The sequence below is a fragment of the Colwellia marinimaniae genome (assembly GCF_002207865.1).
Taxonomy (GTDB): domain Bacteria; phylum Pseudomonadota; class Gammaproteobacteria; order Enterobacterales; family Alteromonadaceae; genus Colwellia; species Colwellia marinimaniae.
On the sequence record NZ_BDQM01000032.1, the window covers coordinates 1 to 41,588 of the forward strand.

Annotated in this window: 35 protein-coding genes; 6 read left to right on the forward strand and 29 right to left on the reverse strand. The window is 38.6% G+C overall.

The features are described 5' to 3' along the window. Positions 1-227: 227 nt before the first annotated feature. Genes MTCD1_RS14825 through ccmE form a run of 3 tightly spaced genes read left to right on the forward strand, consistent with a single transcriptional unit; the run spans position 228 to position 1,781 of the window. On the forward strand, positions 228-971 hold the full coding sequence (locus MTCD1_RS14825) for a heme ABC transporter permease (protein WP_057179887.1): 744 nt from the start codon (positions 228-230) through the stop codon (positions 969-971). Positions 972-999: 28 nt separating this feature from the next. Then, positions 1,000-1,245 carry a heme exporter protein CcmD gene (gene ccmD, locus MTCD1_RS14830; protein WP_057179886.1) on the forward strand — a complete coding sequence of 82 codons (246 nt, stop codon included), beginning with the start codon at positions 1,000-1,002 and terminating at the stop codon, positions 1,243-1,245. Beyond that, complete coding sequence (ccmE, locus tag MTCD1_RS14835) at positions 1,245-1,781, forward strand: cytochrome c maturation protein CcmE (protein WP_057179885.1); 537 nt, start codon at positions 1,245-1,247, stop codon at positions 1,779-1,781. The genes ccmD and ccmE overlap by 1 nt, the downstream gene beginning before the upstream one ends. Before the next feature lie 104 nt (positions 1,782-1,885). On the opposite strand, the gene MTCD1_RS14840 is transcribed toward ccmE, so the two are convergent. From MTCD1_RS14840 to pgi, 8 genes are all read right to left on the reverse strand, one after another. Next, positions 1,886-2,095, reverse strand: coding sequence for a TIGR02922 family protein (locus MTCD1_RS14840; RefSeq protein WP_057179884.1), 210 nt, complete (start codon positions 2,093-2,095; stop codon positions 1,886-1,888). 348 nt (positions 2,096-2,443) lie between these two features. After that, positions 2,444-3,760, reverse strand: a complete 1,317-nt coding sequence (gene nagP / locus MTCD1_RS14845) for an N-acetylglucosamine MFS transporter NagP (protein WP_057179897.1) — start codon at positions 3,758-3,760, stop codon at positions 2,444-2,446. A 58-nt stretch (positions 3,761-3,818) separates the two neighbouring features. Beyond that, positions 3,819-4,949 (reverse strand): N-acetylglucosamine-6-phosphate deacetylase, encoded by a 1,131-nt coding sequence (gene nagA, locus MTCD1_RS14850; RefSeq protein WP_057179883.1) that lies wholly within the window; start codon positions 4,947-4,949, stop codon positions 3,819-3,821. 60 nt (positions 4,950-5,009) lie between these two features. Beyond that, a complete protein-coding gene (gene nagK, locus MTCD1_RS14855; protein WP_057179882.1) occupies positions 5,010-5,915 on the reverse strand; it encodes an N-acetylglucosamine kinase in 906 nt (301 codons plus the stop codon). Between the two features lie 179 nt (positions 5,916-6,094). Further along, positions 6,095-8,734, reverse strand: a complete 2,640-nt coding sequence (locus MTCD1_RS14860; RefSeq protein ID WP_057179896.1) for a beta-N-acetylhexosaminidase — start codon at positions 8,732-8,734, stop codon at positions 6,095-6,097. A gap of 389 nt (positions 8,735-9,123) precedes the next feature. Then, a complete protein-coding gene (locus MTCD1_RS14865) occupies positions 9,124-10,650 on the reverse strand; it encodes a tryptophan halogenase family protein (RefSeq protein WP_057179881.1) in 1,527 nt (508 codons plus the stop codon). A 109-nt stretch (positions 10,651-10,759) separates the two neighbouring features. Further along, positions 10,760-13,411, reverse strand: a complete 2,652-nt coding sequence (locus MTCD1_RS14870) for a TonB-dependent receptor (RefSeq protein ID WP_057179880.1) — start codon at positions 13,409-13,411, stop codon at positions 10,760-10,762. A 490-nt stretch (positions 13,412-13,901) separates the two neighbouring features. Beyond that, positions 13,902-15,542, reverse strand: coding sequence for a glucose-6-phosphate isomerase (gene pgi / locus MTCD1_RS14875; RefSeq protein ID WP_057179879.1), 1,641 nt, complete (start codon positions 15,540-15,542; stop codon positions 13,902-13,904). Positions 15,543-15,797: 255 nt separating this feature from the next. Here pgi and MTCD1_RS14880 point away from each other — a divergent pair, with 255 nt between their 5' ends. Further along, positions 15,798-16,820 (forward strand): LacI family DNA-binding transcriptional regulator, encoded by a 1,023-nt coding sequence (locus tag MTCD1_RS14880; RefSeq protein WP_057179878.1) that lies wholly within the window; start codon positions 15,798-15,800, stop codon positions 16,818-16,820. Between the two features lie 224 nt (positions 16,821-17,044). Here the strand turns inward: MTCD1_RS14880 and MTCD1_RS21495 are convergent, their stop codons facing one another. From MTCD1_RS21495 to MTCD1_RS14925, 10 genes are all read right to left on the reverse strand, one after another. Continuing rightward, positions 17,045-17,200 (reverse strand): hypothetical protein, encoded by a 156-nt coding sequence (locus tag MTCD1_RS21495; protein ID WP_197410250.1) that lies wholly within the window; start codon positions 17,198-17,200, stop codon positions 17,045-17,047. A gap of 166 nt (positions 17,201-17,366) precedes the next feature. Further along, a complete protein-coding gene (gene rraB / locus MTCD1_RS14885; protein WP_057179877.1) occupies positions 17,367-17,717 on the reverse strand; it encodes a ribonuclease E inhibitor RraB in 351 nt (116 codons plus the stop codon). 49 nt (positions 17,718-17,766) lie between these two features. Then, a complete protein-coding gene (locus MTCD1_RS14890) occupies positions 17,767-18,495 on the reverse strand; it encodes a 1-acylglycerol-3-phosphate O-acyltransferase (protein WP_057179876.1) in 729 nt (242 codons plus the stop codon). A gap of 181 nt (positions 18,496-18,676) precedes the next feature. Beyond that, positions 18,677-19,447: a response regulator transcription factor gene (locus MTCD1_RS14895; RefSeq protein WP_057179875.1), complete on the reverse strand. Its 771-nt coding sequence runs from the start codon at positions 19,445-19,447 to the stop codon at positions 18,677-18,679. 125 nt (positions 19,448-19,572) lie between these two features. After that, on the reverse strand, positions 19,573-20,649 hold the full coding sequence (locus tag MTCD1_RS14900) for an ABC transporter ATP-binding protein (RefSeq protein WP_057179874.1): 1,077 nt from the start codon (positions 20,647-20,649) through the stop codon (positions 19,573-19,575). Further along, complete coding sequence (locus MTCD1_RS14905) at positions 20,646-22,274, reverse strand: ABC transporter permease (RefSeq protein ID WP_082606419.1); 1,629 nt, start codon at positions 22,272-22,274, stop codon at positions 20,646-20,648. Before MTCD1_RS14905 ends, MTCD1_RS14900 begins: the two co-directional genes overlap by 4 nt. Continuing rightward, positions 22,271-23,281: an extracellular solute-binding protein gene (locus MTCD1_RS14910; protein ID WP_057179873.1), complete on the reverse strand. Its 1,011-nt coding sequence runs from the start codon at positions 23,279-23,281 to the stop codon at positions 22,271-22,273. The genes MTCD1_RS14905 and MTCD1_RS14910 overlap by 4 nt, the downstream gene beginning before the upstream one ends. A gap of 116 nt (positions 23,282-23,397) precedes the next feature. Beyond that, positions 23,398-24,267, reverse strand: a complete 870-nt coding sequence (locus MTCD1_RS14915; protein ID WP_057179872.1) for a sulfite exporter TauE/SafE family protein — start codon at positions 24,265-24,267, stop codon at positions 23,398-23,400. A 36-nt stretch (positions 24,268-24,303) separates the two neighbouring features. Next, positions 24,304-24,849: a YcxB family protein gene (locus tag MTCD1_RS14920; protein ID WP_438819291.1), complete on the reverse strand. Its 546-nt coding sequence runs from the start codon at positions 24,847-24,849 to the stop codon at positions 24,304-24,306. Positions 24,850-24,980: 131 nt separating this feature from the next. Beyond that, positions 24,981-26,438: an HDOD domain-containing protein gene (locus tag MTCD1_RS14925; protein WP_057179871.1), complete on the reverse strand. Its 1,458-nt coding sequence runs from the start codon at positions 26,436-26,438 to the stop codon at positions 24,981-24,983. A gap of 279 nt (positions 26,439-26,717) precedes the next feature. On the opposite strand from MTCD1_RS14925, the gene nagB reads away from it, so the two are divergent. Then, a complete protein-coding gene (nagB, locus tag MTCD1_RS14930) occupies positions 26,718-27,524 on the forward strand; it encodes a glucosamine-6-phosphate deaminase (RefSeq protein ID WP_057179870.1) in 807 nt (268 codons plus the stop codon). Positions 27,525-27,732: 208 nt separating this feature from the next. Here the strand turns inward: nagB and panP are convergent, their stop codons facing one another. From panP to MTCD1_RS14960, 6 genes are all read right to left on the reverse strand, one after another. Next, a complete protein-coding gene (panP, locus tag MTCD1_RS14935; protein ID WP_057179869.1) occupies positions 27,733-29,364 on the reverse strand; it encodes a pyridoxal-dependent aspartate 1-decarboxylase PanP in 1,632 nt (543 codons plus the stop codon). A gap of 166 nt (positions 29,365-29,530) precedes the next feature. Continuing rightward, positions 29,531-30,286 (reverse strand): tRNA (guanine(46)-N(7))-methyltransferase TrmB, encoded by a 756-nt coding sequence (gene trmB / locus MTCD1_RS14940; protein ID WP_082606418.1) that lies wholly within the window; start codon positions 30,284-30,286, stop codon positions 29,531-29,533. Position 30,287: 1 nt separating this feature from the next. Next, entirely contained in the window at positions 30,288-31,052 is a 765-nt protein-coding gene (locus MTCD1_RS14945; RefSeq protein WP_057179868.1) for an ABC transporter permease, read from the reverse strand. Then, positions 31,053-32,033 carry an ABC transporter ATP-binding protein gene (locus MTCD1_RS14950; protein WP_057179867.1) on the reverse strand — a complete coding sequence of 327 codons (981 nt, stop codon included), beginning with the start codon at positions 32,031-32,033 and terminating at the stop codon, positions 31,053-31,055. A gap of 716 nt (positions 32,034-32,749) precedes the next feature. Continuing rightward, positions 32,750-32,959, reverse strand: coding sequence for a hypothetical protein (locus MTCD1_RS14955; RefSeq protein ID WP_057179866.1), 210 nt, complete (start codon positions 32,957-32,959; stop codon positions 32,750-32,752). An 87-nt stretch (positions 32,960-33,046) separates the two neighbouring features. Continuing rightward, positions 33,047-33,448 carry a hypothetical protein gene (locus tag MTCD1_RS14960; RefSeq protein ID WP_057179865.1) on the reverse strand — a complete coding sequence of 134 codons (402 nt, stop codon included), beginning with the start codon at positions 33,446-33,448 and terminating at the stop codon, positions 33,047-33,049. A gap of 452 nt (positions 33,449-33,900) precedes the next feature. Here MTCD1_RS14960 and MTCD1_RS14965 point away from each other — a divergent pair, with 452 nt between their 5' ends. Further along, a complete protein-coding gene (locus MTCD1_RS14965; RefSeq protein ID WP_057179864.1) occupies positions 33,901-34,287 on the forward strand; it encodes a hypothetical protein in 387 nt (128 codons plus the stop codon). A gap of 56 nt (positions 34,288-34,343) precedes the next feature. On the opposite strand, the gene MTCD1_RS14970 is transcribed toward MTCD1_RS14965, so the two are convergent. The 5 genes from MTCD1_RS14970 to MTCD1_RS14990 form a co-directional block, all read right to left on the reverse strand. Continuing rightward, the gene (locus MTCD1_RS14970) at positions 34,344-37,043 is read right to left on the reverse strand and encodes a serine/threonine-protein kinase (RefSeq protein WP_057179863.1); all 2,700 of its coding nucleotides are present in this window, start codon (positions 37,041-37,043) and stop codon (positions 34,344-34,346) included. Beyond that, on the reverse strand, positions 37,036-38,049 hold the full coding sequence (locus tag MTCD1_RS14975) for an FHA domain-containing protein (RefSeq protein WP_057179862.1): 1,014 nt from the start codon (positions 38,047-38,049) through the stop codon (positions 37,036-37,038). Before MTCD1_RS14975 ends, MTCD1_RS14970 begins: the two co-directional genes overlap by 8 nt. Before the next feature lie 607 nt (positions 38,050-38,656). Beyond that, positions 38,657-38,920, reverse strand: coding sequence for a hypothetical protein (locus MTCD1_RS14980; protein ID WP_057179861.1), 264 nt, complete (start codon positions 38,918-38,920; stop codon positions 38,657-38,659). Positions 38,921-39,135: 215 nt separating this feature from the next. Further along, positions 39,136-39,312, reverse strand: coding sequence for a hypothetical protein (locus MTCD1_RS21265; protein WP_157447788.1), 177 nt, complete (start codon positions 39,310-39,312; stop codon positions 39,136-39,138). A 74-nt stretch (positions 39,313-39,386) separates the two neighbouring features. Further along, on the reverse strand, positions 39,387-41,588 hold a 2,202-nt coding region (locus MTCD1_RS14990), incomplete at its 5' end, for a winged helix-turn-helix domain-containing protein (protein ID WP_235013371.1).

A 41,588-nucleotide genomic window follows, 5' to 3' on the forward strand; every position in this document is an offset into this window, starting at 1 on the left:
ACACGATAAACACTAAATAGCACTGTTACTTTGCCATGAGAAATAACACGGTAACCCTGCCTTATAACCGACAAAAATAGTAAGTAGTAATTAACATGATAGGCGGTACGTGGAAATGGTAACGCTCAATATAGACACGATAAACACTAAATAGCACTGTTACTTTGCCATGAGAAATAACACGGTAACCCTGCCTTATAACCGACAAAAATAGTGAGAATAAATAAATGTGGAAATGGTTACACCCTTACGCAAACCCGGAAGTATCTTATCGCCTCACCAATAAGTTATTACCTTGGCTAAGTGCGCTTGCGGCAATATTCCTGAGTATAGGCTTAGTATGGGCACTACTATTTGCCCCTGCTGATTATCAGCAAGGTGACAGCTTTCGTATTTTCTATGTTCATGTACCGGCAGCCTCTTTGTCTATGGGCATTTATTTTGCCATGGCCATCGCAGCATTTAGCAGTTTAGTATGGCAATTAAAACTTGCTGATGCCTCTGCTGCTGCCATGGCGCCGGTCGGTGCTGCATTTACGGCTATAGCGTTAATTACCGGTGCTGCTTGGGGTAAACCTATGTGGGGCACATGGTGGATTTGGGATGCACGTTTAACGTCAGAGCTCATTTTATTGTTTTTATATTTAGGGGTTATTGCTTTACACAATGCTTTTGAAGATAAAAACTTAGCCGGTAAAGCGGCAGGAATATTAACCCTAGTTGGTGTGGTCAACATTCCAATTATTAAGTACTCTGTTGACTGGTGGAATACTCTTCATCAAGGATCAACGTTAAGTAAGCTAGAGAAACCATCGATGGCACTTGAGATGTTATGGCCATTTATCTTTTGTTTTATTGGATTTTCTTTATTAGTTGCTGTAATTATCAGCCTGCGTTTTCGTAATGAAATTTTAGCGCGCAATAGTATTCGTCCTTGGGTGCGTGAGTTAGTAAAAAATCATACCCGTTAATAATTAGCATCAAGTTGGAGAGCACTCAATGCAATTTAATAGTTTTAGCGATTTCATCAATATGGGCGGATATGGTTTCTATGTCTGGCTTTCTTTTGGTGCCACCGCTTTGATACTTAGCCTTTTATTGATCAGCTCTAAAGCTGGTCATCAGCAGATCATCGACCAAATAGCTAAGCGCAAGCAGCGAGAAGATAAACTCCGCCAAGCCAAAGAACTGCGCAAGCAACAACATGAACTCCACAATAGAGAATTAAATAAGGTATCTGAATAATGAATCCACGCCGTAAAAAACGTCTGGTTATGGTCGGCTCCGTCCTGATTGGCATCAGCGCTGTCTTTGGTCTTGTTTTATATGCATTAAGTCAAAATATTGATTTATTTTTTACCCCTTCTGAGATCACTCAGGGTAAAAAAGAGACCGGTTTAAAACCAATTTTTGGCCAACGTCTTCGCATTGGTGGCTTAGTGGTCCCTGGAACGGTAAAGCGCGACCCTGAGAACTTAAAAGTATCATTTAAGCTCAGTGATATGACCATGCCTATTGTCTTCAAAGATAGCGACATTACGGTTACTGTCTATTATGAAGGAATCTTGCCAGATCTATTTCGTGAAGGCCAAGGCATAGTCGCCAATGGCACGCTAGTCGACCACCCGCTTACTGGCTTAAGTATTGAAGCCAGTGAAGTACTTGCTAAACATGATGAAAACTATATGCCGGCAGAGCTAGCTGAGGCTGCTGGTAAAAAACATGAAAAAGCCACTTACACTGATAAACAACTACAAAGTAAAAGTACTAACGGCTATTAATGAGATAGACACAACAAAGGTGACATTGCTGTCACCTTTTTTTGTTTTTTTTACTTAACCACATTATCAATAGCAGTGTTTATTACTGCCATTGTTTATCAATGCTAATACTCATCAACAAGTTTATCACCGACGCTATTAATCACGTTAACGTCACCGTCACAAACCGCCACTATGGTTTTACCACGTTTAAATTCTTGTGGAATGATCATATCGCCATAGGCGTTTAGGTTAAAGGTTTGTGTTTTCCGATACATAGCTAAGTCGTCATCACAGCAATAGATAACGGTTACTTTCCTTTTAGCTGCAGACATAATTAAATCCTTTTAAATCATTTAAAGTTTAGTTTTTTTATTTACTTCCCGCTAAAGTAGCTAGCCACTTTCATTTGCCAAGGCCATAAAAGTGGTCAGACCTTAACCAGTGAGCTAATACTATAATGGTTCGACCAGTACGTCAACACCTGGACCAACCAGTAAGCCATGTTTTAAACAATAATATTTCATATGCTATGACATTATTCACTATAGGTTAAGCTATTGAATTTTAATCATAAAAAAACCTCAAGCTTACCTAGTTTAAACAAGGCAGCATTGAGGTTATTGTTACTAGTGTTTTAAATGCCAGCCTAAAATAAACGTAGCAAGCACTATTTTAGGCAATTATTTCCAAGATTTCATGTTACAGCCTTTAACAGCGTAGAATAAAATAAACAAATAACAAGGTAACATAACAATATAACCGCCTTGAAGATCTACCGCTTGACCGCTACTACCACTTGCTATACTCCAGAATAATGGACCAAATGCACCACCTGAAATCCCCATAACTAAAAGCGCAGAGCCAACACTGGTTAACTTACCCATACCTGAAAGTGCTAATGGAAAAATAGCAGGCCAGACAATGGCATTAGCAAGTCCTAAGAAAGCAATTAAAATCAAGGTATCGGGTAATTGCGCACCACCAAGGATAAAGGACAGTGAGTTAGCAATGGCAAACGAATTGTTATCACCCAAAATAACACCCAAACTTAACACTAAACCAAAAACGGCAGAAACCATCAAGGCTTTTTGTTGCGAGATAAACCTAGGGATAAGGGTAATACCTAAAATATAACCAAATACCATACAAGCCATGGTATATGAAGTCATCACACTATAGCTTTCAACCCCTAAAGCCAGTGCGAAAGCACCAATAGTATCGCCGGCGATAACTTCTACTGCCACATATAAAAATAGTGCAACAACACCAAGTGCCAAGTTAGGGTGAGCAAGCGCCTCTTTTAGTTGACCTTTATGTTCACCCTCTTCTTCTTCACTCGGTAGTTCAGGTAAAGGAGCTTTTTTGATGCCAAAAGCTAATACACCAATAAAAATAGCAAGTCCTAAATACGGGGTAATTAAGCTATTTGCCATGTCATCAATTTGACCTTGTGTTAATTCAACACCAACGGTATCAGTAAAGCCACTTAAGATTAAGGCAGTAAATACGATAGGCGCTACCACACCAGCACCTTTATTTAAGATGCCCATAATTGAAATACGTGCTGCCGCTGACTCTTCAGGGCCAATACGGACAACGTAAGGGTTAACGGCTGTTTGCAGTAATGTTTGTCCTGCGCCCATTACTAATTGTGCTAACAAAAATAAAGGAAACATTTGTGTTTTAGCGGCGGGAATAAACAATAAAGCGGCAAATGTCATTGTAGCTAGGCCTAGCGCCATGCCATTTTTATAGCCCACTTTACGGATAACCAAGGCAGAAGGTAGCGCGGTAAAGGTCACCGCGATATAAAATGAAAATAATATAAGTGATGCTTGAAAGGGGCTTAGTTGCAAAACCTGTTGCAAGTAAGGCATCAAGGAGCCATTTAACCAGGTGACGAAACCTAGAATAAAGAATAGCCCAGCGACGATTATCATCGGCACGACATTACTCTGTTTTTTCTCTTGTTTTTCTTGCGTGAGTGACATTTCCATAACTTCCTCGTTATCTTGCATTGTTATTATAGTTTTTGCGTAAAATTATTAGTGTAAATTAAATTTTCCGACCTGAAATCCAAGTCTCTTTTACCGATAAGTCATCATTTAATACCACCATATCAGCTTGTTTTCCTGGCATAAGTTCACCACGAATAACAGCTTGGTTTTGATATAAATATTGTGCCGGGTACAAGCTGCCCATACGAAGTGCTTCATCTAAAGGAATACCCAAGCCTTGGTGGGTATTTTTAACGGCACTAGCCATATCTAACGAAGAGCCAGCTAGCTCCCCCGTGGTTGAGGTAAGTTTGCCATTATCAACATAAACAGTGCGGTCATATAAAGCGAATTGAGTTAGTGTGGTACCCACTGGCGGCATAGCGTCAGTGACTAAGAATATTTTACCTCGGGGTTTAGCTTGAATCGCTAATTTACAACTGGCGTAATCGACATGAAAACCATCAACAATTAAGCCACAGCTAGTGTTGTTGTTTAATAGCGCCGCGCCAACAACGCCAGGCTCACGCCCCTGTAATGGCGACATAGCATTAAATAGATGAGTAAAGCCACTAGCGCCGGCATCGATTGCTTGTTGAGTTGTTTGATAATCGGCATTGCTATGACCTAAGCAAACTTTAATACCTAACTTAACCATACGCTTAATATCATCAGTACTGACTGTTTCGGGTGCTAGGGTGACAATAACCTGGCCAATATCTTGACGGGAAAGAACCTGCCACTCTGCGGAGGAAAGACCGCGGATATAATCAGCACAATGAGTGCCTTTTTTCTCGATTGATAAATGTGGCCCTTCGAAATGAATACCAAGAATACCAGCGACACCAGTTGATATTGCTTGGGCAATAGCATCGGCGGCTTGCTGCATTACTTCAATTTTATCGCTAATCAAAGTGGGCATCATAGCTGTAGTACCAAACCGAGCATGAGCAGCCATGATTATTTTTAGCTTATCAACCGAGGGTGAGTCGTTAAATAATGCCCCGCCACCACCGTTAACTTGTAAGTCGATATAACCAGGAACCACAAGTCCTTTCGCGGTAACATCTACCTTACTGGTGTTTTGGTCAATGTCGGTAATTTTACCGGCCACTATAGTCAACACTTGATCATCAAGAAAAGCATGTCCGTCAAATAGTCGTTTAGCATGGAAGCGCATTGGTGTCATTAGCTGTCCTAATTTATCAAGTTCAAGTGGTTATATTGAATTATACTGGCATTACGCCGATTACTGTGCCGACTGTTTAGCTTGTTGCTGCCGAGCAAAAAGTATTGAACCAACTTCCGGTGGGTTTAATGGCTCAGCAAGATTCGCCTTTATATCGCCTGCTAACCAAGATTTTAATCTCGGTGTTAGTCCGCCAAGCATAGACATACGTGGTGGCTTTTTTTCCGCTAAAGTCCGAGCAATGGCGTTAATATATTCAGCACCCTCATAGACAATAGCCAAGGCAACTTTATCGCCTAGCTCTGCGGCATCAAAAACTAAGTTTGCTTGCTGGGCATAGTAGGTCGCCTTTTGACTGGCAACGGCTTCAACTAAATCAGTATCGTCTTTGCAGTTAAGTTTTTTCAACAATACAGCTGACATCAAGGTTGGTGCGACCAAGCCATCAAGAGATAATAATACCTGTTTAACCCCTTGTAAGCCAAACCAAGCACCGCTGCCTTTATCGCCATGGGGAAAACCATGAGCGCCAACGATAGTGTGTTGTTCATCGACACAAACAAAGCCACAAGAACCGGTACCGGCGATAATCACCGCGCCATCACTACCGTTATGGGCACCTAAACAAGCAATTAATAAATCGGTCGCTAAATGCATCGCTTTAAAAGGATGCTGCCAAGCAGCCATTTGCTCATAGAGCCCAGGTAAATTAACACCCGCTAAACCAACACCGGCAACTAGCTCATCCAGTTTGATATGGGCTAAACCTGCATCAGCTAACGCCAATTTAGCCGACTCAGTAATAGAATGTGTTGCTTGCTCAAAACCATGCAAGGGATTGCCGGGACCTGACATGCCTGTACCAAGTATTTCATTATCTTTATTCATAATAATGGTTTTGCATTTACTGCCACCACCATCAATGCCTAAAAATAATTCATTGTTTTTGTCACTACTTGTCAGCATACCGATCCCATGTTAACTGTTCATATTTTTATTTTTTGATTTTTTCATCTTAGCTACAAATGACAGCGTTGTCATTTGTTTTTTTTGATAAAAATTAAGCTTTCATTACAAGTGTAATTAAATGTAAATTAACTGACTGATAATACTAGATAAATACCAGTCAGATCATTTTAGCGTTATTATTTTACTTGGGTGATACGGCTGGTTCTCAAACCATTGGTACTACGACTGCGGATACTTACCTGACCAGAAACTGCAATAGGATCTTGATAAATAAGCCAGTTTTCGCCGTTTACTTGATACTCTATGGTTAAGCCTGGGAAGGCAATATTGGCATGTAACTTCCCTGCTTGCACAATAGCGCCTACGGTAGGTAAACGGTAATCGACTTGAGCTAACTCAAGCTTGGCAAACTCTTTTTGCCCTAAGGTATTAGCAAATAAAGACCATTGGCTATCACGCAGGGCTTGCATTTTTGTGGTGAAGGTATTGCTCTGTGATGAATATTTAGCGCCTTGATAGTTATAAGGCACCGCCCAGTCAGCTAGATGCCAAGCACGCTCAGCTAAAGCTAATAAACGTGGGAAAATCTTATGCTCCACCATATCATCAGTGCGAACATTTTCACTCCACAATTGCCCCTGAATACCTAAGAACTTTTGCCCAGCGGCCAATGGCGTTTTGGTATCGTCAGCAACATAAGTATTATCTTCTCTATCGAGCCAAAATTCAGCATGAACAGGCAAGTTATCCGGCATAAATTGGAAGACTTTTTCAGTATTGGTATGACGTGATGCCCAATAGTAGCCATGCTCCTTAGGATCCGCTTCATGGGGGAAATCAAAATATAAAACATCAGGACTAGAAATAACCACTTGCCAATCTCGGTTTGCTAGCTGGTGAACCTTATCGTGACCGCCCCAAAATAGCGTGTCCCAAGCATTAACTTGCACAATAGCTGGCATATTATCGACGTTAGTATGCTCCATACCATCACTCCAACCCGCTGTTTCAATATCAAGCTCTGATAAGATACCGGCAACACGTTCAATGAAATAAGCCCCTAACTCACTCATTTTAGTGACACCTTTATCATTATTAGCAACAAAATCTATACAAGCAGGAGAGTCTAACCATGCCCCTGCGGTTTCATCGGCGCCAATATGATAACGGGTCAGCGGTTGACCGGCATCGGCATGAATCTTCTTCACCTGGGTCATCACTTCAATGACAAAATCATAAGAAGACTCTAAACAAGCATTGATGGTGTTATCAGCATAAAATTGCACCGATGCATACTTGGTGGTATCTTCAAAATCTTCTAGTAAGAACTGTTTCGCTTTTGCTTCATCTTCTAAGGCTTGATATTTTTTATAACGTGCCGTCATCGCCTTAATTGCAGCACGAGAATGACCCGGCATATCAAGTGATGGGATCACTTGAATATGACGCGCGCTTGCTGCTTGTAAAATTTCTTGATAATCACTGACGCTGTAATAACCATTTACCGACGAGTTTTCATCAATGCCTGCACCTAGTTGCGGCATTAAGCAATGCTCTTCAGTAACATCAAAACAGCGCTTGGCGCCAATATCCGTTAATTCCGGTAAGCTTGGAATTTCTAAACGCCAGCCTTCATCATCACCTAGATGTAAGTGTAATTTATTTAATTTGTAAGCTGCCATTTGCTCAAGCAGGGTTAAAATAAATTCTTTTGAGTGAAAATTACGCGCCACATCAACTAACATGCCACGAAAAACATAATGAGGTTCATCATCAATCACTAGCATGGGTATACGCGACTCGCCCACGGTCACAAGACTGGCTAATGATTGCAAGCCATTAAATACGCCATTACCGTCAACACCCACTATGGTAATGGCTTTTTCTGTAACCGTTAAGCTATAGCTGCCGATAACTTTATCGTCATCTTTAATAATACTTAAGCGTAGTGGTAAGCCGGTAGTACTTTGCTTCACGCCTAAAGTACTTAAACGTGAAAGGGCCGCATCAACATCAGCGTGGTTAACATTGCCTAAAGATACAGCAACACCTTGGCTAATATTGGCATAGCCCCTATTAGCATCGATACTCACGGATTTAGGCGTAGGAATAATTGCTTGGACAACGCCGAGCTGGTCTTCAGTGAGCACAGCGTTACGTTGATAGAGTTTTTCCGGGGTTAACCATTGCGTCTTATCGGCGGCGCTGCGCTTAAACTGGCGCTCAATATCGGTAAAGCTAGCAACATGAGGCAGCATTTCTAAGCCTGAATCGGTATCAATAAATGGCTTAGTGCTGGCAATTACCCTAGCCTCTAGACCGGGCGCACTGACAATGTAATTTGGCATCACATCGGATTCGGCTAATGACCAGAATTGTGCGCGAAAGAGTAAGCTTTTACTTTCACCCGCAGCAAAGCCGGAAAAATTATCTTTTAAGCTGATCTGATGTAAATCACCGTTTAGGTGTTTTACGCTGAAATCATCACTTTCAAAAGATTGAATTGGGGCAATTTGGCTAAAATGAATGGTCCAGTCTTTTGCTGCTATGGCTTGTTGCGCGGTAAAGGTTAACTCCACTTCAAAACAGGCACCATCGGCAACTTCACGGTCGCATTTATCACTGGGGATATTAGTAACCACACGATAGTTAACCTGTAAATGCTGGGCTATTTTATCAATGTCACCTTGACTGACTGAATAGATGGCTTGTAAGTTAATTTTTTCCCCGGTATCAACGGCTGGCGCTGGAGATTTTTCACAACCGAGTAAAGATAAGCTAGCGGCAATAGTAAGCGCTAAGACTGTTTTATTCATCTTGCTAATGTGCATGTTAAAGGACCTTTTACAGCGTTATTTGATAAGCTGCTCTGCTTTAGATATTATTGTTATCATAACTATCTATAATTTTGACAGCGCTGTCAAAAATATAGAAATTAAATAAATTAAAAGATAATCTAATTACAAGATTACCCACTTTCTTTTGTAAAACTTGATTGTTTTATCTTCACGCAGCCACACTACGATTTAGAATTCACCCTATTTTTCAAGCGAACACTTGATATACTTTTTGCCGACTACTGCCATAAAAAGACAGCTGACAGTGGTAAAATACTCATTTGCATCTATGGAGAATAACGACATTACCAAAGCCCTGTTTTTGATAACCCCCAACAAAAGTTGCAATAACAATATCAAAAAATCAATTAAGATTTCGATTTTTCCATTGCACTCTTTAGCCCCATCAACCAATCCTTGTGTTTTAATAAGTGCTGGTCTGCTTGTTCGACTAAACGATCATTGTTTTTTAAAATAGTACGACTCATTTCTATTTCTTTGTCCGATAGTATTGTCTTTTGTGTCTCAAATTTCATACCGTATAAAACATAAAGAAAATTTTTCTCATTAAACAAATCAAATCGACTGAAAAAGTCAGACTGTTGTGGTGGGCAGAGTTTAAATTTTTGCAAGCGTTCTTTTAACTCAGCTGATAAAAAAGTTTCATCTTGGTTATCTAACCAAAAATCAGAATCAGTTCTATCAGACAAACAATAATGTAACTTGATAAAATCGACAGTTCGTTCCCACACATAAGTAACTACCTTATTGAAATAGGGAGCAATAGTTTCAATATTTGTTGAGTCGCGTGGAAAGTTTTTTGCTAATAATTCAGCTGAAAAATCAGAAAGTAATATGGAGGTTGCTTCTAAGGGCTCAAGAAACCCCTGAGCTAAACCTAAAGGTACACAGTTTTTACACCAAAACTCTTTTCTGTAACCAACCGCCATTGGCAGTTTTTTAGGCGATAGATCTTTTTCATTTACACCTAAATACTCAGCATATAAAGCCAAAGCCTCTGACTCACTCATATACTTGCTTGAGTATACAAAGCCGGTGCCCCTTCGCGTTGTTAAAGGAATATCCCAAATCCAACCTGCTTTATGTGCTGTGGCGGTTGTATAAGGATTAATATCTTCATCGGATTTCAGTGGCATGGGTTGCACAAGCGCAGTATCAACAAGCAGCTCTTTTGCTTTACTTTCAAAGGGAACCGCTAAGCCTTTACCGATAAGGACAGCAGAAAACCCACTACAATCAATATAAAAATCAAAAGCTAACTCATCGCCATCCGCTGTTATTAAGTGGCTGATATTACCTTCATTACACCTTTTAATTCCTTCAATGGTGGCAAATTGATGTTTAACCTTAAATCTTTTTTGTGCATTCGATGCCAATAAATTAGCAAATTTGGCGGCATTAAAATGGTAAGCGTAAGATAGCTCCCCCTCATACTCACCAGAGTTTTTCATTTTAGGCGATAAACCAAGTTCCGATATTCTGGCTTGAACCCCTATATCATCAAAAGATTTACTGCCCTCATAAGAATTCCAATAAGGCGTTACATTAAAGCCATTGGGATAGGGGTCATCGAACGAATGATAATAATAGTTTTCACCATGTTTAATTGGGTCGAGCCAGTTAACAAATTTAACACCTTGCTTGAATGTTGCATCGCAGCTATTGAGTAATTCGGCTTCTGAAATACCAAAGCGTTTTAATCCCTTCATAATATAAGGGACTGTGCCTTCACCGACGCCAATAGTAGGCACGTCTTTTGATTCAATAACTGTAATTTCTATCTCGGCATCGGCACTGAGTTCACAACCAAGATGGTTTGCAGCTAGCCATCCCGATGTTCCGGCACCAACTATTGCTATGCGTTTAATTTTCATATGCTTTCTCCGCAATATATTACTAATAAATTAAAATTACATAAAAGCCATTTTTTGTACATAAAAAAAAACCCAGTCGAGACTGGGTTTTCATCATTATACTCAGTGATTAGAACTTATAGCTAGCACCTAGCTTGTAAGTTGTTTCACCGTTGAAAGACCAAGTTGGGTAACCGTCTTGTAAAGCAGGTTTAACTGCTGTACCAACAGCAGCGGCACCGTATTGAATATCGTCTTCAGCAAGTACATTAACAACTTCAAGTCTTAAAGTAAGACTCTCTGTTGCATTCCAACCGAATGTTAGGTCTAAAGTACCAAAATCATCATGCATACGGTTACCGTAGTATTTACCATATTCACGAACCATGTACTCTGAACGCCAGTTATAAGCAGCGCGTGCTGAGAAATCATCATTTTCCCAGTAACCAACTAAGTTGGCAGTATGCTCTGAAGATTCTGTAAACTGACCAATTCCATCAGTATAAACTTCAGCAGGAGCACTACCATCAGCATAGGTGTAGTTAGCATTAATACCAAAACCATTGTCCCAAGCTTGGTTTATTTGTAGTTCTATACCATGAATTTTACCACCACCAGCATTTTTGTAATTATTTACTGTCCAATCATCCGCAGCAGGGTCAAGGTCATTGTTAATGACACCAATTTGTTGATTATACTCTGTAGTTGCTACGATAAAATTTTCTATATCTTTAGTAAATAACGTCGCAGAAACTAAGTTACCGTCACCATAGTAATATTCAATACCTAAATCAGCCTGAGTTGACTTCATAGGCTTTAAACCAGGATTACCATAAGTAATTTCTTCATTGCCTTGACGATCATCTGGATAACCAGAAAGACTTGATAAGAATAAATTATCATAGTTTGGACGAGTTATTGCTTGCGATGCTGAGAAACGTAAAATCACATCCTCAGATAAGTCATACGCTAAGTTAAAGCTAGGTAAGAAATCATCATAGCTATCTTTAACACTATGTATTTCTTCACTCCAACCTTCGTTTACAGCGAGAGCATCAGCAGGAGAGTTATCTACAACATGGCCATTAGAAGTTACATCAGTGCTAATATAACGAACACCGAAGTTACCGCGGTAATTATCACCTTCAAAAGTGAACATTCCGTATAACGAGAAGTTATCTTCTTCAATTAAACCATATGCAGAACGGCTATAGGCAAATTGATCAACTAAGCTGATTGTAGCGTTAATCATTGCATCTAAATTTCCTTTAGGTACAGTGTAACCCGCTTCACCTATTTCCATTGTGCCACTGTATAGGTCTGAAGTATTGAAAGAGTTCTCGCCATCACCGTAAATTGCACGGTATTCAGATTTTTCAAATTCATGTTGAGTATAACGAATGCCTGTTTCAAACTTAGTAATTACACCTAAGTCTAAATCAAAATCAACATCTAATTGTACATAATTCTCTTCATCAGAGTTAGGACCTTGAGTACCAGTCCATTGAGATGTGCCAACAGTGGTATCAAGTTGATCTTGAGTAAAACTCATATCACGACCGTTGATATCGATTTGTTTACCCGTAGCGTCAACTTGACCAGCCCATTTGACTTGACCAAAGTTATCGCCCCACCAGCCATAACCAAAGTTAGCAGTCATTTGAGTGCCACCTTCAGCACTAGTGTTACCAGCTACTGCAGAAATAGCGAAACCATCACCTTCATATGAACCATTAATTTCAAAGGTATTAGAGGTCATTTCGCCTGTACGTGCCCAGTTTTGGAAGAATACACGAGATGCATTCGCTTCAGAAGTATCACTTAATGTACAAACACCAGCATTATTGAACTGCTGACAGTTACTAGCACCGTCGCCCCAATCGGTATCAGTTTGAATGTACATGTTAGCACCAAGACTATCAGCGCCAAGTTTTAAAGATAAAATGTGAGCACCAAACTCTAAATTATCTGTTGGGCGGTATTGAAGAGTTGCATCTAAGGCTGTGCGCTCTTGGTTTTGTAAGAATCCTGAAGGTTGAATAGACGAACGGCCACCCCAATCTAAATCAGACTCAGTACCACGACGTAAATATTCGCGATCAACATAAGAAGCAGAAACTAAAACACCGAATGTTTCATCATCATTTTTCCAGCTGTATAAACCAGATAATTCAGGGCTAACAGTTTCGTTAATTGAACCGTATTCACCTTTAACTGATATAAAAGCTTTGTTCGCTTCTAAATCGAAAGGCTTAAGTGTTTTAACAATAACAGTACCACCAATACCACCTTCAACAAGGTTGGCTTGGCTAGATTTATAAACTTCAATACCTCCAATAAGTTCAGACGGAAGCATTGAGTAGTTAAAAGAACGGTCAATATTTAATTGATCATACCAACCCGTTGATGCTACGTTTTGGCCGTTTAATGTTGTTAACGTCATTAAAGGGTCAGTACCACGAATAGAAACTGATGAACCTTGACCGAATGAACGACTGACAGTAACACCAGGGATACGACCTAATGCTTGACCAACATCTGAATCTGGGAATTGGCCAATATCTTCAGCGCTAATTGAATCAACAATAGCATTTGAAAAACGTTTGGCATTTACGCTAGCTCTGTTAGAACCACGGATACCGGTTACTTGAATGACTTCTACTTCATCTTTATTTATTTTTGAAGCTGTTTCTTCGGCTGCTATAGCTTGTGATGATACACCCGCTAGGATCATAGCAATTGAACTTGCTAACACGCCTTTTTTAAATGTTTTAATTGACATCGACTTTCCCTTACACATGTTTTGTTTTTAAAATGTTTTTATTTTATTTTATTTATAATATTTTTTGTTTTACGACAGCGCTGTCAATATTTAATGACAACGCTGTCATAAGAGCTAAGAAACCATACCGTTTATTTTTACGTTTGACCAGAATAATTTAACCAATAGTTACATAATGACTACATAAATTCACAAAGAGTATGAATTAATAGGTTTTTTTTAATATATTATTTTGTTATTAATTACTGAACTATCTAAGATCATCACTTTCTGTATAAAAAAAATACGTAAAAGGGCACAAAATGATTTTTTATTCTACTTTATAGAATAAAAAATCAGCTGGTGCTAGAGGATAAGGCAAACAGATATTTTACTGACTTAATTGATTTGTGGATAAAAAAAAGCTAATGCCACCCTAGGTAGACATTAGCTTTTAATAGTGTGCTTTGCTTTTAGTAACGCTTTAAAGGTTTAGTTTTACTTGCTGGCGCTATTTTGCTGACTGATAAAACTTCAGTAAGCTTGCCGTTGAACAATCATGTTGCTCAGAGATATTGTTAGTTTCTAATTCGTCTTGAATTTCTGCCGCTAGCCCCTTACCAAGCTCGACCCCCCATTGATCAAATGAACATATTTGCAAGATGATACCTTGTACAAAAATCTTATGTTCATAAGCGGCAATTAAGCTACCAAGGTTTCTAGGGTTGATACATTTTAATAAAATGGTATTGGTCGGTCTATTACCCTTATGGACTTTATGTGGTGCAACTTTATCGATGTAATCTTGAGTACGACCTTTAGCTTTAAGATCAGCACGGACTTGCTCTTCATTAACACCCGTCATTAACGCTTGGGTTTGGGCAAAGAAGTTTGACATCAGCGTTTCATGATGTCCTTTTACCGGCGTTACACTTTTTACCGAGCCAATAAAGTCAGCGGGTACGACATTATTACTTTGATGTAGATACTGATAAAAAGCATGCTGGCCATTAATGCCAAGCTCTCCCCAAATAGAGGGCACAGTGGCATAGTCTACTTCATCACCATCCCAAGTCACCGACTTACCATTACTTTCCATTTCAGCTTGTTGTAAATAGGCGGTCAGCATATGCAATGTTTGATCGTATGGTAAAATAGCTTGTGACTGTGAGCCAAGGAAGGTGGTATTCCAAACGCTGATCAAGGCTAAAATAGCAGGGAAATTATCTTTTAATGGCGCGTTGATAAAGTGCTGATCCATATCATAGGCACCGCTGAGTAACTCTTTAAATTTATCAAAGCCTAAATCAAGAGCGATGGCAAGACCAATAGCCGACCATAATGAGAAGCGACCACCAACCCAGTCCCACATATCAAAAATATTTTTCTCTTCAATACCAAAACTCATGGCATTTTCTTTATTTGCGGTTACGGCGACAAAGTGTTTAGCAACCGAGTTTTCGTCAAAAGACGCGCTGGTTAACCAATTAATAGCAGTACGAGCATTGGTCATGGTTTCTTTGGTGGTAAAGGTTTTACTTGAAACAATAAAAAGTACTTTTTCAGGCTCTAGTGGACGTAGTACTTCAACAATTTGCGCACCATCGACATTAGAAACATAGTGAACATTAACACTACCATCACTATACTGTTTTAATGCTTCGGTAACCATTTGAGGGCCAAGATTTGAACCACCAACACCTATATTTACAATATCGGTAATACGCTTACCAGAGTAACCTAACCATCGACCTTGACGGACCTTATTAACAAAAACCTCCATCTCGCCGAGCTGTTTTTGCACCTGATCGGTGACATTTTCACCATCAACAATAAGAGGTTTATCATGTGGACGGCGTAACGCGGTATGAAGTACCGCGCGATCTTCAGTTTGATTGATTTTCTCACCAGCAAACATCTTCGCGCGCCAATCACAAACTTTTGTCTCTTCGGCTAAAGCAAGTAATGCAGTCATGGTTTCACTATCAATAAGGTTTTTAGAGTAGTCGAGCAGCATGTTGGGTAATTCAATAGAGAACTTATTAAAACGTTCACTGTCTTGTGCAAACAAGGTATTCATGTGCTGAGATTTTTTATCTTTGGCAAGTTGCTGAAGCTTTTTCCAGCTAGCTAATGCTTGACGAGATGACATACAAGTTCCTATAAGATGATTTAGACACGATTATCGACTTTGCCACAAGTTTCAACTGAGTGTTTACTCGATTTAATCATTATGACTTGCAAAAATTACATGATACCCTATAAAAAAATGACAGCGCTGTCAATTGTTAATACTCTACAGAATACTGTAAAAGCAGGTAGATTACCACCGAACAGCCATGTAATAATAACAAAGCATCTGGTAGAACCAGTCAATTTATAATAATAACTGCAAGGTTACCTGCAAATGAAAGCGACAATAAATGACGTAGCAAAACGTGCCGGCGTATCAATAAAAACGGTTTCTCGTGTTATTAATAATGAAACTTCAGTACGCCAATTGACACGAGAGAAAGTACAGTTGGCTATTGATGAACTTAGCTATCAACCAAATTTATCTGCTCGTAATTTAGCAGGGGCAAAATCCTACTCAATTGCCTATATATATGATAATCCCAATGCCTATTACATTATTGATATGCAGAAGGGCATCTTATCAGCCTGCAAACAACATGGTTTTGAGTTATTAATTCACCCTTGTGATGCAAAAGATAAAGATGTTAGCAAAGAGGTGGTAAACATGGTCAAGCATGCGCGTATTGCTGGCTTAATTTTAACACCGCCTTTATCTGAAATGCCTGACTTTGTAAAATCGCTAGTAGAGCTTGATGTTAAAGTTGTCCGTATCCTCTCTGGTGATGTTGCCCCTGATGATCTTAGCCCTTGTGTTATGGTCAATGATAGAGATGCTGCGCAAACGATGACCCAACACCTTATTGATTTAGGCCATAAAGATATTGCCTTTCTAGCCGGTGACGCGGAACATATGTCGACCATAGAACGCTATAAAGGCTATCGGCGAGCACTAAAAGCCAGCAATATTGAGTTTAATAAAGCCCTTGTTATTGAAGGTGATTACTCGTTTGATTCTGGTGTCAATGGTGCGAAAAAATTAATGTCTAAGCAAACGGCTAATACCCGCCCTACTGCCATATTTTCGTGTAACGATGAAATTGCCGCGGGGGCATTATTTGCCGCAAGATTAATGAATATCTCTATTCCAGAACAATTATCTATTGTTGGTTTTGAAAACAGTCCCTTTTCCCGCCAAACTTGGCCTAAATTAACTACCGCTGATCAGCCAAATAAACAAATTGCCGAAGATGCGGCAAAGTTACTTATTAGTCAAATTCGTAAGCAAAAAAATCCGATCACTATAAGTCAATATGTACCAAAAATTATCGTCAGAGATTCTACCGCTAGATGTTAAATAGCTGACTTGTTTTAGGCTTTACTCGACGTGTTTTAGCCGATAAGTTAGTTTTAAGGTAGGGAATTCAGCAAATAAAAAATCTTTATGCTGTTAACTCTGCCGGCTATGCTTAAATTGAAAATACAGATTAGGCTGATTGTCGCCCGTAGCAATGCTCACCTAGTGAATGTTATTGATTTTAATTGCTTGAAAAGTGTTAGTCATAGTAACGTGCACACGCTTTATTTGATGTTAAATGAATCATCTATCTTTTTCATTTTAGCTAAATGATTTAAGTGTGCTCTTCTTGCGGCAAAAATAAAGATACCGACAACAACAGTAATTGAGAGAACTAATACCAGAGGTTCTTGTGACAGAGATTTACTAAGCCATTCCATGGTTTACTTTCCTTAGTGTCTTTATGTACTGATAAGTTAGCGAGCAACTGGCTCTATATTAGCGCCAGTGACATTGCTGAGATATTATACTAGCGAGTAATCAATCCACCTTATGATATTTAGCATATATGTTCAAGTTTATTAGTACATTACAAAAAATAAAAAGTTATTCTTCAAAATACGTGCCCCAACCATCGTAGTCGACTTTACATTTTTTTGCCAACTCAAACATAACTTTAGTTTCTGTTTTAATTAAATCAACATCCAGCATCTGCTCAGTAACTATATCAAAAGCAAAGACCTTATCACCATTTTCTAATTCGGCTTCTTCCGGGTCTTCAATTTCCAAGCCGAGCTTAAATGCCGCAATGGCTGTCTTCTCTAGCAAATCAAAATCGCTACTGGCAAAATGGTGCTCTATGGTGTGGTAAACCTCGTCGTTAGTACCATCTGCAAGTAGCTCACCAACAAGTACTTCGGTATGTTTAAGCCAGTGCTGTAATTCTTCATCTATCATTTTAATACCTATTTATATTGACTCGTAAAATTCCCCATTAATACCCGCGTTATTTATTATGATAAGCCGCGGCTTCAGCAGATAATTGTTCAATTTTATTTTTCATTAATTCATGGACCTGATGCACCGTTTTTCGTAAATTTTCACGACCAGTATTTTCAATATACAGCGGTTCAAGGAACTCAATAATGATTTTACCATTATCCCAGCGGTTTAACTGAATAGTGCCATGTTGGTTACTGGCACAAACAGGTACAATAGGGACACCAGCCCGCATGGCCGTACGAAAAGCGCCCGTTTTAAGCGGTAATAAACCTCGACCACGACTGCGGGTTCCCTCGGGAAACATCCATATCGAAAGTTTATCATTTTTTATTTTATTTGCTGTTAACTCTATGGTATTCATAGCTTTATTTGTATTATTACGGTCAATTAAAATATTACCGGTTAACCAATACATTTGTCCGAAAAAAGGAATCCACTTGAGACTTTTTTTACCAACACTGACAGTACCAGGTAACACCGCATTGGCATGAGTAAAAAGATCATAACTATTTTGATGATTTGCCAGCCAAACCACAGGGCCAATATTTTTAACTGATTCAGGGATTCTAACTTCCACTTCAACACCCATTAGTTTAGGGATTTTCCCTAAAAAACGTGCCGTATGATAGACATTATCACGATGAAATGGACGAATTAAACAGTAAAAAATAGAGATGATGCAAATAAACATCAAGGCTAAAATTATTAAAATAAAACGGATTACAGCTAGCAAAAAAAGCTCCCATATTGGTAGCTAGGAAAAGACTATGGGCGAGTATACAGAAAAATCAAATAATAGGGTAAAGCTATTAGCTATTTAAGCTAAAAATGGTTCTTGAGCTAATAATAGTCAAATAATAAGGGCGGTAACACCCCTACTATTGCACACCATTTAGCCGCTGAAAAAAATACAACTAAGAGGATAGATTATTAAACATATAACCTTGCCCCCAAACCGTTTCGATTTGATTCTTCTTCATACCAGCCAAAGTCAATTTTTCACGCAATTGCGACATCCTGACATCAAGCGTACGCTCAACCCCGTTGTATACCCGCCTAAGCAAGGTGTTATAGAGCTGATCTCGCGATAAAATTTTACCTTGATGTTCAAGTAGTACTTTCAATAACTTGAATTCAAAGGTAGTTAATTTCACCAGTGCACCGTTGATAAAGCATTTTTGAGATTTTGGCTGTAAACAGACATCTCCCACAGTTAAACTAGCTAAGGCAACCTGGTTGCTTTTATTATTTTGCCGACTAAATAACGCCGCTATGCGCAACATTAAAATACGATTATTCATCGGTTTAACTAAGTAATCATCAGCACCTAAAGTAAAAGCATCAATTTGTTCTTGTTCACTATTTTTACTGGAAACCACCACTAACAGACCGTCAAATAGCGCACGAATATCACGAATTAGCAGCAGTTGTACACTATCGGCAAAACCTACATCTAAGACAATCATATTGGGTTGATTATCAACTAAATAACGTGGCAATTCTTTGCTAACTACCTCACCAGTACTAACCTTTATCGTTTGATAGCCAAGGTTAGTACCATGAATTGCAAAAGCTTCGCTTAGGTATTGCTCATTTTCAATCAACAATAATTGTTGTGAACTTTGCTCATTCTGGTTAGTTTCAAGTGGTGTTGTATTTTCAACAAGCTCTATACTTGATGGCATGACAGACTCCTTAAAATTAAACGACTTAGATTTGATAACTAAAGTATAAAATCAAAGTCGATAGGAGACTGTAATAGCTTGTAAAGGAGCTGTAACAACTTGCAGCGCTGGTAAGATATTGAAGGTTAATTACTTTTGCTAAAAAATAAAAAATCATGAGGTTTAACACTTACCGATACTTGTTGCTTTAATGACAGCACCCTATCACTGTATAAACTTAATTTGCTAAAAGACAATGCCTTGTCAGTCACTGCACTGTCTAGGCTACTTAAGTAATAATGGTAACCTTGCTCGGTCACACTGATGTAGTCAACTTGTGCATTGGCCAGATGATCCCCTGCGACTACCGTATTGAGTAATAGCTGTGCTGGTTTTACCAATAAATAAGCCAACTTATGCTGCTCAAGGCACTTTTTATCGAGAGCAAGTCGACCCAGTAAACTCTGTGCCCCCGTAGCATCAAGATGACACGGTAACCAACTGCCAAGCTGAAGAAAGTCAGCAACTTGATAGCTATTAGGTTGCTGACAAATAACGCTTGGCGTATCAAATTGAAGTAACTTTCCTTGTGCCATCACCGCCATTTTATCGGCAAAAGTAAAAACTTCATCTTTATTATGGGTAACAAAGATAGCTGTCATATCAAATTGCTTTAATAGCTGTCTTATTTCCACCATTAATTCATTTCTAAGGCGCGCATCTATATTGGAAAATGGCTCATCAAGCAAGAGTAATTTAGGTTTTGGCGCCAGCGCACGGGCAATAGCAACACGTTGTTGTTGACCACCAGAAAGTTGATGAATATAACTATCACTATATTCTTTTAGCTTTAAAATAGTGAGTAACTGATCAATTTGTTGATTTTGCTCTGCTTTGCTTAATTTACTAATACCAAAGGCGATATTCTCGTGTACCGTTAAGTGTGGAAAAAGGGCATAATCTTGGAAGATCATGCCTACTTGACGATTTTCCGCTGGTACGCAACAGTTATCATCACTGAGTAACAGTTCATCAATAACTATTTTGCCCTGACTTGGCTTATTAAAACCAGCGATGGCATTGAGCAAGGTAGTTTTTCCGCAACCACTTGCGCCAACAAGTCCTAAAATATCACCTTTATTTAAGCTAAGATCTAGCTCAGATAAAACAACATTGTCTTGTAATGTTATCGAAAGTTGTTGGATAGTTAACAACGCCGTCATACTTTTTCCTTGCTCTTATTTAGTAGCACTATCGGTAATAAACCAAACAACACAATCATGATTGCCCCTAAGGCACCTTGCTCTAGCATTTCATCCGAAATAAGCTGATAAATTTGACTACTTAATGTTTCAAAATTAAAAGGCCGCAATAATAATACCGCGGGTAGTTCTTTCATCGCCTCAACAAAAACTAATAACCATGCCACCAGTATGGCGGGGGTTAAAATAGGTAAGTGTACCCTAGTTAAGCTGCCCGTTAAATTAACCCCTAATGATGCCGGAGCATAATCGAGTGATTGTGGAATTTGTTTAATAGCACTGACAATAGTGCCATTGGCTATGGCAGAAAAACGTACTACTAGTGCAAATATAATGGCAAATATTGAACCGGATAAAATTAAGCCTGGTGGGGAAAAACCCAAGAGCTCTGCTAGATCATTTAGCCAATGATCTAATGGCCCTAAGGTCGACAACATCGCCATGGCAAGTACTGTACCCGGTACGGCATAGCCAAACCCTGATATATGATGAGGTATATGACGAAACTTGTCACTATGTAAGCGCTGATATAAACCTAATGATAAAGCAATAAGTACCGCAACTGTCGCGGCAATGACTGATATTTTCAATGAATTAATACCGGTAGATATTAACACCGATAATTGCGCAACATCACTGTATTGCACCGCCATAACGATCAATAAACTAATAGGTAGTAAGAAGCCAAAAATAACCAGTGCCCAGCAAAAAATACTGCCGATAACTTGCTGGCTAAAAGATAATTGTATTAACTCTCTGCTTAAATTAGGTCGAGCGCTTTGATGGCGTAATCCTGCTCTACTGCGTTGTTCGGCTAATACCACAAACAGCACTAATAGCATCAAGACACTTGCTAGCGCATTGGCCGCACCAAGATCACCATAACCAAGCCAAGTATCGTATATCGCTGTCGTTAAGGTATTAACGGCAAAGTATTGCACCGTAGCAAAATCAGCTAAGGTTTCCATCAACACTAGGCTAGCGGCAACCGCAATAGCAGGTCTAGCTAAGGGTAAAGCAACTTTAAAGAAACTCTGCTTTGCCGTTAAGCCCAATAATCGACTGGCGCGAATTAAGTTTTGATCTTGCTGCTCAAAAGCGCCTCGAGTCAGCATATAAATATAAGGGAATAGTACCAAGGCTAGCATTAACGCAGCGCCAGGTAAGGTACGTATATCAAAAAACCAATAGTCATTGGGCGATTGCCAACCAAACCAAGAGCGCAGGCTACGCTGTACCGGACCAGCGTAATCGAATAAATCGGTATAAAGATAAGCAACTAAATAGGCTGGCATCGCTAAAGGTAGCAGTAATAACCAGCGTAACTGCTTTTTAAAAACGATATTGGTTTGGGTAATGAGTGCGGCACTGAATACACCAAAGATTAACGCCAACATCACCACCCCAAAGGCGAGTAATAAAGTATTTTCAAGATACGTTGGCAGTACCGTTTGCCATAAATGGGCAAATAATTGCGTTGAAGCACTAATACCGCCGACTAGCATAACCAGCACTGGTACCATAAGTACCAGGGCAATTAAATAGCTAGAAAACTTCCATGTTTTACTATTATTCAGTGCTATCACAAATCAAACTGTGCTTGATCTAATAACTTTAATGCCACTTTACGATTTTTTGCTATCTCTTCTAGCGGTAAGCTATCAGCTTTATAGCTGCCCCATGAGGCAACAAGTTCAGAAACAGCCACATCCGTTCGAACTGGGTATTCCATATTCATTTCTGCATATAGCTGTTGCGCAGGTTTAGACACTAAAAACTCCATTAAGGCTTGGGCATTTTTTGCATTCGGTGCATATTTAGCCATAGCAATGCCGGAAATATTTATATGAGCACCACGATTTTTTTGATTAGGGAAGTTAATATAGACCCCTTCAGCCCACACTTTTTGTTTGTCATCTTTTAGCATTTTGCCAAAGTAGTAACTATTACCTAATGATATATCACAAAGGTTTTGATGAATAGCTTGCACTTGACCACGGTCACTGCCCTGTGGTTTACGCGCTAAGTTATTTTTAAACTTTTTTAACCAATCTAAAGTATAAGCTTCACCATGTTCACTGATCATCGAAGCAACTAAAGCGACAGTGTAAGGGTGTTTACCACTACGAGTACAAATACGACCTTTATATTTTTCGTCCGCTAAGTCTTCATAATTTATATCAATTTTACCTAAACGTTTCGATGAATATATATTACGAACACGAATAGTTAAGGCAAACCACGTATTATCTTCTGCTTGATATTGCTTGGGGATAGCACTAGTTAATATCGAAGAATTAACCGCTTGCACTAAGCCTTTATCACGTAATTCAATCAAACGACTAATGTCTGTGGTAAGTAAGATATCTGCTGGACTATATTTACCTTCACGCGCTAAACGTTCAGCCATGCCTTTTTTGGCGAAGACCACATTAACTTTGATACCGGTTTTTTCAGTAAACTTATCGAACAAAGGTTCAACAAGAAAAGGCTGGCGGTATGAATAAACATTAACTTCTTCGCTAGCATTAGCGATAAAACCTGTCATAGAAAAAAATACAAAAAATAAGGTTATCAACATCTTTTTAAACATATAAATAGTCTCGGTAAAATAGTATCCGCGAATTGTACAAGGACAGCAAAGGCTGTCAAGGCATTTGAGAATTATTCTCATTAAGATTTGTAACAGATCATTATTTCTTTACTTACTTAACTTAACCCCACGGCAGCACTTATCAATAACCAAGCAGCAAAAAACAATTTCAACTTAATTGCCGATAAATGTGTCACTAACGTTTTAGCAAAAATACCACCTAATACGGCACCAGGGCCAGCAAATAAAACCACTTGCCAATAAACATCGTTATGGACTTGGGCAATTGCCGTCCAAACACTAATGGCGGAAACGATAACCGCTGCGGCTACCGCCATGCTGATATCAAAGTGGCGTAATAGCAGATAAATAACTAATAACTCACCCACACCAACACTTAACCAAGCCGTTACGGCGCCGCCAAATAAACCAATGAGCACAAGAGCAATATAATCTAGATAATATAACTGACTACGCTCGCGGTGCGGTTGCAGTAAATAGATAGTTAAGATAATGAAAAAGCCGAGTACTAATGAAAACCAACTAAAGCTGGTATGCAAAGATGCTGGAGAGCTTACTTGCCAATAAAACACCACATTTAAGCCAATAATTGCGGCAATGGTGGTGACAAAAATGATACGTTTAAAGCCCTGCCATAAACGTAAGTCAGTTTTTTCTGTTTTATAATGATGCCACCAAGTGACAGCACCTGCGGTCATGCCAAAACATTGAATGGCAAAGCTGGTCGCTATTGCTTGCTGTTCAGAAAAGTTAAGTTTAGCAAACATGGGAATAAAAACCACACCACCGCCAGCTCCGGTTGAGTTAGCAAAAATAGCCCCTAAGGTACCTAAAAAGGTAAATAAGACATAGTCCAGCAGCTCGTTCATGGCATGGTTAGAGCTTAACAGTAAGCTGGCCCATAAGACGATAAAGAGGCCAATAAACTTGGGGTTTGATAAGCGCATAAATGCTGGTTTGGCCATAACTATCCCGAGTTAACTTAACTTAGCTGACTTAACTTAAGCAACAACTGGGTTTTTCTGGCTGATAAAGGCAATAGCCTCATCGGATAAGCAACTTTTAGAAATATAACTCTTACTGGCAATATTTTTGCCCATTGCCGTTTTACCCAAACTAAAAAAAACAACAAAACCTAGCTCAGTTTCAGTGACGATAGTAACATCGGTCCATAAAATGCGATTATTTATATGAAATGACTCGGTCAGTATGCCTTGCTCATCAATAGTAAGCTTCACTTCACTGCCAGAGGCCTTACTAAACATCTGCCTCATCACCCACCAAGGTTTATGATAATAAACACCCAAGGTTTCTATAATACCTAAGACAATGACAAACCAAGCAGCATAAGGGTTAACCGGGGTAAATAACAAAATAATCAAACCAAAAACAGTTAGAATATTCGCTTTAAAATAGGTTTTTTTATTATGTGTCAAAGTACTAGATTGGCTATAACATTCAGTATAGTGCGCTTTATCTAGGGTAAAGCTGGTAGAAAAGGAGCTTGTTTGCATCGTTGCAGGTTGAGTCATTAAATTTACAGACATTAAAGTCGGTTCACAAAGAAAGTTAGCGCTAGTTTATCAGAAGACCTGCTAAAACGAGTAACTAATTGTCTCTATATTTACAAAGAAATAGCGGGCAGTGTCTATGGCATAAAATACTATTTCATACTAGTTTAACGGTACTTGATCATGGTTAAACACATATTAAGATGATCAATAAAGCTACATACTTGTTGAAAGTCTTGCGTGGCTATCTTTTGCTTTGGCGTAAGTAATTGCAAACAGATGACCCCTATAGCTTTACCCGCTATTTTTACGGGTACAAAAGCTATGGCACCATGAGTAATCAAATCACTGATCTGTTGAGTAATTAAATCACGCCAACGAACTTCTTGATGATCATTAATCAGCGCAGCGGTATCCGTACTGATCACCCTAGCAATAACATTATCACTGTTTTTTAGATCAATATTGATTTTACCGGCTTCGCTTTGGCCATTGTTGTTAACCACCAAGCGAGACTTAACACTAGCTCTCTCATCAACCAGCAATAAGAAAGAGCTACGATCAAAAGCAAAGGTTAAAGCAATGTTCTCTAGTGCTAACTGTAGGTATTCATTAAGATCTTTACTTGTCTTCATCAAGTTAGTTAGCTTGATAAAGCCTGCTAATAAGGCTTTATCTTTACTAGCAGGCTCCGTAGTACTAGCAATATCGCTCTGAGCTTCGAAATCTTTACTAGCAGGTAAGCTTTTAATTAACGGAATTAAAATTTCTGCACCATAAGATGACAGTAACTTATCGGCTTGCTCACGGGTATGGTCAACTCTCACCGTTAACTGCCTTACCGAAATATTCATAATGTCAGCTATATCGGCCAGTAAGCGTTGATAGTCTGCACCACTACCTTCTGGCTTGGCAATAATAGCGCTCAATTTATCGGCAAAATAAATAATTTTCACCTCATCGGTACGATTGGTGGGCTGATCCAAGGCCTTGATTAATAAATCACTCAAGTTCCACGTACTGGCAAGGCCTTTACTTAATTCAGTAAAGCTGGTGCCCATTTCTTGTTGACAATATTGCTTAAAATCTTGGCTTGATTTTGCCTGATAATTTGCTAGTTTTTTGGCAACGTCACCGCCAGCACTCCAAAAAGCGCTTTCGCCAATACGATATAACATCGCAGCTAGGTATACTTCTTCTTGCACTTCATCACTGTAAGTAGGCACCATCATTTTAGCTAACATACCCGCGTAAAATGAATTAGCCATCAGCTGAGTTAATTTTTCATAGACATTAATATCAAGGGTCTTGGTGGCCAGTAAACTAGAAACTAATTTTACCGTTAAACAGATATTTTTAACCGTTTGAATACCTAATACCACAGTAGCCCGAGATACTGTGGTGACTTTATTAATACTGATGTGCTGAATATTATTGGCAACTTTAAGCAAGCATGAAGATAACCCTTGATCATGCAAGATAGCTTCACTTAATTTAGGCAATGACGATTTATCATCGTTGGCAAATTTATCCAACATCTTCGCGGTAGAAGTAATAGCCGGTAGCTCACTATTAGCGATAAGTTCAATCCATTGTTCTGTTGTTTGTAAACCTCTATAGTTCATAACATTTTCTCAACGATTATCTTTACTATGCATAAACTAACTATGCGATCAATAAGCGGATATGTCTAAATTTTTAACACAATAAAACAATTATTTATGTTTAGAAAAACACTGATAGCTAGATATATATATATATATATCAACAGACAGCATTAGTAATTGACAGCGCTGTCATTTTTCAATAGGGTGATAGTATATTTATCATATTATAAATTTTATCGCTTACACTATAAGCGTACAGTGCACTTTTATTTAATTTCATTTTTCTAAGGAAAAAACATGCAAGTTATTATTTTTGATAATGCACAACAAGTTGCCATAAGTGCAGCAGAATGGGTTGCAGAGCTAATCAATAAAAAATCAAACCCTGTTATAGGTTTGGCAACAGGCAGCACACCTATTAGCCTTTATCAAGAATTGGTTAATAAATATAAAGCTGGTGAGCTAAGTTTTAGCAATACCACCAGTTTCAATTTGGATGAATACTTAGGTATTGATGAAAAAAATGCACAAAGTTACCGATATTTTATGAATGAGCACTTGTTTAACCATGTTGATATCGATAAAACCAAGACCTTTTTACCTATTTGTAACCAGGGTGAAAACCCAAGAGTACAAGGCTTAGCATACGAAGATAAAATTGCCCAAGCAGGCGGTATCGATCTACAAATATTAGGCATAGGTGCAAATGGCCATATTGGTTTTAATGAGCCAACATCAAGTTTAGCCTCTCGGACACGCATTAAAACACTGACTCAACAAACCCTTGATGATAACAGTCGTTTATTTTCTGCTAATGAATTTCAACCTACGTTAGCCATGACCATGGGTATTGCCACTATTCTCGATGCTAGGTATGTACTTCTTATGGCAACAGGTAAAAACAAAGCCAAGGCAGTAAACGATATGGTAACTGGTGCCTTATCGGCAGTTTGTCCGGCATCGTCTTTACAGCTACATGAAAATGCCATTGTCTTACTTGATAAAGCAGCGGCTAGTGAATTGGCAGATCAAGAGTATTATCTGTGGGCCGATAAACAAAACGGTAAGATAAACCAAGAGTTTGGCTTGTATCATAATTACTAATAAACAATTACTAAAAATATAATTACTAATAAACAACTACTAAAATCATAATTTAGTTGCATTTAAGCAAGCATTCCTTGTTAAAACCAAGCTAAATATTAGCTAATATCGGTAAAGAAAAACAAAAAAGGCGCAGGTTAATCGATTGATTAACCTGCGCCTTTTTTAAGGTATTCATTGGCTGAGTAGGCACTAAAGAATGCGAATATTATTTTGCTATTTGCAGTAGCTCAGGTAAAAAGTTCTCACTTTCCAGCGCTAACTGACATTGCTGCTCTAATATATCTTGTAAAATTTCTTTCGTGGTTAATGGGTTGGCCAAGACGACTCTAAAAACTATTACTTTTTCACCGCCATATTTACCCACTTCAATACGAGTACGTGAAACAAAAGAGCGACCGTCTTCGCGTTGGCGTTTTTGAATAAACTTGGTTAACTGACCAAGTAGCAAATTCACCGATTTATTGGCGTCATTATCATTACGAGCCAACAGTGCTTGTACTGACTTAGGTGCATAACGGTAGGTTAACAGACACAATTCAGGGCGGGTAATTAACTCAAAACTATCATGCTGATTAATGATCTCAGCAAAATACTCCGCTTTTTCAATAGCCTGATTAATCAGCATTTCATAACCTGGTCGGCTAATAATATGCAAACTGGCATACACTAACATCGCCATGCCCGGGCGAGAGCCTTCAAGGGTATGACTACCTAAATCTTTTGAGCCTTTACGTAATATATATTCGGCGTGATGCTCAATGGCACTCACCGAGCCAGGGTCTTTAAATATAACGATACCAGCGCCCATAGGCACATACATCTGTTTATGCGCGTCAATGGTTACTGAGTCGGCTTGTTCGATGCCTTTAAGCAAAGGACGGTACTTATTCGATAACAATGTAGCTCCCCCCCAAGCGGCATCAACATGAAAATGACATTGGATTTTCTGAGCAATGACAGCCATTTTATCAAGAGGGTCAACATTACCGGTTTCTGTGGTACCGGCAACACCAACAATAGCGAGTACTTTGATATTTTTAGCGCTAAGTTGCTGGCATTTTTCTGCCAGCTTTTGACAATCTATTTTATTATTTTCATCGGTGGCAATGGCAATAACATTCTCTTGGCCTATACCGAGAATATCAGCGGATTTTTTCAGTGAGTAATGACCACGTTCCGAGACTAAAATAGCTAAGTCTTGATAGCCATAATGTCTCATAGCACGGTGTAAGCCTTCTCGAGCTACGCCTCTAAAGTCACCGTCGGCTTGCAGTAGCTTATTTCGTGCGACCCATAAAGCGGTAATATTAGCGACTGTGCCACCGGAGCAAAAAGTGCCCAGTGAATGCTGTGCGCTATGCATCCAACTTTTATAAAAATCATCATCCTGTTGATAGATCAAGTTATGCATCATACCGATAACTTGACGTTCTAGCGGGGTAAAAGCCTTAGAGGTTTCAACTTTAACTAGGTTCTGATTTAAACCCACCATCAGCTTAGATAAGGGTAAAATAAATGCTGGTAGCGCTGAGGTCATATGACCAATAAAACTAGGACTAGAGGTATGTACTGATTGCGCGACTAATTTATCGAGCAAATGATGCATATGATCTGAGACAAATTCTGGCTGCTCAGGAATATGAGGATTAACAAAATCTTTCTCAATGTCCGATAACGCATTTTTACTGGCAACAATATGGTTGTTTAAAAAACCAACCAAATTTTGTGACATTTCTTGCTCAAGGCGCCCCAAAGTAGAATCAGGCGCTTCGGCAATAGTAAAAATTCGATGTAATGACTCTTGCGTTGCCTCGGCAATGCGCTTAGTTGCTCTCATACTGTTCACTTAACTGTTCACTATATTGACTTGCTTGACCAATTACTGTTATGCCCATACGCAAGTTTAATACTTATTGGCTATTTGTAGCTAACACGAAAAACGCACTTTAATAAAAAACAGCGCAAAAGTCTTGTGATTTCGTCAACATTACTAACTATATTCATTATCTATGTAGGATTAATTGCCAACAAACTTGTCCACTAGCTTGGTATTTTGCTTCAAACGGCGTCAGTGCAGACGAGGCTTCGACTACCGTTAATGAAGAAATTTCACCGTGCAAATTAACCTGCTTAGCCGCTTGTTGAAACTCGGCTAAGTAGATCCGCCAATTACTGCGTAAAATAAGCTGCTGACCAATACTGGCCATTTGTGGAAATACGGCACTACCATGCCAACGGCGCTGTAAATGCTTAGACTTAGGCCAAGGGTTAGGATATAAAATGTAGTGCTTTGATACCGGCCAATTGGCGCTTTTCACCAAACGATAGAAATCATTAAGATCGGCGCGCACTAAATGATAGTTTTGTGCACTAAAACCATCTTCCGCAGCAAAGCCTTCAACATTGCGATTAATTCTATGAGCTGACTTATCCACACCAATCACTAATGCTTGTGGGTTCTGCTGAGCTAAGATGCGGGTACTTTGTCCGACACCACAACAAGCATCTAAGATGATTTCACCCTCAGGGTTAGCCACTAAAAAATCTTGTACCAAAACATCCATTTGCGCAAAGGCGGCTTGCGTGTGTGCTTGATAAGGTTTTTGAAATACATGGCTAAGATGCTTTTTCACCACCTCATCAAGCTTCTCATGAATGCCCGCTTGATTACTAATAATTGCTTTAGAGTCACCCAATGCTGGTTGCGAGTTCAATGTGGTCATTTTTCCGGTAATATTAGCTGTCATCTTTTCTGTCATGTTAAGTTCTAAGTCCTATACCTTTAGAGATAAGTACCATGGCAATGGTAAATAAAGTGACAATAAAGAAAATAATCACGGCAAAAGCAGTCACAAGACTAACATCTGATATCCCTAAAAAGCCATACCTAAAAGCATTAACCATATAAACAATCGGGTTTGCTTGCGAAACGCCCTGCCAAAACTCAGGCAGTAAACTTATCGAATAAAACACACCACCAAGGTAGGTTAACGGCGTTAAAATAAAGGTCGGAATAATAGAAATATCATCAAAGCTATTAGCAAAAATAGCATTAATTAAACCGCCTAAGGCAAACGTTGCCGATGTAAGTACCACAGTAGCGATAATCACCCAAATATTATGTAGTTGAATATCAACAAACAACAAGGAAACCAGGGTAACAATCAAGCCAACTAGCATACCACGACACATACCGCCGCCAACATAGCCCGCCACAATCACCCAGTTAGGTACCGGCGCTACCAGCATTTCTTCAACATTACGCTGCCACTTGGCGCTAAAAAATGACGATGCCACATTAGAGTATGAGTTCGTGATAACACTCATCATAATAAGACCAGGCACAATAAACGACATATAATCAAAGCCGCCCATTTCACCGATACGCGAGCCAATTAATGAGCCAAAAATAACAAAATATAAGCTAATAGTAATAGCTGGTGGTACTAAGGTTTGCACCCAAATACGCATAAAACGCTGAATTTCTTTGGTTAATATACTTTTTAAGGCAATAGAGTTATTCATTTAGTTTGCTCCGACAACAGCACTTTGCGGCTTAGTTTGCCTAGCGCTGGACTTTTTATTGATCAAACTCACAAACAAGGCTTCTAAGCGGTTACTTTTATTGCGCATACTCTGTACCTCAATATTAGCCACGCTCAATTGTTCAAAAACCTGATTAAGGTTTTGCGCCTTATTTAAATCCATCTCCAAGGTATGATCATCAATAAGTCGATAAGTAATGACGGAGGATTGCTTAACAAATTGCTCAAGTTTACTTACCGCGGTCCCCTCTTTGATATCAAAAATAAAGGTTTCAACATCTAATTGTGCCAGTAATTTTTTCATACTGGTATTTTCAACAATTTCACCACCATCAATAATGGCAATATTGCGACACAGCATTTCAGCTTCTTCTAAATAGTGAGTGGTGAGGATAATAGTAATGCCTTGCTGATTTAACTCACGTAAAAAACTCCACATCGAGCGACGCAATTCAATATCAACGCCAGCCGTTGGCTCATCTAATATCAACATTTTCGGTTCGTGCATTAAAGCACGGGCAATCATTAAACGACGTTTCATACCACCGGAGAGTGTCCGCGCGGGTGCATCACGTTTATCCCATAGCTCAAGTTGCTTTAGGTACTTTTCTGCCCGCTCTATAGCCACAGATTTAGTTACACCATAATAGCCAGCTTGATTCACTAAAATATTCATCAAGGGCTCAAACTGACTAAAATTAAACTCTTGTGGTACTAAACCGATAAAGCTTTTCGCTTTTTCCAAATCAGTATCGATGTCATAACCAAATACTTTTACTTGACCGGCCGTTTTATTCACCAGCGACGTTATCACGCCAATAGCTGTAGATTTACCGGCACCATTAGGGCCAAGCAAGGCAAAAAAATCGCCCTGTGATACAGTTAAATCAATACCTTTTAAAGCTTGAAAACCGCCTTTATAGGTTTTTTTTAATGCGCTAATTTCTAGTGCGTAGGTCATGTTAGCTGCCAGTGAAATATGGATGGATATAAATATGGAGCCTAACTATTTATTTTCAATAGCGCAAATATTATATTTAGCCGCTAAAGCTAGTTTATCGTCCCCTTTATCACTAAGCCTCTGCTGTCTGTCGGCTAGAGACTAGTGATATTAAATTGAGCACAATAAGTCATTTGAATTTATGACTCCTCATCGTAGCCACAGTATAAAAGAATGTTCTGGCACTTGCTTGCCTTATAAAACCATGAAAACTGCGTTTTTTAAAGCACACTTGTAGCTCAATACGTAATAATTCAACATGCCTATGTAGTTTACTCAGGAACTTTTTGTATACGTCATCTTCGAAGTCTCTGATCGAAGAGCCATTGCTCTTTATACACTGGCTCCCCGATTAAAACACCACGGGGATGACGATCCTGAGCCAAGTGCACAGGCATGTAATTCAATAAAGAATAGCGCAATAAAAAAGAACCATAGCAACAGTACCTCACAAGATGCTCTTAACTATTAGAGCCAACAAAAATGAGGCACTAAAAACTGGGCATCAAAAAAGGGCAAGGAGCTTTAACTCCTTGCCCTTTTTATGGGGAAATTAACGATTAGCTTGGCTTTGCGCGGGTACTTTTACTAATATTTATTACTTCTATTCTTTCTTATAGTTAGTAAAAGACGATTAGAGCTGTCATTACTATGCCCTTCTATTATAAGGCGACTACTTATTGTGCCACTAGGCTTGGCTGGTTCAAGTTGCTTAACAGCTTAATAAAGCTCTCAGCCTCTGTTAAGCTGCCAAAACGGCCAATAACATCTTCATTGTGGTCTGCCACCTCATAAGAAGTTCTTATAACCTTGCCGCTGTTATCCAAGATATTTATTTGTACTAGAGTAAAACCAGATCTACTTGTTAGTGTTTTTCTACTTTGCATAAACTACTCCGGTTGCAAATATTGGCCGCAAATAACATTGAGCCCTTTTACTTCCTTATAACTTATGCAACACCTTGAAAAATACCGTTAACTTCTAATAAATGAATTAACGCCATCGCTATACCCTAGGGCAAAAGCTTGATGAACACTTTTATAGCCACCATCAGCACTGACCTGTGCGTCTCCTAAACTGTCAATATCCAAGCTAATGAAATTTTGTAACAGCGAGCCTTGCTTGAAGCCAGAGTTATAAGCGCAATGGCAACACTTATGTTTACCTTTACCATGCATTTGATACTCAGCTAAGGTTGTCAATGCACTTTCGTCAAACTGCCGCTGGTGATCTTGCTGGCATGACATTTTATCCTGCCTACTTACTTTGGTTAAGCTTTGTGAGCCAGCAATAATGCGGGGTGCTGCAACTGCAACCTCATTGCCTAGGTTAAAGTCAAAAGTTAAGTCTAAGCTCGCTGATAACATTGCACACATTTTTATTGCCTTCCTCGCCTGCGAATATATAAATACTCTTAGGGAAGTTAATGATTTTTTTCCTTAATGCACTATTCCATAGTTACAAGAAAAAAAACATTACACACCATTACAACAACAATGACATTACCCTGACATTAAAAAAATCAATGATTTTTACCGTTAAAATCGTACAAAAAATGACAAGCCCTTACGAATGAGAAAATATCAGCCATAACTTAAAAAAAAACATGCTAAATAAATAATAATACTAAGCAATGATTAAATAACAAGTTATTGCGCATAAACACATTGAAAAGCAAGATAAATAACAGTATTAAGTAAGCTGTAATTAGCTGTCATGGTTTGCGAGGCAGTAAGTCTGTAAATTTATGTTCAGCTTTTAAGGGAAACTCATTCCAAGTACAGAAATAGTACTGAAATTCAGCCATAAAAATTAAGTAGGATATGTCATGAACAAAGTTATTAAAGTTTTATCTCTAGTGTTGGTATTAACTAGCAGCGTTTATTTACCTAGTGCATTTGCAGTAACTGCTAACAATACGGCTAGCACTACCGAGATGTTAATCACCCTGGCAGAAACTGACCCAGTTCTCATTGACAGATTAAATGACATTGCCTTAACGGATAAAAAACTGCTCAAGCAATTATTGAATATGGCTGAGTCAGAGCCAGTAAAACTAGAAAGATTATTAAACTTAGCAGAAAGAAATGCCCATATGTTTTGGATGATAGCGAATATTTATAACGCACAATCGATTACATTAGAACAGCCGGTAGACGAACAACCATTTTCAACCTTTGGAGCTATTAGTGATGGTGGAATTATTCAAAATTAATTTTATTAACTCATGGCGATAATGAAATGGGTAAATCATAGTAAAATAACATCAGCTTAATTTATACAACGCTCAGCATTATCATATTTTTGCATTAATTGTTGAAACTCATCTGCTGCACATAAACCATCAAACCAGGGAAGGTTAAACCACACCACACCTATATTATCCTGCAAAGCGGCTTTGACATGGTGAAGCGCCGAAGCATTTTCTTTCAACAAACTATAAACAATGGCTGATGTATAAGCGACTTCGCCACTTTCAGGAGCTAAGGTTTGCGCTTTATTTAACGCTGCTATCGCCAGGCTCGCTTGATTTAGCTGGCTATAAGCTTGCGCTAAATATGTTAAAGACTTAACTTCATCTTTCTCTGCTAAAATGATAACTACTTTTTGATAAAGTGAAATAGCCTCCGATTCATTACCTAGGATCATTTCAATATCGGCTAAATTTAATAAATTAACAGGGTGCTTGGGACTTAACTTTAACGCTTTCTGGGCAAACTCTAGTGACTTAATATATTGCTTATTTAATGCGTAAGCCATGCTTAAATTGGTTAAATCAGTGCCCTTATTTAAGCTAACTACTATTTTTTCAAACGCAGAAATAGCTAGTTCAAGCTTGCCTTGCAGTAACCAAATATTTGCCTGTAAACTAATTGCATTATAATTATTAGGGATAATTTTTAACATTATATTTAATGATGTTTCTGCTTTAACGAGATCCCCTAAGCGCCAATAACTAAAGGCAGTGTTATACAATAAATTTGAACTAGGACGTAACTTAAAAGCATTAGTATAGGCGTCAGCCGCTTGTTGATATTTACCAGAGCTAAAAAACATAAAGGCATCAAAACCTAAAATGGTTAACTCATCAGCGCCCCTTCTTTTTGCTTCACTTACTTGCAGTCGTGCATCTGCCATGTTCTCCCTATTTGAGGCTAACCAAAAACTATCTATGGCATGGTAAACACTGTATCTATATTCAGGCGGTGATTTTTGTAATACTAGTTCAAGTCGTTTCAGGTAACTTTTATCTCGGGTATCTATATATAAATTTGAAGCTGTTTCGCGGAATAAACCATAAGCCGCATATAAATAAGGTGACCTTGTTAACAAGGCTTCTAACTGATCTAAACTGTCAGCACTGTAATTGCCATGACCTTTAATTTGGCTATAAAGTTCGATGTAGTCTCGATAATCATCTTCATTAATAGGCCGGTGCACTAAAGCTGATTGGTTTACTTCGGAATGTTCAGGAAAAAGTGAAGCAAATTGCATTTGGCTGGTACTAAAAATGGCATTAAATTTATCTATCGGTGCTAACCAATTTTTCTCAGATTTCACCGCTAACCTATCATCATTATTTTCGTTAGCCACCAAACGGGAAAAGCTCACCTTGCAGCGACTGTTATCACACTCTAGCTCGGTGGAAATAATATCTGATGCACCTGTTGCTTGCCTTAGTTTATTCAAATCATCTGGATATGCTTTAGTGATGGCATTCACTTCTCGTTGCGAGATTAAATACATGTCTTTAGTATTTATCACTGCCTGCCGTAAAGCATCTTCTACCGCTGAAGTAACCAAGTCTTGTTGCATTGGTGCCATTATTGAACTATCTGACAACGTTGGCTTTAATATCACCACTTGTTTGCTTTCGACTTCATTCGCCTTATCAAACCAATAAAGTAAAATCAGCATAATACACAATATGGTCATGCTAGTAATGGCTATATTGCTCTGTCTAAACCAGGGTATTGGTAAGTTTTCAGTTGGCTGAATTTGCGTACTTTGAGGAACAAAGCCTTGCTGAATAGGCTGGGTAGCGTATTCATTCGCTGTTAGTTGAGCAGATAACGGCAACTCACCCAAAGGTACTTCACTTAAAGGTATGGTTGCTTGCTCACTTATCTCAGCTTGTATTAACGCGGTTCTAATATGTTTTAAACGATTTTCTATGGCGCTAGCCGTTAAGGTTCTATGCTCAAGAGGTTGGATTAACATTTCCATTAACAAATCGGTTAAGGCACTGGGTGCATTAAGCATTAAGTTTTTAGCGTGTTCCGGCGTTTTCTGACATATTCTTTGAGCAATATCAGTGGCTGAGCCGCCATTATTACCAAGAGAAAAAGGATGGCTACCCACCACTAATTGATAAGCAACAATACCAAATGAGAAAATATCACTACGATAATCTAAAGGTTTTTTTTGTATTTGCTCTGGCGACATATAAAGCAAACTACCATATTGCATGCCTTCAGCACTGTCGGCCTGCTCATTATTAATTTCGTTGCTTGCTATCAAGGCGATGCCAAAATCAGTAATTTTAAGCAGTCCCTGAGCATTCACTAAGATATTGTTCGGCTTTAAATCACAATGAATAACATCACTTTTATGCGCCGCGGCTAAGCCGGCAGAGAGTTGTTGCAACAAATCTAACTTTTTTACTAGGGTGCAGTAGGACTCAAGCAGAAATTGCGTCAAGGTTTTACTATTGAAATACTCCATGACTAAGGAGATATGATCACCTTCATCATGGACATTATAAATTTGGATAATATTAGCGTGGTTCACCCGCGCTAATAAACGTGCTTCTTGTAGGGCGTGATTAACCTCTCCATCTTTCGGCTGATAGGTTAATTCTTTAATCGCTACTTGTCGTTGTAATTGGTTATCTTGGGCTAGGTAAACCTTACCCATACCACCCTCACCCAATAATCGTTCACGGCTGTAATGTGGTAACTTATTATCCATGTAATACCGTAAGAGAAATCTTATCTTGTCCGCGATTGACAATCAGTTCATTGCCTTTATAAATACGATAAAAAATACCAGCAAAACGTATTTTTTTACCTTTACGCTCAATTAATTCATCACCGTCACAAGCGCCATCAAGCATGTCTCTAAATTGCTGTTTAGCGCGACAAACATGGGTATTAAAAAGGGTGATATCACAGCCTAGCTCTTTGGTTAAAATTTCTGGCAAGCGCCAACCTTGATTATCTTCATCAATACCATTTTTTGCGTCTTCATCACGATGTCTAGCCAAGCTCAAGGTTAAGTAATGATGTGCTTTAATAGCTAAAGAGAATTTTTCATCATCAGTCGTTACCGTCAATTCGGTATTTTCTTCATCCTGACTTAAATTAAAACGATATTTTATCTGATGAGCTAATAATTTAGGTTTAGCCATTAACACGGTATTTTCAGTTAAGGGAATTAATTTTAACTGCCACTTTTGATTCGCAAAAAATATTAAATCCGAATTTACCACAGGATAAGCACTGCCGTCGGTATCAACCAAGAACTCTTTATACCACTGGTCTTTACTCGGCACATAAAACAAAGCAATTTCAGGATTTTCTTCTGAGGGCAGTAAATTGCCATCGGATAAAATAATGGGTGTTTCAGTAGCGTGCTCACCCTGTTGCTCAATAGGCAGTAACATGTTTTGCGGAGGGCTCAAGTCTTGTATGACAAAGCCGTGGCTATCACTTGCAGCAAAAAATATCTTATCGCCGACCTTGAGTTTATGCGGGCTATCTTTAACTAATTTTTGGCTGTTTACCCAGGTACCATTATTACTGATATCACGAATAAGCCATTGGCCGTGGGTCCAATCAACTACCGCATGTATGCGAGATACTTCCTGAGCATTGATAACAGTATCAACATTAGTCGGCGAACGGCCAAAACAATGACAGGCATTTAAGTAACTTAACGCTTTGTTTTTACTACCAAGTTCTAAAATTGAAGCCATATTATTATCATTGATACGTTAAGTTGATACTGGGATGCAAAATGCATGGAAAGGTTGATTGTATATAAATACAAGTGACTCTTCTAGTGAATATACTAACTTCTCGTATTACGCGCTAGTAACTAACTAAAAAACAGCCTAAAAAAGCATCGAGAATACAATACTTTAGTCCTTATTTACTCTTACCTAGCTAAGGTTCAAGTAACAATTAACAACGAAATATCTATTTAAATCAACAGTAATATTGTATTAGCTAGTCTGGTGCAGGCATAATAATGAAGGTATTCATCACTAAGGAAGTGAGTGCTAAATCAATACGTTAATTAAGAATAATAAACAGTTATGATTTATTTTTTAAGCGCATCCTAGCCAAAGTTACCGTAAAAAGGTAAGAAAATATGATGGCGAGTGTACTAGCTTGTTTGATAAGACCATGAAGACTGAGCTGGCAAAGAGTATTTATCAAACCGTTAAAGAGCTCACAAAAATGTAATAATAAGAGGGCAACCAGTGTTGCGTTAGTTGCTCTATTACGTTATTAAACGAGCAATTAAGGATGTCTTGGTTGCTAGTTTATTTAGCGAGTCTTGCATCAGCCTATTTATTTTTAAAATGAACTTGGCTTCGATTGGCTGACATTCACCACGGCATCATAAGAAGTAACCCCTGAATACTTAGCTGCAGCTGCTACATCTTGTTTCACTTCAGCGATGATTCTTGCTTCTGTTACCGAGTCTCTATAACAAGTGAACCACGTTGTCGTGACCTTAGCTAAGGTCATCCAGCCACTATCTCTTATGTGCGCATAAAATTTTTCACGTTGCTCTGTCGAAGTCTTTTTATCTAAATCTAGGGATAGCATTGCATGCATGATTTTTTGTTTCCTTGCCCACAAAAGCGTGGGAAATATAGAGGCCTACATCAATGTTGATGACGAATAACGCTAGCGTTTGATAGATTAAGAGCTGTGACTCTGTCCATGTATTGTCAATATCTTTAGCAATTTCTGTCAGCCCATCGCCACTCATAACAATTAAAAGTAATTAATATCAGTAATGACTTAAAAATAATTACTGGCTTTGGCCCTTATTTTTCATCTTTTTCACAAGACGGAAAAGGCATGCAAAAAATGATTATTGGCGTTTTTTGCTCGCCTTTGGCGGTGCCGCTGAAATCATGTTCTTGACCAGGGCTTTGAGCAGAAGCAGTGCTAATGAATAGCGTAAGGAATAACAGAGTGATAACAGTAATTATTTTATTCATGGTTTCCATCTTTAAAAATTAGCGCTTAGATGGAGTTAAACTACGGCAAATTAACGACAATAAATAACTGCCGTTTACTGCTTTTTACTGCCGTTGTCGGATATTTGTGCAATATATGAATCGTTAAGTACTTTTTCACTGAAGTAGAGCTTTGCGTCTAATATCTTGAACTCTTTCAGATTTATGTTGCTCATGTGTTTTACTGGCTCAGTACTGCCATTAAGTATTGTTGAGTAAAATGCTCGTTGATGGACAAAGTAAGCAACATCATTATCTACTAACCATTGCCTGCCACTACCCAAATAATAATCTGCTAAATAGGGTATTGCTTGAATATTCTCAGATAAACTCTCGGGTAACTTTTCGGGTAAATCACCAAGTAAGTGATTGGCTAAGTTACTTAATAAATAGATGCCAAACTTTTCTTCCTGGGTAACATAGTATTTATCATTGTTACAATCTGCTTTAATGCCCGTGACTCCTTGCAAGAGAATATTAACAGTGCCGGTTGATGGCTTAATTTCAGCTAAAGACCAGACATCCTTAATCTTGGTCGAAGCCAATATGGTATGGTTATTACAGTGCCAGATTGGGCTTCTAAATAACGCATCACTGCTAGCTACTTGTTGATAACGTGGTTGCTTTGGTTTTAAATCCATCACATTTAACCTTGCATCGGTTAAATAAACTAATGCGCTAGCATTACCAGACAAATTGAGTTCTTTAATTGATAGCGACTTTTGATAGTGGGTCAGCTGTTTTAAGCTGCCATTATTATATAGCCAAATTTGTTGTAGCCCAGATCGATTGGAAACAAAAACATATTGCTCCGGTGATGTGCTTATTGGTGTAATTGAATGATCATTAAAATAGCTTTCTTGCAGCTGTACGGTTTTATAAGAGCCTAATGTCGCCTTATATAAATCACTTATATAAAACTCACCAAAACCCACTAAAAAATGATGGTCTTTAATCACTTGAATGGTTTGCGAAGGTTGGCTCAGTTTTGTTATTTGGCGGTGAGATTTTTTAGCTAGATTAAATTGCACAATATAAGCGTCTTGGTCGATATAAAAGAACGATTCCCCATCCTTTGCCCAAGATACATTATATAAAAGGTGACTATAGCTAAAGGCTAAAACTTGCTCTTTAGTTTGCAAATTCATAAGGTAAGCACGACCAAGAGCCGCAGAGTCAAACGTTAATATAGCTAAGGTTTTTCCATCAGGACTTAAGCTTAAACTGTAGTCACCGTAGGCATCTTCCGTTGGACTAGTTAGTTGTTGCACTTTCTCAGTATTTAAGTTGATGCGCTTAATTTGCATTGGCTTATTTAGTGCGGTTTTATAAGAGAAGTACAACCACTCATTATCATTATCTACCACCACTGGGCTTTCGCTTTTTTCTTTACCGCATGACGTAATAATTTCGGGTTTCGCAAAAGTCATTTCACCAATAAGTTCTACCTTTTTTACCCAGCATTCTTCTTGTGTAAAGGCCTGATAATATAAAGTTGAACCATTACGACTCCAACTAGGCGTACTTGAAAATTCTGCCTCATCCACCGATAAGAACTGATTACTCGACAATAACTTAACTTTAACCTGATATTGCAAGGTTTTACTTTTAGCATGAGTAAAAGCTAGGTATTTACCATCAGGAGATAGACTGGGGTTCAGCTCCTGACCTTTAATATAGGTAATGGGTTTTGTGGTAAATGTTTTACCATTTACTGAGTGGTCAGTACTAAAGTGGACATATAACATGATTATTAAAGTTAACGTTAGCGAAACGTATAAGGCGGCATATAAAGGTTTAACAATAGTGTTTGTTGTTATTTTTTCAGCGAGTGTCTCTGCCGGTTTATCGATTTTTTCCTCGATTGATTCAATGAGTTCGGTTACTTCACAAACTAAGCGATAACCTTCACTTCTTTCATTTATAAGGTTTTCATCTGCTTGCCAACCTAAACTTGCTCTCAGTTTTGTTAACGCCGCCTGCACCGTTTTATCTTCTACGGTACGTTTCTTCCAGACACTGCTATGTAAAAGCTCAGAGCTAATCAACTGGCCTTTATTTTCAATAAATAAAGTTAAGATATTGGCTAATTGTGGCCGTAACTTTTCAACAGAACCGTCCGCTTTAACCACGGTTTTAGTCGCCGGGCAAAAGGTTAAATTAGCTAGCTGATACTTCATTCTCAAGTTTCGGGGTTCACTTTTAGCCAATAAAAGTGAATACCCCCTCATTCTAGGGCTTCTTGTCGTAAGGTAAAA

What these genes read in the sequence shown, in the direction of transcription:
- MTCD1_RS14980 (WP_057179861.1), bottom strand. Translation starts at nt 38,920, where the DNA reads ATGCATGCAATGCTATCCCTAGATTTAGATAAAAAGACTTCGACAGAG.
- MTCD1_RS14825 (WP_057179887.1), top strand. Translation starts at nt 228, where the DNA reads ATGTGGAAATGGTTACACCCTTACGCAAACCCGGAAGTATCTTATCGC.
- MTCD1_RS14965 (WP_057179864.1), top strand. Translation starts at nt 33,901, where the DNA reads ATGAACAAAGTTATTAAAGTTTTATCTCTAGTGTTGGTATTAACTAGC.
- MTCD1_RS14880 (WP_057179878.1), top strand. Translation starts at nt 15,798, where the DNA reads ATGAAAGCGACAATAAATGACGTAGCAAAACGTGCCGGCGTATCAATA.
- nagP (WP_057179897.1), bottom strand. Translation starts at nt 3,760, where the DNA reads ATGGAAATGTCACTCACGCAAGAAAAACAAGAGAAAAAACAGAGTAAT.
- MTCD1_RS14945 (WP_057179868.1), bottom strand. Translation starts at nt 31,052, where the DNA reads ATGAATAACTCTATTGCCTTAAAAAGTATATTAACCAAAGAAATTCAG.
- MTCD1_RS14950 (WP_057179867.1), bottom strand. Translation starts at nt 32,033, where the DNA reads ATGACCTACGCACTAGAAATTAGCGCATTAAAAAAAACCTATAAAGGC.
- MTCD1_RS14840 (WP_057179884.1), bottom strand. Translation starts at nt 2,095, where the DNA reads ATGTCTGCAGCTAAAAGGAAAGTAACCGTTATCTATTGCTGTGATGAC.
- MTCD1_RS14960 (WP_057179865.1), bottom strand. Translation starts at nt 33,448, where the DNA reads ATGTGTGCAATGTTATCAGCGAGCTTAGACTTAACTTTTGACTTTAAC.
- ccmD (WP_057179886.1), top strand. Translation starts at nt 1,000, where the DNA reads ATGCAATTTAATAGTTTTAGCGATTTCATCAATATGGGCGGATATGGT.
- MTCD1_RS14925 (WP_057179871.1), bottom strand. Translation starts at nt 26,438, where the DNA reads ATGAACTATAGAGGTTTACAAACAACAGAACAATGGATTGAACTTATC.
- MTCD1_RS14870 (WP_057179880.1), bottom strand. Translation starts at nt 13,411, where the DNA reads ATGTCAATTAAAACATTTAAAAAAGGCGTGTTAGCAAGTTCAATTGCT.
- MTCD1_RS21265 (WP_157447788.1), bottom strand. Translation starts at nt 39,312, where the DNA reads ATGAATAAAATAATTACTGTTATCACTCTGTTATTCCTTACGCTATTC.
- MTCD1_RS14900 (WP_057179874.1), bottom strand. Translation starts at nt 20,649, where the DNA reads ATGACGGCGTTGTTAACTATCCAACAACTTTCGATAACATTACAAGAC.
- MTCD1_RS14975 (WP_057179862.1), bottom strand. Translation starts at nt 38,049, where the DNA reads ATGGCTTCAATTTTAGAACTTGGTAGTAAAAACAAAGCGTTAAGTTAC.
- MTCD1_RS14970 (WP_057179863.1), bottom strand. Translation starts at nt 37,043, where the DNA reads ATGGATAATAAGTTACCACATTACAGCCGTGAACGATTATTGGGTGAG.
- MTCD1_RS14915 (WP_057179872.1), bottom strand. Translation starts at nt 24,267, where the DNA reads ATGGCCAAACCAGCATTTATGCGCTTATCAAACCCCAAGTTTATTGGC.
- pgi (WP_057179879.1), bottom strand. Translation starts at nt 15,542, where the DNA reads ATGTCATCTCGTCAAGCATTAGCTAGCTGGAAAAAGCTTCAGCAACTT.
- MTCD1_RS14895 (WP_057179875.1), bottom strand. Translation starts at nt 19,447, where the DNA reads ATGCCATCAAGTATAGAGCTTGTTGAAAATACAACACCACTTGAAACT.
- rraB (WP_057179877.1), bottom strand. Translation starts at nt 17,717, where the DNA reads ATGATAGATGAAGAATTACAGCACTGGCTTAAACATACCGAAGTACTT.
- MTCD1_RS21495 (WP_197410250.1), bottom strand. Translation starts at nt 17,200, where the DNA reads ATGGAATGGCTTAGTAAATCTCTGTCACAAGAACCTCTGGTATTAGTT.
- MTCD1_RS14920 (WP_438819291.1), bottom strand. Translation starts at nt 24,849, where the DNA reads ATGTCTGTAAATTTAATGACTCAACCTGCAACGATGCAAACAAGCTCC.
- nagA (WP_057179883.1), bottom strand. Translation starts at nt 4,949, where the DNA reads ATGACACCAATGCGCTTCCATGCTAAACGACTATTTGACGGACATGCT.
- nagK (WP_057179882.1), bottom strand. Translation starts at nt 5,915, where the DNA reads ATGCTGACAAGTAGTGACAAAAACAATGAATTATTTTTAGGCATTGAT.
- MTCD1_RS14860 (WP_057179896.1), bottom strand. Translation starts at nt 8,734, where the DNA reads ATGAATAAAACAGTCTTAGCGCTTACTATTGCCGCTAGCTTATCTTTA.
- MTCD1_RS14955 (WP_057179866.1), bottom strand. Translation starts at nt 32,959, where the DNA reads ATGCAAAGTAGAAAAACACTAACAAGTAGATCTGGTTTTACTCTAGTA.
- panP (WP_057179869.1), bottom strand. Translation starts at nt 29,364, where the DNA reads ATGAGAGCAACTAAGCGCATTGCCGAGGCAACGCAAGAGTCATTACAT.
- MTCD1_RS14910 (WP_057179873.1), bottom strand. Translation starts at nt 23,281, where the DNA reads ATGTTTAAAAAGATGTTGATAACCTTATTTTTTGTATTTTTTTCTATG.
- trmB (WP_082606418.1), bottom strand. Translation starts at nt 30,286, where the DNA reads ATGACAGAAAAGATGACAGCTAATATTACCGGAAAAATGACCACATTG.
- MTCD1_RS14865 (WP_057179881.1), bottom strand. Translation starts at nt 10,650, where the DNA reads ATGAAAATTAAACGCATAGCAATAGTTGGTGCCGGAACATCGGGATGG.
- ccmE (WP_057179885.1), top strand. Translation starts at nt 1,245, where the DNA reads ATGAATCCACGCCGTAAAAAACGTCTGGTTATGGTCGGCTCCGTCCTG.
- nagB (WP_057179870.1), top strand. Translation starts at nt 26,718, where the DNA reads ATGCAAGTTATTATTTTTGATAATGCACAACAAGTTGCCATAAGTGCA.